The sequence below is a fragment of the Micromonospora sp. NPDC049559 genome, assembly GCF_040676675.1.
Classification (GTDB): domain Bacteria; phylum Actinomycetota; class Actinomycetes; order Mycobacteriales; family Micromonosporaceae; genus JBFAPK01.
This window is the reverse complement of record NZ_JBFAPK010000002.1, coordinates 457,624-515,294: the sequence shown is the minus strand read 5'-3', so window position 1 is coordinate 515,294 and position 57,671 is coordinate 457,624. Positions and strand designations below refer to the sequence as shown.

Annotated in this window: 43 protein-coding genes and 1 pseudogene (2 of these 44 only partly in view); 16 read left to right on the top strand and 28 right to left on the bottom strand. The window is 68.1% G+C overall.

Features of this window, described 5'->3' with window-relative positions:
* Together AB0J86_RS05200 and AB0J86_RS05195 are read right to left on the bottom strand one after the other, a co-directional pair.
* Nucleotides 1–139, bottom strand: partial view of a DUF3431 domain-containing protein gene (locus tag AB0J86_RS05200; RefSeq protein WP_363852811.1) — the start only. It extends 563 nt beyond the left edge of the window; only the first 139 of its 702 coding nucleotides appear in the window; the start codon lies at nucleotides 137–139; its stop codon lies beyond the left edge, outside the window.
* Between the two features lie 354 nt (nucleotides 140–493).
* A complete protein-coding gene (locus AB0J86_RS05195) occupies nucleotides 494–739 on the bottom strand; it encodes a hypothetical protein (RefSeq protein ID WP_363852808.1) in 246 nt (81 codons plus the stop codon).
* A 108-nt stretch (nucleotides 740–847) separates the two neighbouring features.
* On the opposite strand from AB0J86_RS05195, the gene AB0J86_RS05190 reads away from it, so the two are divergent.
* Together AB0J86_RS05190 and AB0J86_RS05185 are read left to right on the top strand one after the other, a co-directional pair.
* On the top strand, nucleotides 848–2,467 hold the full coding sequence (locus tag AB0J86_RS05190) for a glycosyltransferase (protein ID WP_363852806.1): 1,620 nt from the start codon (nucleotides 848–850) through the stop codon (nucleotides 2,465–2,467).
* A 138-nt stretch (nucleotides 2,468–2,605) separates the two neighbouring features.
* Complete coding sequence (locus AB0J86_RS05185; protein WP_363852804.1) at nucleotides 2,606–3,448, top strand: phosphotransferase; 843 nt, start codon at nucleotides 2,606–2,608, stop codon at nucleotides 3,446–3,448.
* A gap of 54 nt (nucleotides 3,449–3,502) precedes the next feature.
* Here AB0J86_RS05185 and AB0J86_RS05180 read toward each other — a convergent pair whose 3' ends face one another.
* The 8 genes from AB0J86_RS05180 to AB0J86_RS05145 form a co-directional block, all read right to left on the bottom strand.
* A complete protein-coding gene (locus AB0J86_RS05180) occupies nucleotides 3,503–5,677 on the bottom strand; it encodes a carbamoyltransferase C-terminal domain-containing protein (protein ID WP_363852801.1) in 2,175 nt (724 codons plus the stop codon).
* Nucleotides 5,678–5,871: 194 nt separating this feature from the next.
* Nucleotides 5,872–6,795, bottom strand: a complete 924-nt coding sequence (locus AB0J86_RS05175) for a phytanoyl-CoA dioxygenase family protein (protein WP_363852798.1) — start codon at nucleotides 6,793–6,795, stop codon at nucleotides 5,872–5,874.
* Between the two features lie 308 nt (nucleotides 6,796–7,103).
* On the bottom strand, nucleotides 7,104–8,270 hold the full coding sequence (locus tag AB0J86_RS05170; protein ID WP_363852795.1) for a Gfo/Idh/MocA family oxidoreductase: 1,167 nt from the start codon (nucleotides 8,268–8,270) through the stop codon (nucleotides 7,104–7,106).
* Nucleotides 8,271–8,294: 24 nt separating this feature from the next.
* On the bottom strand, nucleotides 8,295–12,029 hold the full coding sequence (locus AB0J86_RS05165) for an SDR family NAD(P)-dependent oxidoreductase (RefSeq protein ID WP_363852792.1): 3,735 nt from the start codon (nucleotides 12,027–12,029) through the stop codon (nucleotides 8,295–8,297).
* Nucleotides 12,030–12,087: 58 nt separating this feature from the next.
* The gene (locus tag AB0J86_RS05160; protein WP_363852789.1) at nucleotides 12,088–13,455 is read right to left on the bottom strand and encodes a TrpB-like pyridoxal phosphate-dependent enzyme; all 1,368 of its coding nucleotides are present in this window, start codon (nucleotides 13,453–13,455) and stop codon (nucleotides 12,088–12,090) included.
* Nucleotide 13,456: 1 nt separating this feature from the next.
* Entirely contained in the window at nucleotides 13,457–13,774 is a 318-nt protein-coding gene (locus tag AB0J86_RS05155) for a phosphopantetheine-binding protein (RefSeq protein WP_363852787.1), read from the bottom strand.
* A gap of 19 nt (nucleotides 13,775–13,793) precedes the next feature.
* Nucleotides 13,794–15,149 carry an FAD-linked oxidase C-terminal domain-containing protein gene (locus AB0J86_RS05150; RefSeq protein ID WP_363852784.1) on the bottom strand — a complete coding sequence of 452 codons (1,356 nt, stop codon included), beginning with the start codon at nucleotides 15,147–15,149 and terminating at the stop codon, nucleotides 13,794–13,796.
* Nucleotides 15,150–15,184: 35 nt separating this feature from the next.
* Nucleotides 15,185–15,640 (bottom strand): hypothetical protein, encoded by a 456-nt coding sequence (locus AB0J86_RS05145; protein ID WP_363852781.1) that lies wholly within the window; start codon nucleotides 15,638–15,640, stop codon nucleotides 15,185–15,187.
* 678 nt (nucleotides 15,641–16,318) lie between these two features.
* Here AB0J86_RS05145 and AB0J86_RS05140 point away from each other — a divergent pair.
* From AB0J86_RS05140 to AB0J86_RS05130, 3 genes are read left to right on the top strand one after another with little or no spacing between them, the layout of a single operon-like run.
* Nucleotides 16,319–17,584, top strand: coding sequence for an acyl-CoA dehydrogenase family protein (locus AB0J86_RS05140; RefSeq protein WP_363852778.1), 1,266 nt, complete (start codon nucleotides 16,319–16,321; stop codon nucleotides 17,582–17,584).
* Nucleotides 17,493–19,088 (top strand): amino acid adenylation domain-containing protein, encoded by a 1,596-nt coding sequence (locus AB0J86_RS05135; protein ID WP_363852775.1) that lies wholly within the window; start codon nucleotides 17,493–17,495, stop codon nucleotides 19,086–19,088. Before AB0J86_RS05140 ends, AB0J86_RS05135 begins: the two co-directional genes overlap by 92 nt.
* Entirely contained in the window at nucleotides 19,085–19,885 is an 801-nt protein-coding gene (locus AB0J86_RS05130) for an alpha/beta hydrolase family protein (protein ID WP_363852772.1), read from the top strand. The genes AB0J86_RS05135 and AB0J86_RS05130 overlap by 4 nt, the downstream gene beginning before the upstream one ends.
* A gap of 10 nt (nucleotides 19,886–19,895) precedes the next feature.
* On the opposite strand, the gene asnB is transcribed toward AB0J86_RS05130, so the two are convergent.
* Entirely contained in the window at nucleotides 19,896–21,722 is a 1,827-nt protein-coding gene (gene asnB / locus AB0J86_RS05125) for an asparagine synthase (glutamine-hydrolyzing) (RefSeq protein ID WP_363852770.1), read from the bottom strand.
* A 223-nt stretch (nucleotides 21,723–21,945) separates the two neighbouring features.
* Nucleotides 21,946–23,247 (bottom strand): DegT/DnrJ/EryC1/StrS family aminotransferase, encoded by a 1,302-nt coding sequence (locus AB0J86_RS05120; RefSeq protein ID WP_363852767.1) that lies wholly within the window; start codon nucleotides 23,245–23,247, stop codon nucleotides 21,946–21,948.
* A gap of 852 nt (nucleotides 23,248–24,099) precedes the next feature.
* Here AB0J86_RS05120 and AB0J86_RS05115 point away from each other — a divergent pair.
* The 3 genes from AB0J86_RS05115 to AB0J86_RS05105 all read left to right on the top strand — a co-directional run bounded on the left by AB0J86_RS05115 (nucleotide 24,100) and on the right by AB0J86_RS05105 (nucleotide 28,224).
* A complete protein-coding gene (locus tag AB0J86_RS05115) occupies nucleotides 24,100–25,104 on the top strand; it encodes a transcriptional regulator protein (protein ID WP_363852765.1) in 1,005 nt (334 codons plus the stop codon).
* Nucleotides 25,105–25,197: 93 nt separating this feature from the next.
* Nucleotides 25,198–26,955 carry a hypothetical protein gene (locus tag AB0J86_RS05110; RefSeq protein ID WP_363852763.1) on the top strand — a complete coding sequence of 586 codons (1,758 nt, stop codon included), beginning with the start codon at nucleotides 25,198–25,200 and terminating at the stop codon, nucleotides 26,953–26,955.
* 21 nt (nucleotides 26,956–26,976) lie between these two features.
* The gene (locus tag AB0J86_RS05105) at nucleotides 26,977–28,224 is read left to right on the top strand and encodes a glycosyltransferase family 4 protein (RefSeq protein ID WP_363852760.1); all 1,248 of its coding nucleotides are present in this window, start codon (nucleotides 26,977–26,979) and stop codon (nucleotides 28,222–28,224) included.
* Here AB0J86_RS05105 and AB0J86_RS05100 read toward each other — a convergent pair.
* From AB0J86_RS05100 to AB0J86_RS05060, 9 genes and pseudogenes are all read right to left on the bottom strand, one after another.
* Nucleotides 28,170–28,376 (bottom strand): annotated as a pseudogene (locus tag AB0J86_RS05100) (transposase); the annotation flags it as partial. The gene AB0J86_RS05105 and the pseudogene AB0J86_RS05100 overlap by 55 nt on opposite strands.
* Nucleotides 28,377–28,875: 499 nt before the next feature.
* Nucleotides 28,876–30,600, bottom strand: a complete 1,725-nt coding sequence (locus tag AB0J86_RS05095) for a right-handed parallel beta-helix repeat-containing protein (RefSeq protein WP_363852757.1) — start codon at nucleotides 30,598–30,600, stop codon at nucleotides 28,876–28,878.
* Nucleotides 30,597–33,452, bottom strand: coding sequence for a glycoside hydrolase family 2 TIM barrel-domain containing protein (locus tag AB0J86_RS05090; protein ID WP_363852754.1), 2,856 nt, complete (start codon nucleotides 33,450–33,452; stop codon nucleotides 30,597–30,599). Before AB0J86_RS05090 ends, AB0J86_RS05095 begins: the two co-directional genes overlap by 4 nt.
* A 37-nt stretch (nucleotides 33,453–33,489) precedes the next feature.
* Nucleotides 33,490–36,177: a hypothetical protein gene (locus AB0J86_RS05085; RefSeq protein ID WP_363852752.1), complete on the bottom strand. Its 2,688-nt coding sequence runs from the start codon at nucleotides 36,175–36,177 to the stop codon at nucleotides 33,490–33,492.
* Between the two features lie 8 nt (nucleotides 36,178–36,185).
* Nucleotides 36,186–37,976 carry an alpha-galactosidase gene (locus tag AB0J86_RS05080; RefSeq protein ID WP_363852749.1) on the bottom strand — a complete coding sequence of 597 codons (1,791 nt, stop codon included), beginning with the start codon at nucleotides 37,974–37,976 and terminating at the stop codon, nucleotides 36,186–36,188.
* Nucleotides 37,973–38,713 carry a carbohydrate ABC transporter permease gene (locus AB0J86_RS05075; protein ID WP_363852746.1) on the bottom strand — a complete coding sequence of 247 codons (741 nt, stop codon included), beginning with the start codon at nucleotides 38,711–38,713 and terminating at the stop codon, nucleotides 37,973–37,975. The genes AB0J86_RS05080 and AB0J86_RS05075 overlap by 4 nt, the downstream gene beginning before the upstream one ends.
* A 184-nt stretch (nucleotides 38,714–38,897) precedes the next feature.
* Nucleotides 38,898–39,959: a sugar ABC transporter permease gene (locus tag AB0J86_RS05070; RefSeq protein ID WP_363852744.1), complete on the bottom strand. Its 1,062-nt coding sequence runs from the start codon at nucleotides 39,957–39,959 to the stop codon at nucleotides 38,898–38,900.
* A gap of 9 nt (nucleotides 39,960–39,968) precedes the next feature.
* Nucleotides 39,969–41,216 (bottom strand): extracellular solute-binding protein, encoded by a 1,248-nt coding sequence (locus AB0J86_RS05065; protein ID WP_363852741.1) that lies wholly within the window; start codon nucleotides 41,214–41,216, stop codon nucleotides 39,969–39,971.
* A 20-nt stretch (nucleotides 41,217–41,236) separates the two neighbouring features.
* Nucleotides 41,237–42,541 carry a hypothetical protein gene (locus AB0J86_RS05060; RefSeq protein WP_363852738.1) on the bottom strand — a complete coding sequence of 435 codons (1,305 nt, stop codon included), beginning with the start codon at nucleotides 42,539–42,541 and terminating at the stop codon, nucleotides 41,237–41,239.
* A gap of 313 nt (nucleotides 42,542–42,854) precedes the next feature.
* Between AB0J86_RS05060 and AB0J86_RS05055 the strand changes: the two genes are divergently transcribed.
* Together AB0J86_RS05055 and AB0J86_RS05050 are read left to right on the top strand one after the other, a co-directional pair.
* Nucleotides 42,855–43,853, top strand: a complete 999-nt coding sequence (locus AB0J86_RS05055) for a LacI family DNA-binding transcriptional regulator (RefSeq protein WP_363852735.1) — start codon at nucleotides 42,855–42,857, stop codon at nucleotides 43,851–43,853.
* A gap of 755 nt (nucleotides 43,854–44,608) precedes the next feature.
* Nucleotides 44,609–44,980: a hypothetical protein gene (locus AB0J86_RS05050; RefSeq protein ID WP_363852732.1), complete on the top strand. Its 372-nt coding sequence runs from the start codon at nucleotides 44,609–44,611 to the stop codon at nucleotides 44,978–44,980.
* A 271-nt stretch (nucleotides 44,981–45,251) separates the two neighbouring features.
* Here the strand turns inward: AB0J86_RS05050 and AB0J86_RS05045 are convergent, their stop codons facing one another.
* A complete protein-coding gene (locus AB0J86_RS05045) occupies nucleotides 45,252–47,063 on the bottom strand; it encodes a CocE/NonD family hydrolase (RefSeq protein ID WP_363852729.1) in 1,812 nt (603 codons plus the stop codon).
* A 661-nt stretch (nucleotides 47,064–47,724) separates the two neighbouring features.
* Nucleotides 47,725–48,354, bottom strand: coding sequence for a TetR/AcrR family transcriptional regulator (locus AB0J86_RS05040; protein WP_363852727.1), 630 nt, complete (start codon nucleotides 48,352–48,354; stop codon nucleotides 47,725–47,727).
* Nucleotides 48,355–48,392: 38 nt separating this feature from the next.
* On the opposite strand from AB0J86_RS05040, the gene AB0J86_RS05035 reads away from it, so the two are divergent.
* Nucleotides 48,393–48,707, top strand: a complete 315-nt coding sequence (locus AB0J86_RS05035; RefSeq protein WP_363852725.1) for a hypothetical protein — start codon at nucleotides 48,393–48,395, stop codon at nucleotides 48,705–48,707.
* Nucleotides 48,704–49,123 carry a nuclear transport factor 2 family protein gene (locus AB0J86_RS05030; RefSeq protein WP_363852722.1) on the top strand — a complete coding sequence of 140 codons (420 nt, stop codon included), beginning with the start codon at nucleotides 48,704–48,706 and terminating at the stop codon, nucleotides 49,121–49,123. The genes AB0J86_RS05035 and AB0J86_RS05030 overlap by 4 nt, the downstream gene beginning before the upstream one ends.
* 557 nt (nucleotides 49,124–49,680) lie before the next feature.
* Here AB0J86_RS05030 and AB0J86_RS05025 read toward each other — a convergent pair.
* The 4 genes from AB0J86_RS05025 to AB0J86_RS05010 are packed head-to-tail and all read right to left on the bottom strand — an operon-like array spanning nucleotide 49,681 to nucleotide 51,402.
* Nucleotides 49,681–50,001: a hypothetical protein gene (locus tag AB0J86_RS05025; protein ID WP_363852720.1), complete on the bottom strand. Its 321-nt coding sequence runs from the start codon at nucleotides 49,999–50,001 to the stop codon at nucleotides 49,681–49,683.
* On the bottom strand, nucleotides 49,998–50,720 hold the full coding sequence (locus AB0J86_RS05020; RefSeq protein ID WP_363852717.1) for a WXG100 family type VII secretion target: 723 nt from the start codon (nucleotides 50,718–50,720) through the stop codon (nucleotides 49,998–50,000). Before AB0J86_RS05020 ends, AB0J86_RS05025 begins: the two co-directional genes overlap by 4 nt.
* Complete coding sequence (locus AB0J86_RS05015; RefSeq protein ID WP_363852714.1) at nucleotides 50,717–51,079, bottom strand: type VII secretion target; 363 nt, start codon at nucleotides 51,077–51,079, stop codon at nucleotides 50,717–50,719. Before AB0J86_RS05015 ends, AB0J86_RS05020 begins: the two co-directional genes overlap by 4 nt.
* Entirely contained in the window at nucleotides 51,076–51,402 is a 327-nt protein-coding gene (locus AB0J86_RS05010) for a hypothetical protein (RefSeq protein ID WP_363852712.1), read from the bottom strand. The genes AB0J86_RS05015 and AB0J86_RS05010 overlap by 4 nt, the downstream gene beginning before the upstream one ends.
* 564 nt (nucleotides 51,403–51,966) lie before the next feature.
* Between AB0J86_RS05010 and AB0J86_RS05005 the strand changes: the two genes are divergently transcribed.
* The 3 genes from AB0J86_RS05005 to AB0J86_RS04995 all read left to right on the top strand — a co-directional run bounded on the left by AB0J86_RS05005 (nucleotide 51,967) and on the right by AB0J86_RS04995 (nucleotide 56,076).
* Nucleotides 51,967–53,337: a barstar family protein gene (locus tag AB0J86_RS05005; RefSeq protein ID WP_363852709.1), complete on the top strand. Its 1,371-nt coding sequence runs from the start codon at nucleotides 51,967–51,969 to the stop codon at nucleotides 53,335–53,337.
* 434 nt (nucleotides 53,338–53,771) lie between these two features.
* The gene (locus AB0J86_RS05000) at nucleotides 53,772–54,227 is read left to right on the top strand and encodes a hypothetical protein (protein ID WP_363852708.1); all 456 of its coding nucleotides are present in this window, start codon (nucleotides 53,772–53,774) and stop codon (nucleotides 54,225–54,227) included.
* A 40-nt stretch (nucleotides 54,228–54,267) separates the two neighbouring features.
* Entirely contained in the window at nucleotides 54,268–56,076 is a 1,809-nt protein-coding gene (locus AB0J86_RS04995) for a hypothetical protein (RefSeq protein WP_363852705.1), read from the top strand.
* Nucleotides 56,077–56,255: 179 nt separating this feature from the next.
* On the opposite strand, the gene AB0J86_RS04990 is transcribed toward AB0J86_RS04995, so the two are convergent.
* Nucleotides 56,256–56,654, bottom strand: a complete 399-nt coding sequence (locus tag AB0J86_RS04990; RefSeq protein ID WP_363852702.1) for a VOC family protein — start codon at nucleotides 56,652–56,654, stop codon at nucleotides 56,256–56,258.
* A gap of 96 nt (nucleotides 56,655–56,750) precedes the next feature.
* On the opposite strand from AB0J86_RS04990, the gene AB0J86_RS04985 reads away from it, so the two are divergent.
* On the top strand, nucleotides 56,751–57,671 hold the 5' portion of the coding sequence (locus AB0J86_RS04985) for a YafY family protein (protein WP_363852699.1). 54 nt of this gene lie beyond the right edge of the window; the window shows 921 of its 975 coding nt (coding positions 1–921); its start codon is at nucleotides 56,751–56,753; its stop codon lies beyond the right edge, outside the window.

The following is a 57,671-nucleotide window of genomic DNA, read 5'->3' as shown; positions in this document are numbered from 1 at the left end:
ACCACGCTGAGCCCTTGGTGTAGATGATGACTGCATCCCAGCTCTGCTCCCGTAGCCACTGAAGATCCTCTTGGTAGTGGGCCAGGACGAGCTGAGCCAGGCCAGCCGTTCCACCTTCGTTCGGCCCATGGTTCGTCACGTCGTTCGCTCCAGACTGGATTCGTCGGCCACCTTGGGACGTACAAACAGCCGGCCAAGATTCGCCACCTCGGTCACGGCGCGGAGGTGGTGGTCAGATAACGGTAGAGCCTGGTAAACGTCTTCGGCAACCGTGGCTCGGTGCGACTTCATTCGGCGGCAGTCACGGACCCGGGTCCGGTCCGGCATCGTCCCATCCGCGTCCCGGCAACAGATACGGCGCCGTCACGGCCGGGCCGGCCCGCAGCCGCCGACCACGACAATGTTCGGGGAACCGTTCCGGGTTATTGAATCGATTGTTATGTATTCTGGGCCGTATGGCTGAACGTGGTTTCGGAAGGGGCCGTAGGTCCGGTCAGATATGGAGTCCCGACGTCGACGTGATGGTCGCGGCGTGGATGCCAACAGCCAGGATGAGGCGGTGGCGCCTTGGGCCCTGGCCGCGAACGGTGACCAGGTGGCGGGCCGGTTCGCGCGGCGTCGGCTGGAGGTTCTGGCTGACGGGACGAGTCACGACCGGAGCCGCCGCGAACATCACCGATGAGCAGATCAAGGCGGTGATCGTGAAGGCGTTGAGACAGGCACCGGCGAACGACGACACACTGATTGGCCTGATGACCGGCTCCGGCGCGGTACGGGAGGCTCCCGATGATGCCGGCCGCACCCCGCGGGCAGACCACGATCACACCCGGACTGGAGAGGACCGCCGGTGAGCGTCATCACCATCGGCGGTGCGGCCGGAACGGATAAGACGGCGCTAAGCGCCGCCCTCGCCGCTCGACTGGGCTGGCGGTGGTGCTCGACCGAGGAGCTGTACCGCGCTTGTGCTGTGGTTTGCCACCGAACGGGCGACCGGGGGAGCGTCGGCGAGATCCGGCTCGAAGCCGCCGGGGCGACGGGCGATCCGCAGCCGACGTTCAGGGGCCAGAGGGTCGCCGACTTACCCGGCCTGGATGCACCTGACGGCAGCTCGTTCGCGGCCGACCCTTCTGTCCGGGCGGCCGTCGATGCCGAGGTGCGCCGGTTCGTCGGCGACCACAATGCCTTGGTCGTGGGCGACGGCGCCAGCCAGGCGTTCCCGCGTGCCGCACTACACCTCTACCTCTGGGGGGCACCGGGGGAGCGCGACCAGCGCCGTCGAGACCCCCACCGGCTGCTGTCGCCTCTGCGGCTCGGCATGGTGGCCTGGAACCCGGCATCCTGGTCGTTCGATGACACGGTCGCGCAGCTGCACGATTGCGTGAATGTCGCCCTGGGCCGCCGACGGCGGTCGGTATCCGTGGTGATGCCGGTTCGCTCTCGCCGGGACCACCTGAGCATGGCCATGCCGCGTTTGGCGGCCGCGGTGGCCGGCTGCGAAGGCGATGTGCAAGTTGTGGTCGTCGACGATGGTTCGACCGACGACACCGCCGCCGTCGCCGCCGCCGGTGGTGCGCAGGTGGTCTCGCTCGACACGTCGCGTGGCCTCAGTGGGGCCCGCAATGCCGGTCTGGAGGTCGCGACCGGCGACGTCATCGTCTTCCTCGACTCCGACATGCTTGTGGCGCCCGACTTCCTCGCCGAGCACCTCCGCCTGCATGAGACCGCGAACGATACTGTGGTGCTCGGCGCCCGCTGCCATCTGCCACCGGAGGCGAGGGACCCGTTCGACGCCGAGGTGCTCCGCCGGGACACTCGCGAAACCCTGCTCGACCTCTACTCCTACAACATGGCGTGCCTGGCCCGCCCCTGGTCTCTCGCGTACGGATGCAATCTGTCCGTGGACCGGCGGTTGCTGGAGCGGGCCGCGCCAGACGGCTTTGACGAGTCGTTCGTGGGCTGGGGTCTCGAGGACCAGGAGTTCGCCTTCCGGCTCGCCCAGCACGGCGCCCGGTGGGCGTACTCTCGCGCCGTCTCGGCCGCCCACCTCTACCATGACCGGGCGATGACAGCCAAGCGGTTCGCTGGGTGGCACGCCAATCTGCGCCGCTTCGTTCGCAGGCACAGCGAGGCTTCGGTGTTGGAGCATCTCCTGCCGGGCCTGGACCCGTCCCGGGACGTCGACTATTCCGAGTGCTACCGCCGGTTCGACGGCGGGCCGACAACAGCGGAATCGACCGAGCTGCGGGTCGTACGCGTGCCGACGGCGGACGACCCGTTGCTGGCCGTCCAGGACGCGGTGACGGCCGGCGGAGGCGAAATCGCCCTGGTCCACGAGGGAGAGCATCCCGCGCTGGCGGTGCTGACCGAGGCAGCCGCCCCGGGCCTGGGCGTCCGGCTGTACGCCGCGGCGGACTGGGACCGGCTTTCGATGCGGGCGGGAGCCCCGGCCCGGGAAGGCGCTGGGTGACATTCTTGACACGGACCGGTGTCCGCGGTCCGGTGGCGCTGGCAGGTGTACGGCCGGCAGCGTGCCGAATAAGGTTTGTGCGGGCAGGGGGACTCGTTGCGCCCCCCATACGTGTACCCCGGAATTGAGGAGGACGGCATGGAGGCATCGGATCTCCGTCGCGCGGTCGAGGCCGGGCGGGTGACTGCTTCCGCGCTGGGCCTTCAGGTCGACGATGCGATCGTCATAAACAATTCGGACCGCATCGCGGTGCGCCTGGCCCCTTGCGATGTCCTCACCCGGGTCGCACCCGCATCGCATCTGGCTGGCTCCCAGTTCGAGGTAGAGGTCGCTCGCCGGCTCAGCGAAGTCGACGGCCCGGTGGCTGAGCTTGAGCCTCGGGTCGAACCTCAGGTCTATTCGCGTGACGGATTCGTCGTCTCGCTTTGGACTTACTACGAGCCGATGGGATCAGAGATCACCCCGGCCGACTACTCGGACGCGCTCGTGCGGCACCATGCCGCTCTGCGCCGGATCGAGCTGGCGGCACCACATTTCACGGATCGAGTCGCCGGGGCGCTGCGCGAGGTGGGCGACCGAGAGCAGACACCGGCGCTGTCCGATCTCGACCGGGAGTTCCTCGGCGACACCCTCAGCCGCTTGAGCAGCGAGATCGGCGGCAGTGGGGCAGGGGAGCAGTTGCTGCACGGCGAGCCGCATCCGGGCAACCTCCTCAACACGAGGAGAGGTCCGCTCTTCGTAGACCTCGCGACGTGCTGTAGCGGGCCGGTCGAGTTTGACCTCGCCCATGCCCCCGAAGAGGTCGGAAAGCTCTATCCGGGGGCCGACCAGGACCTGATTCACCGGTGTCGCGCCCTGATGTGGGCGCTGTTCACGACTTGGCGCTGGCGCCGAGACGACCAACTGCCCGATCGTGAGTACTGGAGGGTGGAAGGGCTGAACAAGGTACGCGCCGCACTCGATGGCCAGGGACTGGATTGAGCGAAGGCGTCAATGCCGACCCCACGAGATCCGACATCCGCTCGGGCTGCGCGGTCACCCTCCCGCGCTCTGCCAGTACCGGGCATATGCCGCAGGAGCCCCGGGTGGTTGCGAGCGGTGGTGAACGTACAGGACGTCGCGCGCGACGACCACCTGTCCGCGTGGGTCGACCCAGAACACATCATGAGTACCCGCCTCGATGAGCTGACGAGAGGTCTCCGCCATGTCGGAGTAGTAGACGGCGGGGTCGAAGATGAATTTGTCGGCGCTCCACGGTACTAACACCGCGACCTGCGGCCAACTCTTGGCGACCTCGACGAACTCCCCCCGGTCGTGGACCAGCAGCACCTCGCGAGGAAGTCGCGGTGCTTCTCGATGCTGCGACAGACAGACCGCCAGCACGCTTGGAACCTGCTCGCGGAGAAGGGTGTGTACGGAACGCTGCACATGGTCGGCATCCGGATGGGCCACCAGGAGCGTCGGTTTGTCGGCGAGCCTGCGGCAGTTGACGGCAAGCGGATCGAAGTCGGCCATGCGTGCGTTTTGCTTGTCTTCGAAAACCCAGTCTCCGATCACCAGGGCGTCCATGCCCGATGACCCGAACAGCCGAAGAGCCTGCTCACACGTCTGAACAATCGGCTCCCCTCTGTCATTGAATGACGTGTTCAGCACCATGCCGATCCCGGATCGCTTCTTGAATTCCTGGATCAAACGATAGAAGAGCGGGTTGAATGACTCACTGACGGAGCCAACCCGCGCGGTTCCATCGACGTGGCAGACGGAAGACAACCGCTCCCGCCACTGCGGCCGGACCGGCGCGACAATTGTCATATAAGGCAGCGACTCGCTAGCCTCGAAGAAGATGTCCTGGTCGTCCTCAAGAACTGACGGCGCGAATGGCCTCCAGTTCTCTCTGTGCTTGACCTCCGCGTTGATGCGGGTCTTGATTCCGGGCGTGAGCGGATTACCCAAGATTGATCTATTGCCCAACGCCCGTGGCCCGATCTCGGATCGCCCTTGGACCCATCCGACGATCTGTCCTGCCTCCAGCCGCTCGGCGGCGAACGCGGCCGGATCGCTGCACCGGGCTCCCTCAATGCCGAACGCGGCCGCCGCCTCATGCACGCCCGCTAGGTCGATCTGCCGTCCGAGGAATGGGTTCCTCATCTCCCAGTGGGTATGCGGGCCGGCCTGCTTCCGGCTGTGGTAAGTGTAGAGTGCGGCACCCAGGGCCGTGCCTGAATCGGTCACCTGCGGATATACGACCACCTGCGGAAAAATCTTTGCACTGCGGATGGCGCCGTTGCCAACCGAGTTCGAGGCGACGCCTCCGGCGAGCAGCAGGCTCTTTGATCCGGTTCGTTTCTTCAGTGTGGCGGCGAGCCGGACCATCACTTGCTCACACAGGTACTGCGCAGCGGCCGCCACATCCTTGTGATGCTGCTCAAGCTCATCATCACGCTTGCGCCGCGGCCCGAAAAGTCCTTCGAAGACGTGACCAACCAACTCCTCGGCAGAATACGAGAAGGTGCCGTCCGCCAGGCTCATGTCGAACTCGAAAAAGCCCTCTTCATCAATACGGAATACCTTGGAGAGGTCGGCCAGATATCGCTTTGGCTCACCGTAGGCCGCGAGTGCCATGGTCTTGCCGTCCTCGCCGAACCCCCAGCCGAGCCAGCGCGTCACGGACTCGTAAAAGCGTCCAAGTGAATGTGGGAGACCTACCGTCTCCAAGATTTGGATGCCGTCGGATCGTGAGCCGTGGGCCAGCATGGCCGTGTCTGCTTCGCCGCTACAGTCGATGCTTAGAATGGCGGCGTCCTCGAACGGGCTGGTATAGAAGACGCTGGCAGCGTGACACAGGTGATGTCGCACGTCCAGGACACGGTCTTCACCGAAGCCGGCGGCGGACAGAACTCGATGAAAGGTCGGGTGTCGCCACTTGATGTTCTCGGCAGCTCTCTCGAATGCCGGGCCGGTCAGGTAACCGTGTGCCTGCCGCAGTCGCTCAGGTATGAGGCCAGGGTCCCCGCAATTCGCCACGAGGTCGACATTACCTGGCGCGATGCCGTATTCCGCCAGACCCTCGAAGAGGATCGGAAGATCGCTGGAAAAGCCGTGCTTCACACGATTAAACCGTTCCTGCTCGTACACGAACACGGGTTCGCCGTCCTTGATCAGTGCGAAGCACGCGTCGTGCTCACCTCCCTTGGCGCCGAGCACGATCATTGCGACCGCCTCCAGCCCAAACGCCGGTGACCTCCAGTCACGAAAAGGTCAGATTGCTGACGTGCGGCGTATCCCGGAATCACGGAGCCCTCCAAGGCTTTGACGTCTGGTTCCGCATTGATTGCACGCTCGACAGTTACGTCGGTATTGGGTGTGTTGGCGATGGTTGGCCCGATACCGGAGCTGTGCACCTTTCAAGGTCTGTAGTCGTCCTCCGGTTTGAAGGCGGAGAGATCCGCGTTCGGGTAACGCTGGCAGACCGCGGCCCAGGTCGCCTTTGTCCAGTAGCGATGGCCACGGGGCGGAAAGCCGACCAGTTCCAGTTGACGGTGGCTCGCACTATTGACGAAGCTGTACCAGTCGTCCGCGAGCCCGAGATGTATGTTCGCCCCGAGCCGTTCAATCCAGACGTCCTCAGCGTCGCCGACGGCCCGGTAGCTCAGTTTCAGGGCGAAGCGAGCACCTCGTGGGACGGTCATCGACGTGCCGCGGTGGAAGGTGTCGTTCCGGTACGCCAACACGGTTCCTGCGGGTCCGGCCGCGCTTACCTCTTTGGCGTAGATCTCTGGGTGTTCATCCTTCGTGATCCGCAACTGCGCCGGCGGCACGGCGCCAGTGTGGGTCTGGGACACCACGTGCGTCGGCCCGTAGGTTTCCGGAACATCGTGCAGGTAAATGAACATGCCGACCGCGCCCAGGGTCCAGTCCTCGCTGGGTACGACCATGGTGTGGTTGCCGTAGTCGCGATGCAGATCCTGTTCGTAGCTGGCCGCTCCCGTGTACTTCCCCCAGTTGTGCAGTTCGTAGAGGCGGATGGCTGAGGTCCCCAGTAGCGCCTCCGCGAGCCCGACGATGGGTGGGCTGACCCCAAGCAGCGACCACGCCGTGCTGGCGAACGGGAAGAAGTTGATGCCGGCGCTCCCGCGACCGGCGAACCTGGCCCGCAGTTCCGGGTCCTGGCTGTCGTGGTACTCCTCGGCGGTGGGGAACACGAGGTGCAGATCGTCCCGAATTGGACGGAGATAATCATCGTCCAGGAAGCCACTCATAATGACGTAGCCGTGCTCGCGGAAGTGCTCCGTTGCTGCTTCGAACGTTGTTGAATCTACACCTGTCATCCGTATTCAGGGACGCCGAGCTGTTGGGCAGCACGCGTCCCGCCCTCCTCTCAAGGGGTAGGCGCGGTTTTCCTGCACGCGACTCTCCGGTGATTGTCTCGATCTGGTCGCAGACTTTTCAAACAGCGGGCGGTGTCGAACAGGTGGTGGAGCCCCTGGTCGCGGAATGATGCGGGCGCGGTGTGCGCCCCAGACAAACTGTGAGACAGCGATCCCGGCGGACCGATTGATAGCGTAATGGATTGCTGCGCGTCATAAAAGCGCCTCACAACCCTCAAAGGAGCATCTTCGCCGAAAGGGCGGGGCCTCTATCCTGAAAAGGAACCATCCGAATTGCCGGTGAGGGCATCCGTACTCCGTGATCTTGGCCCGAGGTCTAACTCGACCCGGGGGGTGGGGCCAAACATCGGCTCCGAGCGAGCCGGGCGGCCAGCGGGTCGGGTGCGGTAGTCGCCGTCGCTGGCGGTTCGGTCGTACAGGTCGGGCTTGGCGACGAGTTTCACCTCTTGGCGGGCGTTGGTTTCCAGCGCGATCACGCAGGCGTGCGCGATGGCCGTGGCCGAGTAGCCGTCCCAGCCATCGGCGCCATCGGAAGCCAGGTCGCCGCGTAAGCCGTCGACCCAGTCTTGCAGCTCGCGGCGATATGCCTCGGCGAAGCGGGGCCGCCAGTCGCCCGGCAGACCACGGCTGGCCGCCGCGGCCCAGCGAAGCTCGATCGCGGGCGGTGAGTCGAGTGACGCGCAGCCCTCCTCGCCGACGAGTTCACACCGAACGTCGTAGCCGTATCGCGCGTTGACGAACACCTCGATGTCGACGAGCACACCCTTGGCGGATTCTAGGATGAGGATCTGCGTGTCCTGGGTGCCGCCTCCGGCGCGGCTGGGCCTGGGCTTGTGCACGCTGGCTGCGACGATCTCGTCGTCCAGCAGCCAGCGAGCCAGGTCGATCTCGTGGACGGCTGAGTTCGTGATGACGTCACCGCTGTACAGGCCCGGGATCGTGGACACGTTGCGGTGGATGCAGTGCAGCACCAGCGCCGAGCCGATGCCGCCGGAGTCCAAGATCGTCTTCAGCTCGACGTAGCCTGGATCGTAGCGGCGCATGAATCCGACCGTCACCAGCCGCCTGCCGTACGCCACCTCGGCGTCGAGGATCCGCAGGCATGCCTCGATCGTGGGAGCCAGTGGCTTCTCGCACAGCACTGGCTTGCCCGCGTCGATGCTCGCCAGCACGAACCGCTCGTGTGTCGGATCGGTCGACGCGACCACGACCGCGTCGACGGTGTCGTCGTTGATCAACTCGATCGGGTCGGCCAGTACCCGCGCCGACCCGGCGCTCTCGGCGACTGCTGCCGCGCGCCGCTGATCCAGGTCGTTCACGGCGGTCAGCGCGGCACCGGAGACGACGCCGGCGAGCAGCCGAGCGTGATCCGTCCCCATCACACCGGCGCCGATGATCCCTATTCGTACCGTCATCGCGACACTCCCACTCGCGCGGATCTATCTCGGCCCTGAACGAGACGATGGCTCACCCCATTGGCTCCGGATCACGGCTGCCATTTCCTGAGCTGTCGGACAGTCGTAAAGGTCTTGTACGACGAGCCGGGTGCCGAAGCGGTCGTTGACCCGGCCGACAAGCCGGATCGCCGTCATCGAGTTGCCGCCGAGTTCGAAGAAGCTCTGCCTCGGTTCCACCGACGTGTTTCGGAGCTCGCCGCGCCACAACTCGACGAGGGCGTCCACGACTGCGTCTGCCAGCGACGTGCCGGCCTCTGCGTCACCCTCAGGTCGGACTTCCCGGTCGGTCGCGACTCTTTCCGCCCGGACCGCAACGCCATCGCCCAGCGCACCCCGCACCGCCACCGCGACGTCCGCGTCGCTCGATCCGCGGTGGCGTACCAGCACCTCCAGATCGTCGAGCACGCGCGGATCCGTTTCGCGGGCGATGTGCGCGTTGTTTCCGTCCAGACCGATCAGGATGTGCGGAACCGTAGCTGCCATGGCGGATACGAGCAGGTCCAACGCCTGCTCCGCGGCGAGGGGCCGGAAGCCGAGCCGCGTCAGCGCCGCATTTCTCACGCCGCTGCCCGTGGTGTCGGACCAGAGGCTCCACGAGAGGCACTGCCCCTTGCGCCCCTGTCTCCGCCAGTATTCGGCAAAGGCGGGTAGGAAGGCGCTTGCCGAGGCATAGGCTCCGAATCCCGTGCCGCCAAAGTGCCCGTTGAGCGAGGAGAACAGCAGAAGCGACGCGTCCGGTCGATCGTGCAAGACCCGGGCCAAAGATCGAGTTCCCGCCACCTTCGCCCGGAACAGCCGGCGGAACTCGATCGGGTCCTCGTTGGAGAGCAGGTGGTCCTCAGGGTGCCGCCAGTTACGCGAGATATCGGCGCCCGCGAGGTGCAGGACCCCGTCCAATGCCCTTCCCCAGCGGGCCTCCGCTGCTGTCACGGCTGCCTGCACGGCCGGTGCCTCCGCCACGTCGGCCTGGTGATACAGCACGTCGCCGGTCGCGGCTAGTTCGACCAGGCGCCGGGCTCGCTCGCCCGTCGGTTCGGACCGGCCGACGAGTACCACTTTCGCTCGGTGCCGCGTGAGCAGGTGCCGCGCGACCCGATGGCCGATGTCGCCGAGTCCGCCTGTCACCAGATAGACCCCGCCGCGTCGGAATCCGTCGCCGGTGGCTGCCGTCGCCGTGTCAAGTGGTCGGATCCGACGCACGAGGCGGACACCCCTGCGGTAGGCCACCACCTCGTCATCGACGCGCAAGCCGAGTTCAGCCACGACGGCGGGCACTGGGTCCTGGTCCGTCGGATCGAGGTCGAGGTGCCGAACCCGCTTGCTCCCGTACTCGGCGTTCGCCGTGCGAACAAGGCCGGTAACGACCGCCTGCGTCGGGTCCACTGTGTCCCCGTCGCTCGTCGCGGCGGCATTCCACGTCAGCACCAGCACGGGAACCTCCCCATCCCCACACGCGCGGAGCAGGCGGCACACCGACAGCGCGAGGTCCTCGGGTCCGGTCGCCACGGCACCGTGCACCACCGCACCGACCGCCCCGTGCTGATGCCGCACCGCGGCCAGGGCCGCCGCGTAACTGTTGGCGTCGGCCGGGTCGACCACGTAGTCGGTCCGTGAACGCCGCTCGAACCCGACGCCCGCCCGGACCGTGATCACCGGAACGTCGACGACGGCGCTCAGACGCTCGGCGAGGTCCGCGTGGTCGATCACCACCCAGGGGCCATCAGCCGGTGGACCAAGCTCAACCGGGAGCGGCAGCCACGTCGGCACAAACAAGCCGAGATCCTTGGCGTCGTCGTCGGACAGGGCCGGAAGGGTGACGAGCACCTCGTCGTACGCTCCCGAGCGATACTCATCTCGAAGTCGGCTCCGCTCGATCTTTCCTGCGGAGGTCTTCGGAAACGCCACCCGCGGCACGGGCACGATGCGGCGAGGTCGCAGCCCGATCTCCCGGGAGAGCCGGGCGATGATGTCCCGCACTACGGCGGCCCGCCGGTCAACGTCGTCCGTGGCGAAAACGACGAACAGGATCAGCTCATCGGTCCCGGTCTCTGGGGCGTGTTCGCTGCACGCCGCGACGAACGTGGGCTCAACGCCCTTTACGCCCTCCACCACGGACTCGATCTCGTGACAGGGGTAGTTCTGGCTGCGGATAACAACCGTATCCTTCTCACGCCCGGTTACCACCAGCCGCCCGCGGTATACGAACCCGAGGTCACCGGTGTCGAGCCAACCGTCGTCCGTGAATGCCGCACGGTTCGCCGCAGGGTTGCCGTGATAGGCGACCATGCCGGTGATCCCACGCACCTGTAGCCGCCCGACGTGCAGCTCAGGCAGGGTGCTGCCGGCATCGTCAACGATGCGCACTCGAGTTCCCGGGTCGGGAGTTCCGACCTCGACGAAGGTCGGATGACCTTGGGTCGGGCCGGGCAGCGGCCGCAGCCGACCTGCCATGGTGCGGGCGTCGACCGTGATGACGCCAACGGATTCATCGTCTCGGTGCATGGTCGAGTGCACGGCACCGCCGCACACCTCCGACATGCCCCAGGTGGGCCGCATCACGTCCGGTGCCAGCCCACTCGGCGCCAGCAGCCGCAGGAACCTGTGCATCGTGCGGCTCACGATCGCCTCGCCGCCGTTCGTGATGTCCCGCAGGGTCGACAGCTCCCAACGGCGGCGCTTGACCTCTTCGGCGAGCTGGGTGATCAGCGTGATGACGAAGTTCGGCGCCGAGGTGTTGGTTACCCTGTGGCGCTCGATCCAGTCGAACCAGCGCAGCGGGTCGGCGAGAAAACTGTCGGTGCGCGCGTTGACGTGCTCGTACTCGAGGACGACGTCGCGAACGTTGTGCATCACCATGCCGGCCACGTGGTCCAGCGGCATAAAGTTGAGGGTGACCTCGTCGTGGCCAAATCCGTTGACGGCCTGGTTGACGTATGCCCGGGCGAGCACGGTCCGGTGCGAGTGACGCACACACTTCGGCACGCCTGTACTGCCCGACGTGAGCAGGTGGACAGCCGGGTGGTCGGGATCGGCGGGGAACAGGTCGGTCGCCGGAGCATCGGCCCGCAGGTCCTCCAGCGCCCAGATCTCGACCCTCGGGACGCCCCACAACCCGCCCAGATCGCCGATCTGCGGTGCCAGGGCCGCATCGGTGAGGATCGGTGCGCGATCCAGCAACTGCCACGCGTTGTGCAGCCGCCGAGTCGTGGCGTTCGCCCACCGGTACGTCGGCGCGACGCCGATTGGAGTTGGCACGAAGCCACCGAGCAGGCACGCCCAGAATCCGGTCACGAAGTTGCGGTTGTCGTCGCAGTGCAACAGGACCGAGTCGCCGGGAACAACGCCGCGCGCCCGCAGCCCGGCCAGTACCCGGGCCGCGTCGTCCAGCAGGTCGCGGTAGGTCTGCCGATCCTCATTGCCGTCCGCCCAGATGTAGGTGGTGCCGCGGCGGGTCGCGCTGTTCGCTGCCCGCACCAACGCCGCTGTCAGGGTGGCGGGCGCTGTCGTGGGTACCGTGAACGGGCCACCGTCGACATCCGCAAGGGGCAGGTCGTCCGAGGCCACCGGCACCGGCTCGGCAATCGAGGACGGCTGCGGGATGACGTCACGGCGCGGGCGCAGGCAAACCTCGACTGCCGCGGTCCCGGGAACGCCGCCGGCCGCGGCGGTCGCCCGCTCGATGACGTCCGACAGGGACCGGGGAGGTGACTGGGGCACGATACTGAGCTCCTCCGTTCGTTCCTGAGACCCTGTGCGTGCTTGCTCGCGCGATGAGTCAGGCCCCGCTGGCCCTTAACGAAGCGAGGATCTCCTCGTCGGTCGGCGCAACGTCCACGGTGTTGCCCGCCAAGTGGTTCTCGTACGCCGACAGGTCAAGCAGACCGTGTCCGCTCAGGCTGAACAGCACAACGTGCTCTCGGCCCCGCTGACGTGCCGCCAGCGCCTCGTCGATGGCTGCCCGTACGGCATGCGCGGACTCCGGCGCGGGCACGATCCCCTCGGCTCTGGCGAATCCCACGCCGGCGTCGAACACGACGGACTGCGCGTAGGAGGCGGCCTCGACCAAGCCCTCGTGGTACATCGCGCTGATGATCGGCGCCGCGCCGTGGTAGCGCAGGCCGCCCGCGTGTATGGGATATGCCGAGAACCTGCGGCCCAGCGTGTACATCTTCACCATCGGCGTCACGCCTGAAAAGTCAGTATGGTCCGTGATATACCGTCCCCGCGTCATTTTGGGGCAGGCATCCGGCTCTACCGCCACCAAACGGGTCGACCTGTTCTCTGCCTGTGCCACCCGATAGAAGGGAAACGACAGTCCAGCGAAGTTGCTGCCGGCGCCCATAGCGCCGATCACGACGTCGGGAAAATCACCAGCCAGCTCCATCTGCGCCAGCGCTTCCTCGCCGATGACGGTCTGGTGCATCAGCACATGGTTCTCACCACTGCCGATAGAGAATCGCGCGTCGGAGCGCTTGCTCGCGTACTCGATGGCTTCGGCGTTCGCAATACCAAGGCTGCCCGGAGAGCTGGGATTCTCCCGTAACGCCTTCCGGCCGACCTCGGTCTGATCGCTGGGACTCACGATAACGTTTGCACCGTAGAGCCGCATCAGAGTGCCCCGGTAGGGCTTCTGCTCGTAACTGCTGCGCACCATGAACACGGTCACATCGAGGCCATAGGGGCGGCAGGCCATGGCGAGAGCGCTACCCCACTGCCCCGCCCCGGTCCCGGTCACCACTTCACGAATCCCGGAGCGCTGGTAGTAGTACGCCTGCGCTAGAGCGGTGTTCAGCTTGTGGCTACCCGCCGGGCTGGTGCCCTCGTGCTTGAAGTAGATGCGCGCGGGAGTGTCGAGCGCCTTCTCCAGCCTCGTCGCCCGGACCAGCGGAGTGGGCCGCCACCGCTGGTACTCTGCCCGGACGGGTTCGGGTATCTCAATGAATCTGGTACTGCTCGTGCTCTGCCGGTACAGCGACAGGGGAAGGTGGGGGCGGACGGCACTGTCGCCACCAACCGTCCCGTTGTCGGCCTGCGGGGCGCGCTGAGGACCGGGCACATCTATCGGGAGGTCCGCCAGAATGTTGTACCAGTGGGTGGGTACCTGGTCCTTGTCCAAGGGAAACACATCGCTTGGGGCCTTCATGCTACAACCTCTTGCCGTTCACGTGATCGGTGGTCTCGACCAGTCCCCGGACTAGTTCGACCAGGCTTCCCACGTCCCGGAGTTCAGCGTTCATGACATCTTCATCGTCGATCTCAATCCCGAATTCCTGCTCGAACCTCACCAGCAGGTGGAGTAGGGCCAACGAATCCAGTCGCAGCGCCGACGAATAAAGCGGGACGTCATCAGTCAACTGCGCACGGTCGACGTGCAGCTCAAGCACGTGGATGACGATGTCCTTGACCCTATCCGCCACCTCTTTGGCACGTGGGTCGTCACTGTTCGTCTCGGCGTCGTGCATGTGCCCGCTCTCCCAATAGTTAAAGGACCTTGCCGGGATTCATGATCCCCAGCGGGTCCAGAGCCTTTTTGATGGCATCGTGAACACCGATTCCGGTATCGCCGATCTCGGCCCGCAGCCAATGGCGCTTCAGTACCCCGACACCGTGCTCGCCGGACAGCGTCCCGCCGAGTCCGAGTGCTATCCCGAACATCTGGTCGGCCGCGGCCCATACCCGTTCAGGAACCGCGTCCGCATCCCGGTCGTACAAGAATGTCGGATGCAGGTTCCCGTCGCCCGCGTGCGCTACGGTCCCTACGAACACACCGTATTCGTCCGCAATTCTCCTGATCTCTGTCGTCATCTGAGGCAGCCGGGACTGGGGTACGACGAAGTCCTCGACAAGCGTTCGGCCCAGCCGTTCGAGGCCGCCGAGGGCGAGTCGGCGGACATCCAGCAGCGCCTGCGCCTCCGTCTCGTCCGCGGTCACCACGACGGCCAGCGCACCCGTGTCCCGGCACACCCCGGCCAGCCGGGCTGCGGCATCAGCGGTGTCCGCCTGCCCGAGCAGCAGTGCGACATCCGGCTGCGGCCGCGGCACCGGCCGCCACTGTTGGAGAGCGCGCAGCGTGACCTCGTCTACCAGCTCCATCATGCTGGGCCGGAGTCCCGCCCGGACCACCGCCACCGATGCTCGCGCGGCTGCGGTGGCATCACTGAAGTAGGCGGCGACCGTGACCGGGGGAGTGCTGGGCTTCGCTTGCAGTCGAAGGGTGGCACCCACGATGACACCGAGCGTCCCCTCCGAGCCCACGAACAGGCTCGACAGGTCGTAGCCGGTTACCCCTTTGGTGGCCCGGCTGCCTGTGGCAATGCGCCGGCCATCGGCCAGCACGACGTCCAGGGCCAGTACCGAATCGCGCGTGACTCCGTACTTGATGCACCGGAAGCCACCCGCGTTCGTGGCCAGATTGCCTCCCAGCGTGGACCGCTCGGCGCTGCCCGGATCAGGGCCGTAGAGCAGGCCGTGCTCAGCCGCCGCTCGCGCCAGGTCAGCGGTCACCACGCCCGGTTCGACCTTCGCAAGCCGGTCTTCGACAGACAGTTCGGTGATCGCGTTCATCTGATCCAGCGAAAGCAGGACGCATCCGTCAACGGCGTTCGCACCGCCGGCCAGGCCGGTTCCTGCGCCTCGTGGCACCACGGGCACCCGATGACGGGTAGCCCAGGTCAGTGTGCTGACGACGTCCTCGGCGCATCGCGCGACCACGAGGCAAAGCGGGCCACCGACCACAGCGTCATTCGCCTGGTCACGACTGAACTCCGCCATCCGATCCGGGTCTGCCACAAGGTCTCCGGCGACGAGCCCGCCGGCCAACTCGTCGAGCGGCGCCATCGCCTGTTCACTCCGTTCGGCCCCGTGCCCGTGGCTCAAGGTTGAAGTGACGACTCGATCGCCATCCGAATCATCGGCATGGCCTTCTCGAGTTCGTGAATATCGATCGACTCGGCGAGCTCCGGGTAGCCCTTCTCCGTGAGCAACTTCGGAAGATTGCGGAGTTGGCGCTCACTCCACCCGACCGGGTCGGCGGCGAGTCCTTCGTCGTAGGCACGTGGGCCCACGTCACCATCCTGGAAGTGGGGATGGTGGTGATACCGCTGCTCGCGGCTGCCGTCGTCCAGACGGATTGAGAGGTCGATGCGGTAAATGCCGCCGTCGCCGACCGGCAGGACACGGTAGCCATGGGCACCTTCACGATGCTTGTGGCCCTCATATGGTTCGGCCCGGCGGACGTCGATTCGGGCACCGCCGTCGACCTGTTCGTAGCGTTCCACGCAATACCGGACCATGATCGCCACTTGACCGTTCAAAAACATGTACTGCACGAGGTCACCCCTCTTCAGGATTTCCCGGCTCTTGGCCCGACCAAGGATTTCGATCGGCCAAGGCCGGCTAGACCATGACCGGCTCTGGCGTACGACCGCCGACCTGCCTTGCCGCTCCGTCGTCCGCGCAAATCACCATAGCTGCACCTCGCTGCGAGAAGTAGAGCGTTCAAATGGGGCATTGAACAAGCGCACCCGAACAGTCTTCGCGCGGCTGCGAGCGCCTGTCGAAGCAAAACTCCGCTCAGGTCGTACAGCGGCAACTCGCTGCTCGCAGCGCTGTTCAACTGTCGGGCGCCGACAGTTGAACCCTCGTCGGTGCGCTGGAGAGGACCGGTTCGGGCGGCAAGCGGCACACATCGCGTCTTCCTCCCGCGTGCTTCGCTGGGGGGGCGTCGAGCGAATCGGTCCAGCGCAGCGTGACACCGAGGTGAGGAGGTCGAGGCGGGCCCGCGCGGGGCGTGCCAACACGACAGCTTCTGGCCATCGCCCACTAGTCGATCATGGGCTCCTTCGTACCTCCAGACCGCGACGCGCCATCCGGGACGGTCGATGTCGTACTGGCTCGAGCAGCTAGGGACCCAGGCGGCCCCGACAGTTGAACAGCACCCGTTCGACTCCTCAAGTGGGGCATGTCCGCCTAGGCTGATCGTTAGGAATGGATATGGACGGAGTCTAATGCGGTTCGAACTGGACGATACGCACAATGACTTGTATGACCATTTCAGAAGGCTCTGCGAGGGCGTCCTGGACAAAGATGTTGCCGTCCGTGACAGAGCTGGCGAGTTCAGTCACCGGGAATGGCTGCGCTGCGCGGAAGGCGGGCTTCACGGGCTCCTGCTGCCAACAGAGTACGGCGGTGGCGGCCACGGTCCGGTCGCCTACGTCCGGGCCATGGAGGCAATGGGGTACGGCGGCGTCGACAACGGGTTGATGATGTCGGTCGGCGCGCACGTACTCGCGGTTGCCGTACCTATCTGGCTATTCGGTGACGACGAGCAGCGACGGACCTACCTGCCGGGCCTGGCCGCCGGCGGCTTGATCGGCGCCAACGCGATGAGCGAGCCCGGCAGCGGTTCTGACGCGCTGTCCCTCACCGCGACTGCTATGCGCGACGGAGCGGGATATCGGCTCAACGGGCAGAAGGTCTACGTGACCAATGGCCCGATCGCGGACGTCTTCGTCGTTTACGCGACGGTCGATCCGCGGCTCGGCTTCACCGGCGTCACCGCCTTTTTGATAGAACGGGGCGACGCGGGTCTATCCGTGCGCGTCGGCAGCGAGAAGCTGGGCCTGCGCACGGCCCCGTGGGGCATCGTCGACCTCGTCGACTGTCACATCCCGGCATCCCGCCGGCTAGGCGCGGAGAAGCAGGGCGGCAGCATCTTCGCCAAGACCATGTCGTGGGAACGGGCGCTGCTTGTCGCGCCGTGGCTGGGCGTGCTCGAACGGGAGATCGAGGAGTGCGTCCTCCACGCCCGCAGGCGGCGCCAGTTCGGCAAGCACATCGGCTCCTTCCAGGCTGTGGCCAACCGGCTTGTCGACATGCGCATCCGCTGGGAGGTGTCCCGGATGCTCACCTACCGGGCGGCAAGCGAACTCGACGGGCGGGATCCGGGCATCTATCCCGAAATGGCGAAGCTCTACGTCAGCGAGGCCGCCGTAGGGATCCTCTCCGATGCGATGCAGATCTACGGTGCGCTCGGCTACACCGTGGACGGGCGGGTGGAGCGCCACCTGCGCGACGCGTACGGCGCGACGCTTTCCTCGGGCACCTCCGACCTCCAACGCCTGGTCATCGCTAGTCGTCTTGGTACGACCTGGCCGAAGAATGACGGAAGCGAAGTGAACGATGAGCAATCTGACCGATCACCTGGAGTTCTGGGCCGAACGGCGACCGACGGCGCCGGCGGTCGAGTTTCACGCAGAATCGATCACATATGACGATCTGCATCGGCGGAGTTCGTTGCTGGCCGGCGCCCTGGCGGAGCTGGGCGTGGCCCCGGGGGACCGGGTAGCGATCTGGCTGCGAAAGTCGATCGAGTCCATCGTGGCGCTGTACGGCGTTCTAAAGGCCGGCGCGGTCTATGTCCCGATTGATCCGGGTGCTCCGCCTGGACGTGCACGCAAGATCATTTCCGACTGTGCGGTTTCCAGTGTGATCAGCCACGACGACCAGGTGCTCTGGCTGCTGGAAGACCCAGCCTTGGCGAAGCTCCAGTTCTCGGTAGTGTGCGTCGGCGCCGATCCTCCGACGCGGCCCGGCGTCATCTCGTGGGGTGACACGCTCGATGGCGAATCCTTGCCGGCCCGGGTAGTCCCGCGCGGCTCGGACGACCTCGCGTACATCCTCTACACCTCCGGCTCCCAGGGGATGCCAAAGGGTGTCGCGCTGACCCACGGCAACGGCCTGGCGTTCGTGGACTGGTCGGTGGCGGAGTTCGGCCTGCGGGATACGGACAGGGTCGCGGGGTCGGCACCGTTGCACTTCGACCTGTCCACCCTGGATGTTTTCGCCACTGGACGGGCCGGGGCCTGCCTCGTGCTGGTGCCGGAGAGCCACGTCGGCATGGGCGGCGTGCTGAACAGGTTCGTCGTCGAGCGACGGATCGACGTATGGTATTCGGTTCCCAACGCCTTGGCACGCATGGTGAGCGCGAAGAACAGTGCGTTGCTAAGCGAGTCGTCGCTGCGGGTAGTGCTGTTCGCCGGCGAAACCTTCCCTATCGCGCAAGTACGGGCCTTACGCGCCCTTCTCCCGTCCGCCAGCCTCTACAACCTGTACGGCCCCACCGAGACCAACGTATGCACCTACCACCAGGTGCGCGCGGTCGACGTGGCGCCGGGCCGCACCGAGCCCCTACCCATCGGTCGCCCCTGCCCCTACGCCACCGTCTTCGTCGTCGACCACGACGGCGCCCCACTCGCGCTCAAGCCCGGCACCACCGGTGAACTGTGCGTGGCGGGTGACTCCAACATGCGGGGCTACTGGGGCGACCCGGCGCTGACCACGTCCAAGACGATAGCTGTCTCCCAGGATGACGGTGAGCCGCTGGCGGCATACCGGACAGGCGATCTGGTGCGCCTCGACGACGACCTGAATCTCATCTTCCGCGGCCGTAGCGACGACATGGTCAAGGTGCGTGGCCACCGGGTCGAGCTGGGCGAGATCGAGGCGGTACTTTCCGCCGCTGCGGACACCGTGCGTGAGGTCGCCGCCGTTGCGGTCGGGGACGACGACGAAAAGCACATCGAGGCGTACGTCGTTCCGTACCAGATGCCATGCGACGTGGCAGAACTCCGCCAGCGCTGTGCGGCGAGTCTGCCGCGCTACATGGTGCCGGAGCGGCTGTATGTCGTGGCCGAGCTGCCCCGCACCTCGACCGCCAAGATCGACCGACGGGCGTTGGTCGACGATCTGAGGACGAAGAGCGACATGCAGCCATGAAGATTCTCACCGAGACCTGGTTCAGCGAATCCATCGAACGCCAGAAGTCGATCACCGTCGCGCTGCCGCCGACCTACTCCTTGTTGGGGAGGCCCTGCCCAGTCCTCTACCTGCTGCACAGCTTCGGGGGAAACCGCACAAGCTGGTTCCGGTGTCCCAGCCTTGCCGCCCGTGCCAGCGACCTGGGGCTGATCCTGGTGCTGCCCGAGTCCGGGCGCTCGTGGCTCATCAACGACGCCCGCGGACGCAGGTACGAGGACTACCTCCTGCAGGAGGTGGTGCCCTACGTCGACCGCCACTTCAACACGGTGGCTGATCGAGCGGGTCGGGCGATCGCGGGGTTCTCGATGGGGGGAGCCACCGCGTTCTTCCAGGCGTTGAGGCACGGTGATGTGTTCTGCGCCGCGGGCAGCAACGGTGGAGCCTTCGAGGCGCCGCTGCGCGAGGGCGACCCCTACCATCGGCATCGCCACGACCAGCGGCTGATGATGCCCACCGTCGCCGACCACGAGCGGGTCTGGGGACCCGTCGGTAGCGACGTGCGACGTACGTACGACCCGTATCGCCTGCTTCGGGAGTTGGGTCCGGATGACCCGGTGCCGGTGTTCTACCTCGACGTCGGTCTGCAGGACTTTTCCCGTACGATCGCCATGAACCGGAACATGCGCGACGCCCTGTCGGCCCGCAAGATGCCCTTCGTGTATCGGGAACGGCCCGGCCGGCATGACTGGGAATTCGTCGAGGCCGGAATCGATGAACTCCTCGGTTTCGTGTCCGAGAACCTCGCCACACGCTGAGCCACCCGCATCACGCGACGATCCGGACCCGATAGAGCTCCAACCACCTGTTCATCTCAAGGAGATACGTGAGCCCGATCGCTGGCGTCGCCGCGGTGATCGGTCCCGGCAGCGAATTGAGATCGCCCGCGACCATCGTGCGGACCCGCTCCCGGTCCAGCAGGTCGAACACTGGGGCGTTCGCCTCACTGAGGAGGTCGCGCACCTGGCCCCGGATGCGGCGGAGGTGATCGCTGCCGCGGCTCGCCGGGTATGCGCTCTTCGGACGGTTCACCACCTCGTTCGGAAGTAGATCGGCGCTTGCCCGGCGCAGCAGCGCCTTGGCCACGCCACTGCGGGTCTTCAGCTCGGTTGGGACGTTGAACAGGTACTCGGCCAGCCGGTGATCCGCGAACGGCACCCGCACCTCCAGGCCGACGGCCATGCTCATCCGGTCTTTGCGGTCGAGCAACCCATTGAGCCACCGGGTCAGCCCCAGGTGGAAGACCTCGCGCTGCCGCCGCCGCTCGGGACTCTCGCCCGGCAGCACCGGTACCTCGGTCAATGCCTCGTGGTAACGATCGGCCTCGTAGGTATCGGCGTCGATCTCGCGCCGCACGTCGTCGCGCAGCAGGATGTCGGGTTGGCGCCGGCCGTACATCCAGGGAAACGACGGATGCGAGATATAGTCACTGTCGAGCTGCCACGTATAACCGCCGAATACCTCGTCGGCGGTCTCGCCGGACAGCGCGACGGTGCATCGCTCCCGCACCGCCTTGAAGAGCAGGTACATCGACGTGTCGAGATCGCCCCAGCCGGGTGCGTCCCGGGCCCGGAGGCCACGGTCGATGCCGGTGACCAGATCGTCCGCAGAAATCTCGGTCACCACATGCTCGATGCCGAGCTTCTCAGCGACCAGCTTTGCGAACGGGTCGTCCTGGCTCGGGCGCCAGGAATCCGATCCCGGAGCCGCCACGGGGACGCTGACCGAAAAACTCGTCAGCTGCCCGTTCAGTTCCCGTGCGGCCATGGCTGTGATAGCGCTGGAGTCGATGCCTCCAGAGAGCAGTGTGCCAACGGGCACGTCCGCCACGATTTGTCGAGCGACGATATCAGTCAGCAACTCGTGGACCCGGTCGGTTGTGGACGTGAACCCGTCGGTATGCGGCCTGGCCGTCAGCTCCCAGAACCGTTGCTCACGGACGCCGCCGTCGTCGGCGACGACCAGACACCCTGGCCGGACCTCGTGGATGCCGCGATACACGCTGACACCGGGGGTTCTGGCCCGGGGTAGCACCGTCAGCTCGGCAATGCCCACACGATCAACCTCGGCGCGCATGTCGGGGTGCGCGAGCAACGCCTTCGGCTCGGACCCGAACACCAGACCCCGGCCCACGCGCGCATAGAACAGCGGCTTGATGCCGAGCCGGTCTCGCACCAGCAGCAATTCCCGCGTTTCGGCGTCCCAGATCGCGAAGGCGTACATTCCGTTCAGCCGTTGGGCGAACTCGCGTCCCCACTGTAGATACGCGGTCAGCAGCACCTCGGTGTCCGAACGGGTCGTGAACCGCCACCCGTGCGCTCGCAGCTCCAGCCGTAGCTCCTGGAAGTTGTAGATCTCACCGCTGAACGTGATGACCGAAGGGTCGCCACCCCGTGCGATCCGCTGCATCGGCTGGCGGCCGCCTTCGATGTCTACGACGGCCAGCCTGCTGTGTCCGAACGCGGCGTGCTCGGACAGCCAGATCTCCAAGGCGTCGGGACCGCGCGATGACAGCGTGGTCGTCATGGCCGTGACAACCCTGGATTGCTCCGCCAAGTTCCGACTCCAGTCAACCCATCCAGCAATTCCGCACATTGTCTGTCCTTCTCACGTCAGGGCGTCATCCGCGCTATGGATGCGATGTCCGTGCGATCTCGATATCTGTCGCTGCATATGGCATTGCAATGAGGCGACGGTCCGGCAACATCACCCGCGCTCGCGTGCAGCATTACCAGCGCGAGTCTGCGACCAGCTTCGTCATGGCGAGGGCACGGTGACAACCGGTCGATATCCGCCACCTTGCCGAGAAGGAGGGACCTCAGGACGTGCTGTGCACCACCTTCGTCACCGCGTCAGCAATATCCATCACATCTTGCTTGCCGCCCAGTAACGTGCTGTGATGCGTGAGCACAGCGTGTCGGACCAGATATTCCGCATGTGGATAGACTCGGTCGCGGTGCTCGGCGGCGAATCGCTCGGCCAGCGGCGCCAGGGTTGGCTTTGACCAGGGCCGGAGGAGCTTGCTCCGGTTCAAGGGCTCGCGTGGCGGATAGAACGAGGTGTTCAGCTCCGCGGTCAACGCGTCCGCAATGTTGATGTTGGTCATCCCGTCGGGAAGTGGGTCGAATATCAGCGGGATCTCGTAGATCGACAGTCGCGTCTGGTCCGGGTGGTGGCGCAGCAGCCGGACACCCGGTACGTCCTCCAGGAGATTGCTCAGGAGGGCGTAATTGTTGTTGCGCACCTCGTGCTGGGCGTCGAGGTCGCCGAGTTGCGCGCACAGCAGCGCCGCACTGAATTCGTCGAGGCAGTAGTTCGCGCCCATCACGGTGGCGCTCTCCTCCAGCTCCAACCCCTGAGGTGCGTCGCTCGACGTGGTGTAGCGGCGCGAGTCGGCACGCAATTCTTGAAGCAACGACGCCAGACCCTCATCATCGGTCACCACGGCTCCACCCTCACCGGCGGTAAGAACCTTGGACTGCTGCATGCTGAAGCAGCCTAGGCGGCCCAAAGAGCCCGCTGAGCGACCGAGCCACTGCGCGCCGTGCGCCTGGGCCGCATCCTCCACGACCGAAATATCCAAGGGCGCCACCACCTGCTGTATCGCCGGTACGTCAGCCATCGCGCAGGACCAGTGGACCGCGACGACCGCGCGCGGCTCCACCTCGAGGTCCAGGGTGTCGGGAGCGAGGCAGCCGGTGCCCGGATCGACGTCGACGAGGATCGGGAGGAGGCCGGCTCGCAGCACCGCGCTTGCGCTGGCCACCCAGGTGAGCGCGGGCACCAGTACGACATCGCCGTACGCCAGGCCGAGCGCCTCGAGCGCCACCACCAACGCGCTGGACCCGTGGTCGACCGGCACGCAGTGGCGGGTACCGACGTACTCGGCGAACATGCGGGAGAACCTCCGCTCGAACAACTCCGCCCCGGCGGGGCTGGTGATCGTCCAACGCCGACCGTGTAGGACCTGGGCCAGCAGGGCGTCGGCACCGACCGCCGGGACCGGCCAGGCCGGCCAGGGGCGCTCCGCCGGCCTGACCGGGATGCCACCATCCAGCGCGAGCCGGTTGGCGGCCAAGGACGCCCGACCGGTGCGGGGGTTCTTCTCGAAAGATGTCACGTCTGTTTATCCTCCCTGGTGAAGGGGCACCGCTGTGGTATCCAGCGGCGGGCCGGCGTTGGCCCGCGCATTCCGGAATCGATGGCTCTGCGACTGCGAGCCGGCAGAGCAAATCCGTCGCATCCTTGCTTACATTGAATATGCCCGAACAGCCAATATATGCAACTGTGGATGAGCTCAAGTTGCACGACCGCACCCGTATGAGTGCATGCGGTGCGATCTCGGTAACTCCGGTCCGTCCCTGCTAGCGGGCCGACGGCGACCGCCTGGATGTCTTGACCGCCTAGTGAGATTTTGCCTGGTGGGCGAGCAGCCATGAACCCGCATAGTGGGGCCTCCGCGCAATCGGCTTCGGTGCCCACACTCATCTCTGGTCGCCTCGATACCGTAAGGGCGTACGTTGCCTGGCCGGTTGCTCTCGTGGCCGACGTGATCGCCGTCGGGCCCTCGCCTTCCACCGTATAGATTAGCGCTGGAACGGTCTCATTTGGTGAGACTGGGTGGCTGGAGGCCGCCATCAGGACGACATGCCGCCGCTCTGGAGGCGATTACGGTGATCAATATCTTTACCAGGAGTTTCTCCCCGTTGCTAGGCGAACGGCAACGCCAGGATCGGCCTACGACCGGCGAGCCTTCGGAGGAGCGAACGTGTTCGATGCCTTGCCGAGGCGATGAGGGCGGCATACGATGCGATCATGTAGTGATCAGTCAGGGGGTGATCACGCACTCCTGCCGTGCACGGGGGTGTTGTCCCGTTGGTGCTGAAACCAGCGGACCCCTCAACTGGTCTGCCAATGCGACCCGTGCAATTACTTGGGTCGATTTGTCGGTGCGTCGCCAAGGAGTCAACGAATGCCGAAGCGTCTCTCGAGTGAGCCTACAGACCAGATGCATAACTCCATCATGGCATTGCCGCAGAGACAACCCGAGCTACCCACATCCGTGCCGATACACCTTATCAAGGTTGCCGCGTCGCCACGCATTAATGGCGAGAATTCCAAGCACACGGAACTGCTGCTGGAGTCCGGGGTCGAACTACCCCCCATCCTGGTGCACCGTCAGACGATGTGCATCGTAGACGGTGTCCATCGATTGCGCGCCGCGCAGAAACGAGGGGATACGGAAATCGCCGTCGACTTCTTCGACGGTGACGAGGAGGACGCTTTCCTGGAGGCGGTTCGAGCGAACCTCGCGCACGGTCTGCCGTTGTCGCTGGCGGACCGGCGGGCCGCCGCCGTGCGAGTGCTGGATCAGCACCCCGAGTGGTCGGACCGGGCCGTCGCGGAGGCCGTGGGGCTGTCACCTGACTTCATCGGCGCGGTTCGAAGGCTGTCTACAACGGCTCACCCCTCGATGTCGCGGATCGGGCGGGACGGACGCGTTCGGCCCGTCGATTCGAGCCAGGGGCGGATCAAAGCCAGCCAGGTGATTGCGAGCAAACCAAACGCCTCGCTACGCGAGGTTGCCCGAAATGCCGGCATTGCTGTCGGAACCGCGCGGGACGTTCGCGACCGTATACAACGCGGGCTGGATCCCGTGCCAGCCAGGCAGCGTGCCGCACAGGTCAACCGCAAAGCGGCGACCCGCAGGCTTCCGGAGCCAGCGTCCTCGAAAGACCCGCTGTCGACGCTCCAAGGACTGAAGAAGGATCCATCGCTGCGGTTCAGCGAAGCGGGACGCCGCCTGCTGCGTTGGGTCGACCTGCATGCTGTCAGCGCGGACGACAGGACCTGGGTCGCCACGGCTGTTCCGCCGCACTGCGCGAACCTCATCATTGAACTCGCCATCGGTTATGCCGCCGCCTGGCAGGGCATCGCCGACGCTATCGAGCGTCAGGTCCAGCCGAAGGCCATCTGACCGACGGGCGACGGCCCATCAGTTCCGCTGGGCCGGGCCTGATACCAGGCACGGCAGCGCGACCGAGCACTGCTTCCGAGGAGCGTTCAAAGTATGAGACCAGCCCGCGAGCTGCTCCTGCAGTTGAGCGTAGGCCAGACGGCGACGGCTTTGGCGACCAATGGGCAGCAGGCGATGTGGAACGCCATCGAATGGATGGGAGGCGACCACTCCTATTTCAATATGGTTTGGACCGTCGCGGTGCCGAAGGGGCGCACCTTGGATGACGTCTGCGTCGCCCTAGGGCGCACCGTCGAGCGATACGCCACGCTTCGGACCACCTACACCCGGACGGCCGAGGAGCTGTTGCAGGTGGTGGAGAGCGAAGGTGTTCTCAAGGTCAGCTTTTATGACGGCACGCAGAGCGACCTCGACCACCGCCAGAAGCAGGTCGCCACGTACCTCGGCCGGCTGAACTTCGACTCCGCGACGGAGTGGCCGCTGCGGGTGGCGGTGCTCGCGCAGGATGGCGCCCCGATCTCGCTCGTACTGGTCATCAACCACATGGCGCTCGACCTGTACGGCTGGCGCGTCGTTGAGGAAACGCTCACGGGATTCCTTGCGGACCCGGCTGCGGCTCCGCCACCACGTGAGGGTTGGGAGCCGCTGGACCAAGCGGCGTTTGAGTCGTCGCCCGACGGGCGAGCCATGAACAACGCAGCACTGTGCCGATTGCGTGACCTGCTCTACGCGGCACCGCCGAGCTTGTTCGACTTTGTCCCGGCCCGAGAGGAGGCCAACCGGTTTTGGACGCTGCAGCTGGAGTCCCGGGCATTGGCGACCGCGTTACCGCGGGTGGCGCAACGGGTCCGGGCCAGTAGCAGCGCAGTTCTGCTGACGGTGATGTCCGAGGTGTTCGGGGTCTACTCCGGGCACCGCGAGGCTCTGGTCCAGATCCTCGTGTCCAATCGGCTGATCGAAGACAGCGCCCGGATGGCCGGGTACCTCTGTTGGGACTCGCCAATCCATGTCGACCTGCGCGGCTTGAGCTTCGACGCCGCCGTCCAGCGAGTCTTCTCTGCCGCCCTCGAGGCATATCAACACGGGCTTTACCGACCATCCGAAGCGCGCGCGGTGCGCGCGGAGGTAGAACATGCCCGTGGTGCGGCCATGGACCTCGGCTGCCACTTCAACGATCGCCGCGAGCGGACCGGGTCGATCTCGGTACCGACTCGGGAACCTCGCATGGACCCAGGGATGCTGCGCGAGCAGAGCCGGATCCTGTTTCTTGACAGCCACCCGCGGGTTGACACACGGTTCCACCTCCATGCAATGGACGAACTGCCGGGTTCGGTCGAGCTGGAGCTGACGTGTGACACCCGCTACGTGCCGGTCCGAGCGATGTGCGAGATCCTGTGGGCAATCGAGGCGCTGGCCGTGGCCGCTGCGGACCGTGACCTCACCCCTGACGAGATCATTTCCACGGTGGACGTCATACCGGCGTCCCGGGGCACGGCATGGGTCCGGCGAGGCCGCGGCTGGACGGACCTGGCGGCGGTCCGCCAGCTGTGGGTGGACCTGGTGGGCGAAGAGGGCATGGTCTTCACAGAACGCGGTCCAAACGGCCACCATCGGCTCATCGCCTACCACGCCACCGGGTCGGACTCACCGAACCTGCACCGTGCGTTCCTCAACTTGATCGGCGAACGAACCGATGTGCAGACACCTGACATCTACCACAGCTGTCAAGCCGCACCGGAGGACCCGCACGACGAGGCGGCGTGGCGACTTATTCCAATCCTGTCCAGCGGCACCGGGCGGATCGGCAACGAGGAGTTCATGTTACGCACACCATCCGATCCGAGCGACTAACAACCAACGGAGAATCCGCATATGAACACACGTCGAGAGGACGGCCGCTCGCGCGCGCTCTTCGTATCCCACGACATGTTGTGGCCGACGATCGGAGGCGGGCGTACGCGCTGTGTGAAGGTGCTGATGCGCGCTCTACGGGAGCGGGCCGTCGACCTCGTGGTGGTCGCTCCTGCCGAGGACGTGGCTCGTGACAGCCAGGTCATCCCGAGTCTACCCGGCCTGAGATGCCACGTCTTCGTCGACGAGTCGCCTCCAGGACCGGCGCCGGTGCGAGCCAGCCGGCCCGCGACTGACCTCATACGCAGGCACGTGGCCCAGAATGGCGACTATGATGTTGTGCACGTCGAGGGCCACTACCTTCTCGAGGTGGTTCCGCCCGAACTGCACCACCGCACCGTCCTGGCCGAGCAGAACATCGAATCCCAGTTGTTGGAGCAGCGCGCGGCACTTGGCGAGCCCGTCGCGGCGGCCGATGTCGTCGGTCTGCGTGAGCGGGAGTTGCGGGCGTGGCGACGCGCGGGCGCGCTGGTGACGCTCAGCGCGGAGGACGAGGCCGCGGTGCTCGAGCGCGACCGGTCGCTGGCGCCGCGCCTGATCACCAACGGCTGGGATCACCGGCCAGGCCCCACCCGTCCGGCGCAAGACGCTCGCGGGACCCTCACCGCACCCCGGCTGCTGTTCGTCGCCGACTACGACTACGCCCCAAACCGCGACGCCTTTCGCTGGCTGGTTTCCGAAGTCTTTCCCCACATCCGTAACGAGATCCCCGGTGCCACCCTTGTGCTCGGTGGCGTCAATCTTGCGGCGGACCTGGCGCGCCTCGGCGAGTCGTGCCCAGGTGTGCTGGTTACCGGCTACGTCGCTGACCTCGACGCTGAGCTGGACGCCGCGGACATCGTGCTGATCCCGCTGCGCATCGGCGGTGGCGTCAAGCTGAAGACCATCGAGGCGATATGGCGCGCCCGGTTGATCGTGTCGACGACCAACGGCGGCACTGGCGTCCCGGATCCGCTGCGAGCGGCCATGTGCATCGCCGACGACGCCAAGTCGTTCGCCGAGCATGCCGTCCGTCTGTGCCGAAACCCGGCGGAGCGTCGTCGGCGGCTCGCCGTACTGACGAACAACCGAAGGGCCGCACCAACTTGGGAACAAACGCTCAACCAGCTGATGGGGCTGTGGTCGGAGGTCGCCGGCCAGGCCGAACGCGCGACCGGCAGCGCACCGGTCGACGCGGGTTGGTCCACGACCACGAGCAGCGTGCCGTGACGGGCGAGTTTGTCGAACAGAGCCCGCAGTCGGGCCTCGGTGTTCGGCAGCGGCGCGTCGTGCAACCTGCCGCCGTCCGGGGCCAACCCGACCGCCTGGTGATCACCCTTGCCGACATCCAACCCCAGAAACACCTGGTACGCGCCGTGCACCCGCCGCCTCCGTACCTCGTGCGTGGTCTCGGCCGCGGTCTCGGCGTCGGGCTCGCGGCAGCCACGTTACGAGGAGACCTACCCAGCATGCCGGCGGCCCGGTCCCTATCAGCGGTCTGCCGACGCCACCCGGCCCGGCGACAACACCCCCCGATCATGCGTACGACAGGGGCAGTCAGTCATACCAGGCCGGGCGACCGGGCAGTCCCCGGCGGGGACGATCAAAAGACCTTTGATCTCCCCAGCGGTCAATGGCAAGGACCATCGCGTCGACGTGGTCGGACTTCTTCCGCGACACCGAGTGCCGCTCGCGGTAACGAGCCACCGCCATCGGGTTGATCGAGTACACCATCCTGCCGGTGGACATGCTGCCCGTGACGGTGGTGGTCCGGCCACCGCGCGGGTCCGCCGGTCTTGCACGAGGCCTCGCAGGCCCGAAGGTGTGTAGGCGTGCACGCAGCGGGCTGGACCACCACGATCAACGTTCAAAGACGAGGCACTAGCTGCGCCGGACCACTACGCCGGCATCGACCGACACGTCCGAACAGCGGCTCAGGACGACGTCGCCAGCGTCGAAATCGGCACCGGGGCGCTCGATGGTGTTGTTCCGGAACCGGATCCCACGGGTTCTCGTGGCGTCGAGCGCGGCGACACCGTCGAGCATGAAGCAATTTGCCTCGACGAAAATGCCGTGGTGGACCGGGTGCTCGCGGCCGCCACCGTCCACCCGCGGATCGACGAGCACGGCCGCGGCGCCCGGCTCGACAAACGCGTTCCGCCGGATGGTCAGGCTTCGCACCGGCCCCGACTCCCACCAGTCACCAGCGTCGCAGGAGACGTAAACCGCGGCCATCGCCGGCCGCTCGAAGCGGTTTTCCTCGATCAGGATTGGCCGACGGGTGGTCACGAGCACGCCTCGGGTGGGCATGTTGCGGAACACGTTGCCGGCGATGTGGACGCTCGGCGTGCGGGTGACGTTCTCCACCGCGGCCCGCGCGGCCAGCCCATCTGGAACCGCGGTTCGGACCGTCAGGACGATCGTCCGCAGGGGATGGTCGCCGTCGCGACCGCTCGGTTGCCGGGCCCGGTCCACGACGGTCGACGCGATGACCCGCAGCGAGGTCCGGTCGACGATCTCGACGCGGTCGCCCGCCGCGAACTGGGGAAATCCCGCCGTCTCCGGATGCGCGTAGACGAGCACGAGCGTGTGCGGGTCCGGCTGGCTGACCACCCTCAGGTAGGTGCCGTGCACGTTGACGGGATCGTCGTGCGGCCCGTCGAAGAGACACCCGCGCACCACCACCCGGCCGGAGCAGCCCGAGAACTGGACGAAGTCGGCGAAGCCGGCCGTGTGCCGTCCGGTGCCGGGCGGGGCTTGGAACGCACAGTCCTCGATCGCGACGTCGCGACTCGTCTGCACGACCACGCCGGGGCCGTGCAGGAACCGGAATCGCACGCCGGACACCGTCACGCCGGAGCTGTCGAACACCAGCGCGCCGGGGTGGTCCCGGGTCGTCAGCCGCATCTGATACACCAGACCGGTATCGACCGGTTCCGCGTCGTGGTCGTACGTGATCTGGATGTCGCGGTCGCCGACCGCGCGGATCGACCGCACGCGGTCGAAGAGGGGGTTCGGCCCGCGGCGAGTGGTTTCGCGGGACGGGTCGTGGATCTGCGTGTATTCGAGCGCGTCGCGGCCCTCCCACGCGGGGCCCGAGTCGAGGATCTCCCCGTGCCAGCGGACCGACCGCCCCTCGATGGAAAACGGCGTGGCCGCGGGCACGCGGATGACGCGGAACGCGTGCCCGGCGGCGACGCCCGCGTCGACCACGGTCGCGTCGACGACCGTCGGCACCGCGAAGTCGAACTCCAGTCCCTCGATGCGTATCCGCCGCGAGTCGATGACGGCGAACGTGGTCTGGACGCCGTGCACGATGAGGCGGGCACCGGGCCCGGACAGGACGAGGTCGTCGGTCGCCTCCACGAGCAGGGCGATGGTCTTGACGCGGAACCGCGGATCGTCGCCCACCGTGTTGGAGACGTACAGCTCGCGGCGTTGGGCACCGCTCGGCCAGAGGTGGTAGTCGCCCGGCGGGAAGCGCAGCGTCACCGGGCCGCCGGAGGCTTGGGCGGCGCGCAGGGCCGCCCAGACCGTGGGGGCCGCGTCGGCGTGCCGGCCCGGTACCGCCCCGAAGTCCGTGACGTCGAGCGTCAGACCGGTCACGGGCGTGGGCCGGGGATCGCGGTGAAGTCGAGGATCAGGCGCGCGCCCTGGGCACGGTACTGCGCGTCCGCCCGGACTGCCGGGCCACACGACGCGGAGCCGAGTCCGGTCACGCCGGCGGCGAGATGGATCCAGAGGAGTCCCTCCTCGGTGAGCTCCGCCGCGTGCCTCGCGCGCTCCAGTTGCCCGGTGGACCACGGGCGGACCGCGGCGTGGAAGGCTTCCTGGCCCTCGATCAGCACGCCGCCGTCCGGGCCGGTCAACCGCAACCAGCGGACGTCCGACCGGTTCCCGTTCTCCTGGGGGACGACGTACGGCACCTGCGCGTCGCGGACGGTCATGCGATGCCGCCCGAACCAGGTCGCCGACCGGGAGTCGGGATAGCTTTCTCCCGGTCCTCGGCCGAACCATTCCAGCTGCGCGGAGCCGGGATCGGTCGCGCGCAGCGCGAGGACGACACCGAGCCGGGGCAGCGCGAGATCGGGGTCGCCGCGACGGTCGATCCGCACGTCGAGGCGGAGCCGGTCGCCGTGCGCCGTCCAGAGGTACGTGACGTCGAAGCCGCCGTCCGGTCCGGCGCCAGCTCGGGTCACGCGCTTGACGAACGCCTCGCCCACCTGGACCTCGGTCGTCGACTCCTCGACGTGGTCGAGGCCGGCGGCCCGCCAGCGGTTCTCCATCGACGGGCCGCCGCCTATACCGTCGGACCGGTCGTTCTCGGTGGGCGCCCGCCACACGTCGATGCCGAGATGGGCGATCGGAAACGGGCCCAACGCCGCCGGCTCCGCCACGATCCGCCGTGCCGGGGCCGGAGCGGAGGCCCGTGGGGCGGCGGCGCGGCGGCGCTGCTGCGTCCGCGAGAGCAGGTGCCCGGCTTCGACGCCGGGACCGTCGCGGCCGGTCCTCGCTGTGACAGTCAGCCACAGCTCCCCGCCGGGCGCGGTCGATTCGGCGGCGTGGACGGCGGACGGCAACGCCGTCCGCGACGACGAGAGCGGTGCGACGACGATCGGGTCCAGCCGTCCCTCGCCGACCGGCGCGCCGTCGGCCGTCAACGACCAGGAGAAGTCGACGGCCTCGGTGGTCGAGAAGCTCCAGCGGTTCTCCACCACGAGGTCGTCGCCGTCCAGGCGCATCCGCACCGGCGCGATGACGGCGGCGAGTTCGGCGAGGCCGGGCGAGGGCGTCCGATCCGGGAAGAGCAGTCCGTCGATCACGAACGAACCGTCGTGCACGGTCTCGCCGAAGTCTCCCCCGTAGCGGTACGTCCGCCGGCCGTCGGAGTCCTCGCCGGCGATGCCGTGATCGATCCACTCCCACACGAAGCCGCCGGCCAGCCGCGGGTACGCGTCGACGATGGCCTCGTACGTGGCGAGCCCGCCGGGGCCGTTCCCCATCGCGTGCGCGTACTCGCACATCACCATGGGCAGCGACCGCCGGCGCTCGTCCCGGGCGCGATCCGCGATCCGCGGTTCGTCGCGCCGCCCGATCGCCTCGAGCTCCTCGAAGCCGGGATACATGCGGCTGTAGACGTCGACGCTCTCGCATTCGGCGTCCGCCTCGTAATGGATCGGCCGGGTCGGGTCACGGTCGGCGGTCCACCGGGCGTTCGCCGCGAGGTTCCGTCCCCACCCGGCCTCGTTCCCGAGCGACCACATCACGACGCTGGTCGCGTTCTTGTCGCGTTCCACCATGCGGCGCATCCGGTCCAGGTACACGTCCCGCCAGGCGGGGTCGTCGGACGGATTGCCGCGCCAGTCGACCAGCGAGAACCCGTGCGTCTCGAGGTCGCACTCCTCGACCACGTAGAGGCCGTAGCGGTCGCAGAGCTCCAGGAGGTACGGGTCGGGCGGGTAGTGGCTGGTGCGCACCGCGTTGACGTGGTGCCGCTTCATCAGGACGACGTCGCGCTCCAGCACGTCCCTCGTCACCGCCCGCCCGCGGCGGGGGTCGAAGTCGTGCCGGTTCACGCCCCGGAAGACCAGCGGGGCGCCGTTGATGAGAAGCTGGCCGTTCTCGACGGCGACGGTGCGGAAGCCGACGTCGGCGGAGACGGCCTCTGCTCCGTTGGCGATGACGACCCGGTAGAGGCGTGGCGACTCGGCGGACCACGGTTCGACACCGGGGATCAGGATCGGGTCTCCGGCGGCCGTGCGGATGCCGAGTTCGGCGAGCTCCACCGTCGCGGGCCCGGCAGCGCGCACCTCGACGAGCAGCCGCCCGTCGCCGGTACGGTGGTCGTAGCCCGCGACGATGCGAACGTCGTCGATGCCGCCCTCCGGTCGATGCACGAGCGCGACGGGGCGGAAGATGCCCGACAGCCACCACTGGTCCTGGTCCTCGACGTAGCTGCCGAAGCTCCATTGGTGCACCCGTACCGCCAGGAGGTCGTCACCGCCGGTGAGCACGTCGCTCACGTCGAACTCGACGGTGAGCCGGCTGCCCGACGACCGGCCGACCGGGGTGCCGTTCACCCACACCTCGAACCAGGAGTCGACGCCGTCGAAGCGCAGGAGCACCCGCCCGGTGTCCCAGCCGGGCGGGCGGCGGACGATCCGGCGGTATTCGCCGGTGGGATTCGCCTCCGGCACGCGGGGCGGGTCGAGCGGGAACGGGTAGCGCACGTTGGTGTACGCGGGAGTGCCGTAGCCGCACAGCTGCCAGTGCGCGGGGACCGGGATCTCGTCCCAGGTGTCACCGGGGTCCGAGGGATCCCGGCCGGTGTCGGCGGTGGGTGCCCAGGCGAACCGCCACCGCCCGTCGAGTCGCAGGACGCCCGCGTCCGAGCGCATCCGGGCGCGGGGAGGCTCTGCCCCGACGGGCGGTGCGATGACCTCATAAGGGGCGGTCACGGTTGTCGGTCTCCTTTCGCGGCGTACGTCGCAGGCCTCAGGCCAGGTGCAGGGTACGGATTTCCCATGGTCGCAGCGGGATCTCCCACGCCGGGCCCGCGGGGTGCCGTTCGAGTGGCCGGCCGAGCAGGTCCACCGTGGTCGCGACCGTCGGTGCACCGGTGACCGTCGCGACGGTCGGCTCGGGTGTCATCGCGACCAGCCGCAGCTCGATCCCGGCGGGTGCCCGGCGCAGCGCCGCGACCGCGACACCACGGCCGGTGACCGCGAGTCCGGACCGCGCCGGGGGCAGCTCGCCGCCCGCGGGGGCGGCGCCGCGCCGCCACAGGCCGGGTGAGCGGAAGTGTTCCGCCCAGCGGACGGCGTCGCAGGCGTGCCATCCACCGGCGGCCGGCAGCACGCCCAGCTCGATTTCGATGTCGCGGCCCAGCTCCTGGCCGCCGGGGATCGGGATCTCGGCGGCGGCCGGCTCGTCGCGAAGCGGGTGGACGTTGACGCTGATCGCCCCGACCGACCGGAGCAGCGTCAGGGCGAGCTCGGTGCCGTCCGCGACCAGCTCGTACTCGGTGGCGCCGCCGCCCAGCAGCACGGTCGCGTCTCCGGCCGACACGAAGCCGTCGGCCGGGTAGGTGGGCAGCGGGAACTCGCCCCAGCCTCCTTCGTTGGTCAGCCCGCGCTCGGTGACCGCGAACTGTCCCTCGGCCGCTGAACGCGCCGCCGGGCGGGGGAGCGGGACGTGCAACCGCAGGCGGTGGTCGGACACCACGTTGACGAGGGCGAGTGACAGGCGGACGAACGGCTCCCCGGCCCGCAGCTCGACCCGCATCCGTACGGGCATCCGGCGCACCTCGGTGGAGCGGCGGTCCGGATCATCGCCGAGCGACGCGGGCAGCTCGTACCACCGGTCGACCGCGATGGCGGCGCGGACCGGACCCGACTCGAGGAGCCGGGTTTCGACGGCCGCCGGCGCGTCGACCACCCGGTCGAACGCCGGCGGCGCGTAGTTGTAGCTGTCGCCCCGGTCGCCGCCGTCGACCAGCCGGCCGACGCCGCGCAGGACGGTGCCGTCCCGCCCCTCGATGTCGAGCGTCCCGTCCGCGCGTACCGCGACCGAGACGAGCCCGTTCGTGGCGGCGGACGCGGTGGCGCGCAGGTCCGAGCCGGCGCGAGGCCCGGCCGCGGAAACGATGCGTACGGCCACGCTGCCCGACGCGCCGACCGGCACCCCGGTGAGGACGGTGGCCCTCGGCTCGGCGAGCGTCACGACGCGCCAGGGACCCTGGTGCGCGGCCACGGCCCGGCGCATCTCGTCGCGCAACCCGAGCAGGTCGAACCTCTCGGTCGCGGGCACCTCGGCGACCCGGAACGTGAGACGGCCGGGCACGATCTCGTACCGGTCGATCTGCCGGCCGAAGAGTTCGCGGCGATGGATGCGCCGCAGCACCCGCTCGACGTCGGCCGCGTCCCATTCCTCGTCCGCGAGGAGCACCGGGGCGCGTTCGCCCTCCTGGACCGGCAGCCGCCGACCATCCGGAAGCACGGCCTCGAGGGCGGCGCCGGCCGCTGCCGCCACCTCGGTCTCGACAACGATCGTGCGCGGCGCGGTGAGCGGGTTGACCACGAGGATCGCGTCACTCGGCACGGCGGCCCCGGCGTCGCGGACGGCGGCGTCGCGGACGGCACGCCCGAGCTGGGCCGCCTCGGCGAGTCGGGCGGCCACCTGCTCCACGGTCTCGTCCGTGCCGGAGCCGACGACCGAGTCGTGCGCGCTGGACTCGACGATCTTCCGCCAGGCGAGGTCGAGGAACGGCGCGGTGCGCTCGAGCGGCGCGTCGACGGTGAGCCGTTCCGCCTCGCCGACGACGCGTTCGGCCGCCGCCATCGCGGTCTTGAGCCGCCGCCGGACGGAGACGACCCCGGGCAGGATGTTCGCCCGCGCGTGGCTGCGCAGCTCGCCATCGACCCGGGCGAGCGCGGGATCGTCCGTACGGCCGTGAACGTACTCGGCGAGCGTGGCGACGGCGAGTGGCATGCCGGCCGAGTCGTACCGGCGGACGAGGTCCATCAGGTCGGGTCGCGGCGCCGTGTGGTCGCTGCCGACCATCGCGAGCATCGGGTCGCCGCCCCACCGACCGACCGTGGTGTCCCGGTACTGACGCAGGGCGCGGGGAATCTCGTCCGGTACGAGCAGGAGGTCGAGGCCGTTGCCGTAGCCGTCGAACAGGTACTCGACGCGCACCTGCGAGCCGTCCGGCGCCGCCCAGCGGAACGCGTGGCCGGCCACCCGGCCCGGCACCCCGCGCCACAGCGCCGCGTGCCGGATGCCCGCCCGCGCGAGGATCTGTGGCATCTGGGCGACGTGGCCGAACATGTCGGGCAGGTATCCAACGTCCATCGCCCCGCCGAGCCGTTCGGCGCCGGCCCAGCCGAGCTGGAGGTTGCGGACGATCGTCTCCCCGCCGCAGAGGAACTCGTCGAGCAGGATGAGCCACGGGCCGATCGCGAGTTGCCCGCGCCGTACCGCCGCCCGGACCCGTTCGGTGTGCCGCGGCCGGATCGCCAGATAGTCCTCGATGGCCGCGGTCTGCCCGTCCAGGGTGAACCGGAACGCGGGGTCCGCCTCGGCCATGTCCAGCACGGCGTCGAGCACCTCGACGAGCCGATGACGGAAGACCTGGAACGGCTCGTACCATTCGCGGTCCCAATGGGTGTGCGGAACGAGCACGGCACCGGTCATGCCCGGGCCGCCGGGATCACGATCCGGCGCAGCCGGGCGAGTCCGCCGGTGGGCACGTCCACGGCCGTCGGCCCGGGCGGCAGGACGATGGGGTCCCGCGCGACGAGCCGGCCCCGGGCGTCCCACACCCGTAGGTCAGCGCGTGTCTCGTCGGCCTCGTTGCGCAGGATCGGTGCGCTGTCGTCGGCGTTGGCGAGCAGGATTTCGGTCCAGTCCTCGTCGGGAATCGCCACCGGCATCGGAGCGTACCGGACGACAAAGCGTCGTGCGCCGCTGCGGGCGTGGACCACCGGGTACGACAGGTCGGGACGTTCCGGGCGCAGTTCCCCGTGCAGCAACAGGTCGCGGTGCTCGCGCCACACGCCCAGCCAGAAGGCGAGCGCCTCGGCCTGCTCCTCGCGCAGCCCGAGCAGGTCGACGGAGACCTGTGGCACCCCGAGCAGTCCGTTGATCAGGTGATGGGCCACGCGCTCCGGGCTCTCGGCCGCGGTCCACATGATGGGGTCGCTGTGTATCGGCGTGCCCGGGCGGGCGAGCCGCAGGTCGACGATGCCGACACGGTTCTGCACCGGGCTGAGCGGACAGTCGGCGACTCTGATCATGGAGGCGACCCGGGCCACGGCCGGATGGACGTACGGTTCGCGGAACTCGACCAGCGGCTCGATGCCGACGCCGCGCAGCTCGGCGACGACCTCCTCCATGGCTCGGACGGCCGCCGCCGCCACCGAGGGGCCGCCGTCCGGCCGGTCCACGAACCGTTCGAGAAAATCCAGCTTGACTCCGTCGGCCTCGGTGCTTTCGACCAGATCGCGGATCCGCCCGACGAGGTACGCGCGGGTGGCCGGGTCCCGCGGGTCCAGGACCTCCGCGTCCAGGTCCGGTTCGTCGTACAGCGTGGCGAGACCCAGGTCGCGGGCGCGGGCGCGGTGACCGAGGAACGGCGTACCGATCCACCACACCGTGCGTATCCCGCGGGCCCGCAGCCGGCGGACCAGGCCGGCCGGATCGGGGAACTTCTCGGTCGCCACCTCCCAGTCGCCGCACGATCCGTATCCCCGGCCGTGCGAGGTCGTCTGCCAGCCGTCGTCGACGATCAACGTGCCGAAGCCCAACTCGGCCGCGCGGTCCGCCGCGCTCTCGATCGTGGCGGCGGAGACATGCTGGTGGGCGAAGTACCACGTGCACAGCACGGGGTCGGTCGCACCGGGCGCCGGCCGGTGACCGGTGGGCCCCTGCAGCCAGCCGCCCGCCCCGGGCGCGGCCGTGGCGAACGGGCCGCCGGAGCTGTCGAGGTACAGACGCACGTCGCCCGCCGGCGGCCCGGTGACGGTCAGCATCACCACGAACTCGGCGGTCTCCTCGACCAGGCCGGCGCGGACGAGGGTCGGCGATGTGGCGGCGTCCAGCGCGTACACCAGGCGGGTGGCGTCGCTCCGGGTGAGCAGCGCCCCGAGCGGGATGTCCTGCAGGGCGGTGACGTCGACCGCCTGCGCCCAGGACGGCGGGATCGTGGCGTGCGGCACCCCGCTGCCCGGCCGCCACCACGCGACGGCGTCGGTGGCGGAAATCGTCGCGGTGACCGTGAGCGGCTCGTCGAGGCGGCCGAACACCACCTCGACGACGCCGGGGCCGAGCTCGGTGACCCGTACCTCCGCGGCGCCGCCGGCCCGCAGGCGCAGCCCGGCCGTGGCCTGACCTTCCGGCAGCCGCACGGGGTTCTCGGGGCGGGTCTGGGCGCCGCCGCCCGGCAACCAGATGTCGGCGGGCGCGGTTTCGACGTCTGTCATTTGCTCCCCGTGAAGGAAATTCCGTCGATGATGTGACGCTGGGCAAGGAAGAAGATGAGGACGCACGGCAGCGTGATCACCAGCGCGGTCGCCATGAGCAGCGGGATGTCCGTGCCGTGCACGGACTGGAAGCCGGCGAGGGCGAGCGGCAGCGTCTTCCACCGGTCCGTGGACAGGTAGATCACCGGCTGGAAGAAGTTGTTCCAGTACCCCATGAACTGCAGCAGCCCGGTGGCGATGATGACCGGCCGGGACAGCGGCAGGTAGATGGAGAACCAGATGCGGAACCAGCCGGCGCCGTCCATCAACGCGGCGTCGGTCAGCGATTCCGGCATGCCCAGGTAGAACTGCCGGAACAGGAAGATGAAGAACGCGCCGCCGAAGAACGTCGGGAGGATGATGGGGTACAGCGTGTTGATCATGTGCAGGTTCTTGAACAGGATGAACTGCGGCACGATCGTGACCTCCTGCGGCAGCAGGAGGGTGGAGAGCACGATCGCGAACAGTAGGCCGGAGCCGCGCGCCCGGATGCGGGCGAACGCGAAGCCGACCAGTGACGACGACACCACCACGGCGACGACCGGAATGAGCGTGCTGAGCAGGGAGTTGCCGAGGTAACGCCAGAACGGGAACGAGCTCAGGCCGTCGCCGAAGTTGGACCAGCGCCACTGCACCGGCCAGAGCCACACGCCGCCGCGCGCCACGCCGGCCCGCGTCCGCAGCGCCGAGGCCACCATCCAGAGGAACGGGTATATGAATACGAATGATCCGGCCGTCAGTACGGCGACCGAGACGGCCCGGGAGGCGGTCGACTGCCGGCGCGGGCCGCCGGATCGGCGGCGCGCGGGCCTCGGGGTCGCCTCCGCCGGGCGCGGCGTCGGGTCGGCCGGGCGGTGGCCGGGGTACGGACGTTCTGGTGCGCTAGCTGACACGGGCACGCCGCCTCCGCCGACTCGGTCGTTGGGATTCGTAGTAGACCCAGAAGGCACTGCCGCGGAACATCAGCGCGGTGAGCATCATGATCATGACGAACAAGATCCATGCCAGTGCGGACGCGTACCCGATCTTGAACAGCGAGAACGCGTTCTGGTAGAGGTAGAAGACGTAGAACAGCAGCGAGTCGCCCAGGCCGCCCTCGTTGTGGGTGAGCACGTACCCCTGGGTGAAGGTCTGCATCGCGCCGATCATGCCGGTCACCACGTTGAAGAAGATGACCGGACTGATCTGCGGGAGCGTGATGTTCCACAGGGTGCGCCACCGGCCCGCCCCGTCGATCTCCGCGGCCTCGTACAGCTCGGCCGGGATGTCCCGGAGGCCGGCGAGGTAGATCACCATGTTCCCGCCCACCGTCCAGAGGCTCATGATGACGACCGCGGGCAGCGCCCAGTCCGGGTCGAACAGCCACTGCGGCCCCTCGATGCCGATCAGCCGCAGCGCGCCGTTGACGAGCCCGAAGTCCGGGTTGAACACGTAGATGAACAGGACCGTCTGCGCGACGCCGGTGACCAGCGACGGCAGATACCAGATCGTGCGGAACACGTTGATGCCGCGCACGTTGACGTTCATCAGCAGCGCGACGGCCAGTGACAGGACCGTCTGCAGCGGAATACTCACGACGCTGTAGACCAGCGTCACCTTGATGGCCTGCGCCAGCCGGTCGTCGTGCAGCGCGTGCTGGTAGTTCGCGAGGCCGACGAACCTCGCCGGGTCGAACAGGTCCCAGTCCATGAAGGACAGGATCAGCGAGTACACCATCGGCCCGGCGGTGAAGAGCAGGAAGCCGACGATCCACGGTGAGACGAACGCCCAGAACGCCGCGGTGTTCCGGCTCATCCGCCCCGCCCGCACGCCCAGCCACAGCACGCCGAAGAAGACGGCGAACACGACGGCCAGCATGATGAGGAACGACAGGATGGGCCGGAACCCCTCGGCGACGTGCAGCAGGGCGAGCAAATCCTCCAGCCGCGTCACAACGTCAGACATCGTCGGCCGCTACTCGTTCGCCTCGTCGAGCATCTTCTGGCAGTCGGCCTGGACCTGCGGCATGACGACCGCCGGATCCTCGTGGCCGGAGCCGATCGCGGTCCGGGTGTCCCACGCGTTGGAGTTCCGGCTGGCGATGGCCAGGTAGTTCTTGACGTGCGGGGTCGGGACGGCGTTCTGGACCGCGTCGACGAACGCCTGCAGGTTCACCTTCGGGGCCACCGCCTTGAACGCGTCCACCGAGCCCTGGATCACCGGCACGCCCAGCGCGGACCTGGTCGAGGCCATCAGGTTCTGCGCCGCGGGATCGGAGCTCATGAAGGTCGCGAACGTCTTGGCTGCCTCGGCCTCCGCGGCGGTGGCGTCCTTCGCGATGCCCAGCGCGTCGACCTCCATTGGCTCGCCCTTGCCGGGCATCGGCACGATCGCGAACGTGGTCGGGTCCAGCGCGGCGAACTTCGGGATGTCCCACGGGCCGTAGTCGGGCATCATCGCGATCCTGCCGTCGGCGAGCCACTGGCCCATGTCCTGGCCCTGCGCCTCGGCGCGCGTCGGCGTGAACCCGTCGGGTTTCGCGGCGTCGGCCACGATCTGCGCGGCGCGGATGCCGGCCGCGTCGCCCATGGCGCACTTCGTCCCGTCGGGCGTGAAGTAGGAGCCGCCCACGGCGATGAGCCACCCGTCGTACCACAGGGGCGCGCTGCCGTAGACCTTCGTGCCCGACCGCTTCGTGAGCTTCTTGGCGTAGGTGACGAAGTCGTCCGGACTCATCGGCGTGGTGCTGGACGGCACCGGCAGGTTGGCCGCGGTGAACAGGCTCGTGTTGATGGCCATCACCTTGCCCTTGGCCGTGAACGGCACCGCGTAGTTCGTGCCGCCGACGTTGCCGGCCTTCGCCACCGCGGGCGAGTAGTAGTGGCTGGTGTCCACGTCGACCGGCCGGAACGCCCGGCTGAAGCTCGGCAGCGAGGTGTCGGAGATCTCGGCGACCGTGGGAGCCTCGCCGCCGGCTATCGCGGTCTGCAGCTTCTGCTCGTAGTCACCCTGGATCCAGTTCGACTGGACGGTGATGTTCGGGTGCGCCTGCTGGAAGGCCGCGACCATCGCCCTCAACGTGGCGGCCTCGTCGTTGTTCCCCCAGAACGCGAACGAGATGGTGGTCTTCCCGCCGCCGCCGTCCGACCCGCTGCCGCTGCACGCGGTGAGCGCGACGAGCGAGCTTGCGACGGCCGCCGCCATCAGGACTTTCCGTGACATAGAGGCTCCTGTTCCGGGATTCATCGATGTACGGGCAGGACGACGACGCCGCCGTCGGCATCCGCGCGGGCGCGGCTTCCGGTCGGCACGACAACCGTGGTGACGTGCCCGCCGTCCCACGTGCTGGTCCAGGTGACGCCGGGGCCCGCCGTCACCCACAGTTCGGTGGCCTCCCGCCCGTCGTGCCGCAGGCCGACGGTCGAGGCGCCGATCGGGACCCCGTCGACCGAGAGCCACTCGCCGGCCGGCAGGTGGGAACGGGTCAGCACGGCGTCCGGCGCCGGTCCGGGTTCCAGACCGGTCAGGCCCACCACGATGTGGGCCACGTGCGTGAAGGGGACCTCGGGATAGTCCGCCCGCGAGGCGGCCAGGTACCGGATCCAGCGCAACGCCTCGGCGTCCCAGCCGTAGCGCAGGAACGCCTCCGGCAGGTAGGTGACCGCCTCGATGTTGGTCGGCGGCCGGGCGTCGACCGCGGCCTTCAGGTACGCCAGATGGGCCGCCGCCCGATCGTCCGCCCGCATGACGCCCTTGACCGCCGGGAACCACGTGCTCTCCAGGCCGAAGCCCGCGCGTGGGCCGTCGGCGGTGAACCCGGAGGTGTAGTGCCGCTCGCCCGGCAGCCACCAGTCGGCGGCGAACATGTCTTCGAGCTGCTCGGCCCGCCGCCGGTTCCAGCGCGCGAAGTCGGTGTCGATCGGGCCGCCGGCCAGCGCGCCGACCGCCCGGTGGGCGGCCCACTGGCTGGCCAGCCCGTCGGCGGCGACCCGCAGGTACGGTGGATCCGCCGCCTCGTTGTAGGTAGCCGTGCCGGCGAAGATGTCACCGGTGCCCGCCGCTCCGGCGACCCCGATACCCAGCGGATCGTGCGCCTCGACGAACAGCGTCATCGTGGTGCGCAGGAAGTCCGCGCACAGGAAGCCCTCGTCGCCGGTCCAGCGGTACTGCTCGACCGCCTTCTCCACCAGCTCGAACGCGGCCGGCACCTCACGTACGAAATCGTCGTCGGAGTGGTAGTCGATCGCCGCCGGCGTGCCGTCGAACATGAAGGCCCACAACGGATACCACCCGCGGGCGCGGGTCGCCGACGCGGCGAAGTGCCGCAGCATCGCGAGGTTCTCGGCGTCCAGGCCCAGCAGGTGCGCGCCGAGCATCTGGTGCGCGAGGTCCCGGGAGTAGAACATCGGCCGGTCGGTCAGCCCGGCCCAGTAGCTGGGCAGGTTGCCGGCGGCCCGCCCGGTCTGGACCCATTCGAGGGCCCGCGCCGACGCCCAGTCGTAGGACTCGGTGAGGTCGCCCAAGCTCGACCCGACCCGTACCCGCATGAGAGGCCATGCCCTTCCTCGATGTCGAATGGTGGAAGGGACTGTTACATACGCGTCACGAACACGTCAACACTCGTCAAGGTCCGAATTTCGATGGTCGGCGGCGGGAACGGTTCGGTCACCGAGGCACGAGCCGGGCGGCTTCGCGCTATGACGACGCGCAGAGACACCGTACATTGCCCGATTGGTGGAAATCTCTGCAATAATCGGGCAAGGAAGTTACGGTGACGAGCGGATCGCGTGCATCGGCGGCGGGCCGCACGGCCGGCTCTACACTGGGACGGCGCAATGGGGGATCGATCGATAGGGAGCCATGGTCAAGGTCGGAATCAGCGATGTCGCCGCCCGCGCCGGAGTCAGCGAAGCGACCGTCAGCCGGGTCCTCAACCGCCGGGGCGCCGTTGCGGCGAGCACGCGCCGCGTGGTGGAGGAGGCGATCCGCGAGCTCGGCTACGACCGGGGGACAGCCAGTCAGCTCGTTGTCGTGCTGACGCCGGAACTCGCGCAGCCGTTCTTCGGGCGGCTCTGCGAACTCATCGAGTCGGCGCTGGCGCCCCAGGGACTCAAAGCGATCGTGTGTTCCACCACGATCGGCGGGTTCCAGGAGATCGACTTCATCCGATCCACCGCCGACCTCGGCATCGCCGGGGTCATCTTCGCCTCGGCCAGCAACACCCTGGTCGGCGCGGATCCCGCGGTGTACCGCCTGCTGCAGAAACGACAGATCCCGTTCGTGCTGATGAACGGCGCGATCGAGGGCAGCCAGGCGCCCAGCTTCTCGACGAACGACCGAGTAGCCGCCGAACTCGCCGTCGACCACCTGTGGCGGCTGGGCCACCGGGAGATCGGCATGATCGTCGGTCCGGTCGGGAACCGGCCGAGCGACCGGCGGCTGGAGGGCTTCATCGCGGCGATGCGGCACCGCGGGGTGGAGGATCCCGACAAGCTCGTCGCACACCAGGTGTACAGCATTGAAGGTGGCATGTCGGCCGCGGAGACACTGCTCGACCAAGACGTGACCGCGCTGGTCGCGGCGAGCGACTACATGGCCCTGGGTGCCATTCGAGCGGCCCGGCGGCGAGGCCTGTCGGTGCCGGACGACGTGTCGGTGATCGGGTACGACGACTCCGAGATCATGGCGTTCGTCGAGCCGCCGTTGACGACCGTCCGCCAGCCGGTCGAGCGCATTGCGCAGTCCATCGCCACCGCCATGGTCCACCTGGTGAGCCGGCGGAACGTGCCCCGCGGGGAGCTGCTGTTCGACCCCGAGCTGATCGTCCGCAGCTCGACCGGCCCCCTACGCGACCGGTGACCTAGCACCCGGTGACCCGAGTTCGCGACCCTGACACGGAGGTTCTCTCCGCCACCGCCGAGTCCACCGCCACGCTGCTCATGGAGGCTGCCGGGTGATCAGGCCTGCGGCGGCGAGCCGCGAGAGGTGGGCCGAGACTCCGCTCGGGGCCAGCCCGGACGGCGGGCCAGTGCCGTCGTCGTCGACGGGGACGCCAGCTCGGCCAGCAGGGTCGCCCGAGCCTGGCCGAGGACCGGGGCGAGATCGGGCGCGGGTGGGTCGTCGGTCCACATCGAGCCCACGCCCCGACTGGGATACCGCAGTACCGGAGCCCAGGGCTCGGACGCCTTGACGAAGATGTTCGGCCAGGCGAATAGCGACGGCACGAGCACCAGGCCGCGCCCGCCGAGTTCGTAGTGCAGGTCCAGGTGGGGCCGGTTGCTCGACCGGCTCCTGCCGGACGGCGCCGACCGCTGCCCGACCGCGCCGGAAGACGAACTCGCCGACGACCTGGGCCGGCCGCCTGCCTTCGTCGACCCGCGCTACGTCGGAGGGCATTTCGTCGCCCCGGCCGAGCCAGGCAACCCGTCGAATCCCATGGCCTGGATGGACTACCTCAGCCCCACGTCATGGGCGCTCAAGGGGTTCGACGCCGTGCTCGGCTTCGACCCCGTCGGCTGGATGCAGGAGCGGTTGGCCGGTGACTGGGAGGGCCTGGCCACCATGGCGCCGGTGCTGACCAACGCCGGTGGGCGCTGCACGACCTGGCCCTCAACATGCAGTCCGGGGCGGGAACCCTGGAGCTGTTCTGGCGGGGCCACGCCGGTGACGCCGCCGTGCGGTACTTCACCGATCTCGCCGCGAGCGTGGTCGGGCTGCAGGCACCGCTGGAGACCGTCGCCCGCGCGTACCTGGAGATGGCCGACGCGGTCGGGTCGGCCGGCGAGGCGATCGGCGGACTGGTCAAGGGCATGATCGATGCCGCGATCATTGCCGGTCTCGCGGCCGCCGCCGGTACCGTGACCGAGGAGACGGGCGTCGGCGCCGTCGTCGGCTACGGGGTGACCGGGATTCCCCGCTCCAGGCGTGAGGAACGGCGGTACCGCAATGGGCATCACGTGTCGTTTCCTTCGGTGCCGCCTGGGTGAGGCTAGCTAGCAGCGATAGCAGGGCCTCTGCCGCGCATCGACCGCGTGGCGGCGCCCGGTTGGAAGGGCGGAACCTGCGCGCCGTGCTGTCGGAGGTCGAGCGGCGGCTGCGTCGATGGGCGCTGGACCGGGCCGGAGGCCACGGGACGGGAGCCGAGGTTCGAGGAACTCACCCCGAGCGGGCGCGACGGCGGTGGATCGTGGAGGGGCGGCCGGTGGACTGCTCGGCCCCACGACGGGGCCGGGCAGTCCACTCCTGTCGATGGGTCGCTCAGTGCCGGTTGCGGAGGGCGAGCGGGAAGGTGCCCTCGTCGACGCCGCTGAGCGTCCGGGTGGATTGGCTCAGGTAGGTGTCGAGGAACGGCGATCGGTCGCCCTGGGTTGACACGTCGAGCCCGGGGTTCTGCAGCGCCAGACCCAATCGCGCTCCGGTGACCCGGATCGTGTTGCCACTTGGGATGTCGCGCCAGTTCCCGCTGCCGATCGTGCCGACCTGAACCCCGAGCTGGTGACCCACCTCGAAGGTCCAGTCGGTGGACTTCAGATCGAACGCGACCTCGCCCGCCCGTTCGATCAGCGCGACGTTTTCGTCGAACATCACCGCGGTTCCGTCCGGGGCGACGTCCCACAGCCGCACCATGACGTTGCCGGGCGCGCTGGCGTGCAACGTGATCCGCGGCGTGGCGGTGATCCGCAGCCGGGACGTGGTCGGCGTGGACCAGCTGAAGTAGCTGTGCGTGTCTGCGGCCGCCGTCATCGGCGCGAGGGCTTTCGCGGCGGGCGGGGCGGGATCCGTGGCGTGTTCCATGTCCCACTTCTGGTCGGTGGGTGCGGCCGCTGCGGCAAGCGTCGAGGCGAGGCCGTCGTCGACGTACTGGCCGTCCGGCAGGTTTGCCACCGTGTACGACGACGGTGTCGGCCAGGTCGGCTGTGCGCGCCACGCGCCGGTGTTGTCTTCGATGGCGAAGGCGGGGTCGTGGACCGTCGTCTTGTTGCCCTTCAGGTAGCGGTCGTAGAAGCGCATGACCTCGTCGAAGAAGCCGGCGCGACCCATCAGGAGCTGACCCTGGTCGTTCGTCTCGTTGCCGCGGACGTGCTCCCACTGGCCCAGCCAGCCCCGCTCGACACCGTGGTGGTTGTCGAGGTACTCCTCGACGTCCTCCGGCTTGGTGTTGTTCTCGATGAAGCCCTGGGTGACGAACAGCGGGGTGCTCGTGCCCCGTGCCTTCGCCGCGAGGTTGCGGGCGCGCCAGTAGGGCGAGTCGAGGTCAGGGTTGTTGTTGTTCGCGAGGTTGTCGGCGAGGCACTCGGGGTGGCTCTCCTCGTAGGTCGCGTTGGCCTGGTAGCGGTCGGTGTCGTCGGACAGCGGCGGGATCGTGGCGATGTCGTTGTAGGCATTCGGTGTGCCGGTCACGTTGGGTCGGGGAACGCCGTTGCTGAACAGGTAGTTGTACATGTTCCACACCGGCTCTTGAGCGACGACGGCCTTCAGCGCGCCGAGGCGCAGGTTGTTTCCGACGAGGCCGGTCACGGCGTCGTACGACTTGCCGTACATGCCCACCTTGCCCGTCGACCACGGCTGGGTTGCCGCCCACTGGATCGCGGCCTTTACATCCGCCTGCTCGCCGGGGCCCACCCAGTCGAGGCAGCCGGTGCTCCCGCCGAAGCCGCGTAGGTCGACCATGACGTAGGTGTAGCCGCGGGCGAAGAGGTTGGCGCCGCTGGTGAAGTCCTCAAACCGATTGGACGGCCCGGTTTGGGTCCACCCCTCCGGCCCCGTTTGGCCCGCGTGGCCGAAGTAGGGACCGACGGCGAGGATCACCGGCGTCCTGGTGCGGGGCGACAAGTGCTTCGGCCGGAGGACGTCGGCGTGAAGTTCGACGCCGCTGTGGTCGGCGGACGGAAAGTATGCCTCCGTCCACACCGCGCCTTCCGGGACGCGAGGGTTCTCCTCGTGGGTGATGCCAGCCTGGGCCGATGCCGGCGAAGAAGTGGCGGCGGTTGCCGTGCCACTTACCGCGAGAGCCGCAATCGTCATCAGCGCGCCGGCTGCGGCGGCTGTTGTCCGCCTGCGTATGTTCATCTGACCTCCCTGAGCGACAAGCATCACTGCGTGGGTTGACGTTACTCCCTCGCCGTACGTGAGGATCATGACCGATCGCCGCGCCTGCCCGTCTGACCTGTCGCTGAGAGGTGCTCCCGGAGGGGTGGCGGGCGTACTTGGCGGGAAACCTCTCCTGTCCACGCAACCCCGGTGACCTGACACCTCCACGGGTCGGCCGGCATACCGGCGACGCGACCTACACCGGCAATCCCAAGGCCGAACCGCCGAGACTCCGCAACCCTACGAAGTGCCACTGACGAGCACCATCGTTGCGCTCCCGGACCCCGCAGGGATCAGGACAGCCCCGGAAACCCCCGCTACGTGGCGACTGCCAACGACGAGTGATGATCGGCGGCTGGCTGCTTTCGCGCAGGCCGGCGACCGGGCGGCCGCCGAGCGGAGCTGGGTCGGCGGCGCTGGTCGTCTTCGCCGACCTGGGCTCCCCGGACGCCGGCGTGGCTGCGGCGCGCCTGCGTCACCTCGGCGTGGCGGCCGCTAACCCAGATGTCGACCCGGTGTCACTGGCCCGGGTTCCACCAGCCGTATCCGGTGTTGCCGGCCGCGGCGATGAAGCCGGCGTCGCCCGCCTGCATGGCGCGGCATCCACCGCTTCGCGGCCGGCGTCCCGGAACGCGGCGCCTCACCGACTGGTCCGTCCGTCCATGTCGGGCACCCGGATGCCCTCGACAACGATGTCGACCATCCGGACCAGGTCCTGCTCCGGCGATGGCGCCCGGTCGTCGGCGGCCCACCGGTAGATCACGCCGAGGTAGCCGTCCATCAACAGCCGGCCGACCAAGGTCGCATCGACCTCCGGCCGGATCTCGCCGCGCTGCTGTCCGGCCACGATGGCCGCGCCGAACAGATCGCTGGTCGCGTAGTAGTCCGGCTGCAACAGCACACCGGATTGCAGTGTCGCGCGGCTCAGCGCCCTGGTCAGCTTCGGATTGGCATCGAACCACGCGGCGAACTCGCGCATGGCCGCGCGCAGCGTGTCCATGATGCTCCTCTGCTCGTCGAGGATCCGCGTCATCGTGGCTCTGATCTGCGCGCGTCGGTCCGCCAGGATCGCGACGAGGAAGTCCTTCTTGTGGGGGAAGTAGTTGAACGCCGTTGTCCGCGCGACATCGGCGGCGTCCGCGATCTCGTTGTGCGTTGCGGCGAGGTAGCCCCGTTCGACGAACGCGGTGCGCGCCGCGTCGACCAACTTCTCGCGGATCACCGCCTTGTGGCGTTCCCGCCGGCCCATCTTCTGCGTATCCGGCTCCATGTTTGGACCCTACACCAAGTATGTACTATGGTTCACCTATGGCGCGAACGTGGCAGGTCACCGCTGCGGTCGGTGGCCTCGGGCGGGCGGTCGATCAGGCTGCCGCGGCAGCCGGCGACACGGTGGTCGCGGCGGTCCGCAACCCGGAATCCGTTGGCGATCCCGTCGCGGCCGACCGGGGACGAGTAGACCCGATGCGGTGGGACGTCGCCGACACCCCTGCCATCGAACGGCGCTGGGCGCGGACGGCCTCGACGCCATCCGCGCCCACGCGGACCGTCTCGCGCCGCGCTGGACACCTGGGAACGCATCGCCCGGGACACCCGTACTCGACGATGATGGAGACACGATGACCATGGCAACGATCGACAAAGCCACCATCGCACGCGAGTTCTTCCGTCTACTCTCGGAAAAGAACGTTGCGGCGTGGGGCGAATTGTGGCACCCCGAGGCCGTCCTCACCGTGCCCTACCCGGCCGAGGGGTTCCCCACCGAGATCCGCGGCAAGGACGAGATCGTCGGCGGCTTCCACGGCCTGATGTCCAACTTCGAGAGCTTCCAGGCCAATCTCACCGGCGTCTACCCGGCAAGCGATTCGGACGCGGTCTGCGTCGAATACCGCAACGTCGCCAAGCTGCTCAACGGCGCCGAGTACACCAACGACAACATCGCCGTCTTCCGCTTCCGCGACGGCCTGATTAGCGAGTACCACGACTACTTCGACCCGCGTCGCTTCCAGATCGTCGTCGACGCCCTTCCGAAGAACTAGGACCGGTGTCGAAGTCGAAGTGGGGTACGGGCCGAGTAGGTCTCGCCGCGTCGTCGATCGATAGGCGGTGAGGTCTCCGGTCGATGATTTTGCGACCAAGACAGACCACCAGTACGGAGATCTCGTGGCCACTGTGGCGGTGACGAGGCGGCATGACCTGACCGACGCCCAGTGGGCAGCGCGTGAACCGCTGCTGCCCGTGGGCCGCCGGCCGGGCCGTGATATCGCACGGATGGTCCGACGATCCTGGTTCGGACCGACTCGGCCGGATTCCGACCTGGTCGCTGACCTGCGTCTTCGACATAAGCTGGCGCTATCCGGCAGGTGCCGGTAGGTCGGCTCGTTCTCCGGGCGGTCAAGGGGTCGTCAGTTGATCTGGCCGTCCCGACACAGGTCGGCGATGTGCTCAATACTCACGCCGCTGTCGGAGAGCACCGGCACGAGGCTGTGTCGTAGTCCCGGGGCGTCCAGCGGCCGCGCCGAGACCGGCCCTGGTGGCTACCCGGCGGAACGCTCGCCGGAGGTCGGCGGCGGCCAGGGCGGCTCCGACGGCGTGGTCAAGTGTCCTGGTTCAGTGACGTCGCGGCTTCGGCGGCTTCGGCGGCGAGGCGTTCGCGCTCTTGCGGATCAAGCGTCCGTTGCCACTCGCTGAACTGACGGAAGTGGTCGACGAACATCGAGCCGTAGGCATCGGTGGCCGCGATCTCCCGCAAGCTGCTTCGTCCAGCAAGAACTTCGCGAGCCATCTCCTGGAGGTCGTCGCCGGCGGCACCCTCATGGAGCCGCCGGAGGCTCGCGTGTAGAAGCCTTGCGAGCCCGGCGTCACCATCGGTCAGGTCGAGAATCTGGCGTTCGGCGTCGTCCGGGCTGCCGGTCATGCGGGCACCGGACTTGAGTAGGGCCGGTCGGGAAGCGGGATCTTGGAAAGATCGCCGCCCTGGTCGGCCAGTGCCTTGAGGAAACTGAAGAAGCCGAGGATGAGCGTGCCACCGGCCTGAATTTTGGTGGCGGCGTCGTTGACCTTCTTGAGCAGGTCGATGGCTTGCCAGGCGGCGACCCCGTAACCGACGACGGCGCCAGCGCCGGTTTCAAGAAGGGCGGTACCGGCGGCGGCGCTGATGCCGATGATGATGGCCTTGTCGATGATCATTTTGATGAGGCCGCCGACCATGTCGGCTAGGAGCCAGATTGCGCGGGCGGCCTCGTGATACTTCTCCTCGATCTGGGTGAGCACGTTGTTTTGTTGCGAGATGGCGGCGGCCAGTTTCCGAAAGTAGACGAAGGCGGCGTCTGCGGCACGGCCGTCCCACTGCTGGTCGATCTGGTTGGAGATTTCGATGAGGTTGCCGCCGAGAGCTTGCAGACTCTGGCCGAGGTTGCCGTATGCGTCGCCGGCCTTGTAGAAGCTCTCCCAGTCGCCTACGAAGACCGCGGTGATGGTACCGATCACGTCGTAGCCCGCCACCTCTTTGATGATCTCGTTGACCCAGTGCGAGATGGAGATGGCGTCGAGAATGCCGATGGGGTTGGCGAAGCCCTTCGAGATGGAGGGGTCGGGTTCGCCCGGCTCGACCAGGAAGTCTGTAGGTTCGATCACGGGTAGTCCGTGGGGGAGGGCCGGTCGTCCGCGAGTTCTTCGTCACCGCGGGCGACGTAGGGATAGGTGGCATCGAGGCGACGGGCGTTGCCGGCGTCGGTGTTCCGGTAGTGGGTCGCGGTGCGTTGGAGCGCCTCTTCGGACTGCTCCAGCAGATCTTTCAGGTGAGTGAGTCGCCGGGTCATCTCGTCCACAAGTTCCCGGTGCGCGGGGTATGCCTTGTTGAGTAGGCCCTGGTCGTACCAGTTCATCTCGGTGTGCTTGCTGATATAGGCCATGGCTGCTTGTACGTCGGTGCCGGCAAGCTTCAGTTGAGCGGCGGCACGTTCGAGGGCGCCAGGTTCCACGGAGAAGCTCATGACAGCCTGTCTCCGATGACGCCGGTCACCACCAGGAGCAGGGCGGCGAGCATGAAGGCGAGGCCCATGATCCTGCCGCGTCGCTTGGCCTGGCCTGGGCTCTGCGCGCGGTAGACGCCGATGCCGGCTCCGGCTGCGACGCCGAGCGGCACCGCGACGGATGCGAACCCCAGGAGTTCCGACCAGTTGGGGGCTACGTCGGTGCCGACGGTCACCAGCCTGAAGGCGAGGAAGGCGACCGCCACGACACAGAAGAAGAACAGCACCAGCGACAGCAGCGCGACGCCGCGCCGGAAGTCGGCCCACTGGTCTGGCTTCTGCATCGACGTAGGCGGATCAGTCCGGCCAGGTCCGCTCACCGACGTATGTTGCCACAGCAAGACCACGGCGCGCGACCCTGCGACTACATGGGTGACACGTCGACGGGCGCGTGGGGCGGTGCGGCGCGCACGGTCTGCGTGACGAACTGCGCGACGACCGAGGCGGACATCCACGCACGTGAGCGGATCTCGGCGCACTGTGCGACTGCGACCATCGCGCACCGCTGGCGCGCCGAGGTCGCGGGCTTCATGGTCGTTAGCTGGGGTCAAGGGGTCGTCTTTTCGAGTCCGACCGTCCTGACAAGACAAATTGCCGGCCGGAAACAACGCCGGTCAGGGCTCGGATTTTTTTCTACGAGGTTTTGAGCCTTTCCCGAAACCCCCATTACCTCCGAGCTGCGCCGACGCGCTCTTGGTGTCCGCCTCCTCCTTGATGGGTGTGCCCACGGTCTTGCGGAGAGTGCGGAGGGTGACCGGCCGACCTCCAGAGACCCGCCGACTCCGACGGCGCTGGAACCCGGCGACGAGTCCGATCGGTCACCGCGGTTGACAGACACCGCGAGCACCGTGAGTCGCTCGGGCTTCCTCGTCTGCCGAAGGCGGTGCGTCTGCGTTGCGGGGCGCCTGCGAGTCGGTGGTGCGCGAGGCGAGTTCGTGGTTCGTCGGTACGGTCGGAAGGTGGCGATCGACAGGCCGGGGCAGCAGCGGTGGACCTGGACTCGGCGCGTCCCACCGCGTTGGCTGCTTGACGGTTACACCGGCAACCCGCAGTTCCCCGGCGACGGCGATGTCCTGGCGTTGTGCGCCGACATCGACGGCTTGTTCGTCGACCTGCCACCTCGGCCGCGGGAACGTTTCACCCTCCTGGGCTGCGTACCGGACGGGGTTCTCGCCGCGAGCCTCGACAGTGATCCCGCCGCGACGCCCCTCGATGGCGGGCGCGGCTGGTTGGGCAACCTGTGGGTGTCGGCGATGCCCGACGATCGGGCGACACGGGACGGCTGGTTCGGCGTCTATCTGCTCGACGTGACCGTCCTGGGCCAACGGCCGTCGACGACCTCGCCAGGGCGTGTCGACGTCGACCTGGACGGCCTCGTCCACGTGTACGACCCTACGGACGCCGTCGACCGTCCCGGAGGCATCACCGGGTTCGTGCTGCGTGGGCCGGACGACACACCGTACGGTGCGTGCGCCGACATCACGGGCGTCTTCCGGGACCAGGGCGAGCCACCGGTACCGTACGTCGTCCTGGTCGGTTGCCAACCCGAGCCGCTACTGCAGGCCGCGATCGCCGCCGTACCGCAGTCGACAAAGGCCGGTCTACGCCGCCGCCGGGTGACCGCCGACGTGAAAGCCATCGCCGCCGACGGCTCGGCGCTACCCCTGATCGGCGGGGGCGTGTACGGCACGATCGTGTCGAGCGTGCCGTCTCCGCTCGATGACGGCCTCCTTGACGTCACCATCGCCAGCGAAACACACCGGCCGTACCCGACGGGAAAACGTCGCATTTTGGAGCTGTGGCTTGCCGGCCGACCCGCCGAGCGCAACCTGTGGGCCGGCTACGACCGGACGCTACGGCACGAATGGTCCGGTATGGCACTGGCCTGTCGCCGCTTTGATCTCCCAGACCAGCCAGCCGGGACCGTTTTCGACCTCGATGGTCGCTTCGTCACCGACATCGAGGGCTTCTACTGCGCCATCGGCGAGGCCATCAACGGCCCGGGCGGCTACTTCGGATGGAACCTCGACGCCCTCAGCGACTGCCTGCGTTCGAGGTGGGGTGCCCGCACACCGTTCCGGCTGGTCTGGCACGACTCGGCGGTAGCCCGCGAACACCTCGTTCCCGGCTACGACCGGCATCGGTACGAGCCAGCGGTCACCCTGGACCACCTCCGGCAGATGCTCACCGCACACGGCGTCGAGGTCCACCTGCGCTGAGCACCTCGTCCCGGCCCCTCCTCCAGGTCCGTACGTGCGCCGAAGCCGCATCCTGCCATGCCGCGATCCGGTCGCTGCCCAAAGTGACAGCCCTGGCGGCAGCTCGGCGTGCGGACATGTGGAGGAGCGTGCATGAGCTAGGGCAGCCGAGGCGGTGCCGGGATGGGGCTGGTCGGCTGATCTCGCTTCCCCTTCGCCGTTCCGGTCGGCGACAGACCAGTGGTAGCTGCCCGCGCCCACCGGTCGGTATTCCGCGGACTCGACCCGCATACCCCAGCCCTCGAAGAGCGTCGCTACCAGATGGTCCTCGTCCAGCCCCCTTGGCCTACCCCGCATGGACGGGATTCTGCCCCGTCTTCCCGGTGAGCCGCTCGCAACTATCCACCTGCCCGTCCGGGCCCTCCTGATCTGCCGCCGAAGGGGCCCGACGGTACGTGACGAAGCAGCCCCGGCGCGTGGCGCCCGCTGTGAAGCGTTTGACGTGGCAATATCGCCTCGTGCGGCGATGTTCGAGCGGACGACCGGCCTTCCTACTGGCGGGCGCGAACGTGGTGCTTGTGGGCCTGTTCTCGGCGAAGGACAAGCGGTTCGGCCGGAAGCTCGATCTGCTGGCGACTTCGGTAGAGGTGCATGGCGGACGGGTGGTGGGCCAGCACATCCAACGGCGGGGTGTTTCGCACGGCGGTGCGGCAAAGATGATTGAACCGTTCTCGCGGCGGACCCTGCTCAGCCCTGGCAAGGCGCGTGAGGTCGCGGAGGCGTGCCGGGCTGCGAAGGCCGATGTCGCGGTCTTCGTGAACCCGCTGACGGACCACCAGCGGGCCGTTCTCGGTGACCTGCTCGAGTGCATGGTGATCAGCGGCGAGGACCTACCCGCACCAGGCCGGTGAGTGTCCGGACATGCGCAGACAGCCGGCGCGACGGACTGCGATGTCATACGACGAGGGCATCATCGCCGGTGTGTCTGTGAACAGGATCGTCGGCGAAGGCGAGTTTGTCGCGCGGCTGGAGCGTGCGGCTCGGCACGTCGCCCGGGAAGCGGTGGAAGAGGGCTGGTTGACCGCGTCAGCCGATCGACTGGTGATGTCCCCGCTACAGCGGGCGGTCGCCGAGCTCGCCGATCTGGTCGGCGAGCCCGCGGCCGATGACGGGGCGCCGGTGACGGCCGAAATGCTGTTCACCGCCTTGCTGGAACTGAGCGGCAGCCGCCGCGGCAGCTTCATGCGGCACCTCGCACCGTGCCTGACGCCGGAGCAGATCGCGCGGGCGTGGGCACTGGTGCGGAACACGACGGACGAGAACTGTCGCTCGAACATGCTGTTCAGCCTGGCGCCTCATCTGCCGCCGGAGCTGTTGGCGCAGGCACCCGCGGTGGTGCCGGGCTCGGTGGCCGCCCGCCGCGGCTCGGAGCTGGCCGCCCTGGTGCCGTTGCTGCCCGCGGAGCAGCGCGCCGAGGTCGCCGCCGCCGCGCTCACCGCGCTCACCGGATCGGCCACCCTCCTCGGCTATGAAATGCTCACGCTGGCGCGCTGGCTGGACCCCGAACAGATCGACCTGGGCGTGCGGATCCTGTCATCCGATCCGGACGACGACCGCGCGGTGACGCTGGCGAAGCTGGCGGAGTACCTGACCCCCGCCCAGCGCGACGGGGCGATCCGCGTCTGCACCCGCATCCGGGACGAGAGCTACCGATTCGTCGCGCTCGTCGCGCTCGCACCGTACCTCGACGGCACGCAGCGCGACGACCTGGTAGCCGCCGCACTGACGATTACCGCGCCCGAATTCCGCGCTCGGACGCTCGCCGGGATCGCCGCGCATCTACCGCCACGGCTACGGGTGGAGGTTGTCGCCGCGGCGGTCACGGCCGTGATCGAGGCCGACGACGACCGCGACCGGCTCCACGCGATGACGGACCTGGCAGGGCTGCTCGACGAAGCCCAACTCGACGCCGTGCTCGCCGCGATCGCGCGGACAGCCGGCGCGGAGCCGCCGTGGACGCTGACCGAAATCGCCCCGTACCTCACGCACGAGCAACTCGGCCGCGCGCTGATGATATTGCGGCCCTACCTCGACTCCGCCGAGTCCAGCCCATGGGTAGCCGTCAGCGTGCTGGCCGCGCTCCTACCGTTTCTGCGCGAGGATCAGCGGAGGCCCCTCGTCGACGACGTGTTCAGACTCGCCGTCGCGTACGGGTCCGGCCCCGGCGTCTGGGCGCCCTACCTGACCCGAGAACAGATCGCCCAGGCTCTGCCCATCGTGCTCGCGCAGAACGACCACAACATCGAGGGGCTGATGCCCTACCTGGACGCCGGCCAACTCGACCAGGTGTGCGCCGACATGTTGTCCCGAGCCGACGAAGCGGAACGCGGACACGACCTGGCCGGGCTGGCGCGGTACCTCGGACCAGAGCGGCTCGAACAGGCGCTGGAACACGTCACCGAACCGGCAAACCGCGCCGGTCTGCTACTCGCCATCGCCACCACCAGCGGCGCCGAGACACGGCCAGCTACCCTGGCCAGGGCCCTCCACGCGGCCAGCGCCATCCTCGATCCCACGGTCCGCGCGCGAACCCTGGCAGAGGTGGCCGAGCACCTGCCCCCCGTCCAACGCGACGTCGCCCTCTCCCGGGCCTTCGCCGCCACCTCCCACATCTCCGACGAGGGCGACCGCATCCTCGCGCTGGGCGCCATAGCGGACCTGCTGGGCGACGCCAAGGCGGACGAGGACGCACCGGCGTAGCCGCAGCGTCCCAGGTCCGTGACCCGGGGCCACCGCGATGGCGTCGGAGTGTGCGAGGCCAGCGGCGCCCGTGGAGCGCCCGGAACAGTGTCGCGAAGGCCCGCCCGGCCCCGCCGTAGCCACGTTCGCGTACCGGCTGCGCTGCCTGCTCTGCCGGCGCCGGGGCCGCGCCGGCGTGGTCAGCGGTTGAACTTCTCGATCGCCTCGGGGGTTACCGGGGTGAAGAAGTTGACCAGGTTGCCGTCGGGGTCGCGCAACAGCAGGGCCCGGTTACCCCACGGCATCGTCGTGGGTACGTTCACGAAGTCCTCCACGACACCCCGTAGGCTCTCGTAGAGCGCGTCCACGTCGTCGACGAGAAACTCGATGATCGCGGTGTGGTTGTCGGCCGGGCGGGCCGAACCGGGTGCGAACAGCGAGACCGTGCGGGTGCTGCCGATCGCTAGGGTGCCGTGGGCGGTGCGCAGTTCGGCGAAGTCCTCGTTGCCCCAGACCGCCCGCACGCCCGTGACCTTCTCGTAGAAGCCGACGAGGCGGGTGATGTCGCCGCTGATGAGGCGAGTCGAGACGAAATCCATGGTTCTCCCTGGTCAGTAGGTCCGTTTGCCTTCGAGGCCGACTCTATCCAGGATTCTGGACAGATTCGGTCCAGTATTCTGGATAGAGTTCGGATCATGGCGCGACCGACGGCTCAGGTACTCACGTTGCTGGAGCTCCTGCAGTCTGGCGGCATCCTGACGATGGCCGAGCTTGCCGACCGCCTCGGTGTCGATCCGCGCACCGTGCGGCGCTACGTGAACCATCTGATCGACCTCGACGTTCCGGTCGAGTCGGTGCGTGGCCGCTACGGCGGATATCGGCTCGCCGCCGGCTATCGTCTGCCGCCGCTCATGCTCAGTGACGACGAAGCCCTCGCGGTGCTGCTCGGTCTGGTTGCGGGCCGGCGTGCCGGGTTGGCAACAACCGCGGGCATGGGTACGGCGAGCGAGACGGCCGCCGCGAAGATCCGTCGCGTTCTGCCAAAGCGGATCGCGGACCGGCTGCACGCCGTACTCGAATCCCTCGCCTTCACCGCCGAGCCCGACGAGGTCCCCACGCCGCAGGCGGGTGTCCTGCTCACCGTCGCCGACGCGGTGCACCACCACCGGCCGATCTCCGTCCAGTACATCTCGGGTGGCGGTCGGCGCAGCGTCCGCACGCTGCACCCGTTCGGGCTGGTCAACCACTCCGGTCGGTGGTACGTCACCGGCGCCGACCCGCAGATCGGCGAGGATCGGACCCTCCGGCTCGACCGCATCACGGACGCCAGGACGTTGCCCGGCTCGTTCGAGCCGCCCGCCGAGCTCGACCCCGGGGAACGCGTGCTCACCTCGATGGCACAGGCCCAGTACCGGCATCAGGTGACGCTACGGATCCAGGGGACCCGCACGCAGATCCGCGAACGGCTACCGGCCAGCGTCGCCGAGGTACGGGAGCGCGAGGAACCCGGCTGGCAGTCCGTGGAGATCCGGGCGGAGCGTCTCGACTGGCTGCCCGGAGTGCTTGCCGCGCTCGACCTGCCGTTCGTCATCGAACGCCCGGACGAACTGCGCGAC

Excerpts from the sequence above, each read along its gene's own strand:
- AB0J86_RS05025 (WP_363852720.1), bottom strand. The coding sequence starts at position 50,001 with ATGACCGGCAGCCCGGACGACGCCGAACGCCAGATTCTCGACCTGACC.
- AB0J86_RS05055 (WP_363852735.1), top strand. The coding sequence starts at position 42,855 with ATGGTCAAGGTCGGAATCAGCGATGTCGCCGCCCGCGCCGGAGTCAGC.
- AB0J86_RS05175 (WP_363852798.1), bottom strand. The coding sequence starts at position 6,795 with ATGACAGGTGTAGATTCAACAACGTTCGAAGCAGCAACGGAGCACTTC.
- AB0J86_RS05115 (WP_363852765.1), top strand. The coding sequence starts at position 24,100 with ATGCCGAAGCGTCTCTCGAGTGAGCCTACAGACCAGATGCATAACTCC.
- AB0J86_RS04995 (WP_363852705.1), top strand. The coding sequence starts at position 54,268 with ATGTCATACGACGAGGGCATCATCGCCGGTGTGTCTGTGAACAGGATC.
- AB0J86_RS05075 (WP_363852746.1), bottom strand. The coding sequence starts at position 38,713 with ATGGTGGCCTCGGCGCTGCGGACGCGGGCCGGCGTGGCGCGCGGCGGC.
- AB0J86_RS05105 (WP_363852760.1), top strand. The coding sequence starts at position 26,977 with ATGAACACACGTCGAGAGGACGGCCGCTCGCGCGCGCTCTTCGTATCC.
- AB0J86_RS05185 (WP_363852804.1), top strand. The coding sequence starts at position 2,606 with ATGGAGGCATCGGATCTCCGTCGCGCGGTCGAGGCCGGGCGGGTGACT.
- AB0J86_RS05045 (WP_363852729.1), bottom strand. The coding sequence starts at position 47,063 with ATGAACATACGCAGGCGGACAACAGCCGCCGCAGCCGGCGCGCTGATG.
- AB0J86_RS05040 (WP_363852727.1), bottom strand. The coding sequence starts at position 48,354 with ATGGAGCCGGATACGCAGAAGATGGGCCGGCGGGAACGCCACAAGGCG.
- AB0J86_RS05065 (WP_363852741.1), bottom strand. The coding sequence starts at position 41,216 with ATGTCACGGAAAGTCCTGATGGCGGCGGCCGTCGCAAGCTCGCTCGTC.
- AB0J86_RS05130 (WP_363852772.1), top strand. The coding sequence starts at position 19,085 with ATGAAGATTCTCACCGAGACCTGGTTCAGCGAATCCATCGAACGCCAG.
- AB0J86_RS05080 (WP_363852749.1), bottom strand. The coding sequence starts at position 37,976 with ATGACAGACGTCGAAACCGCGCCCGCCGACATCTGGTTGCCGGGCGGC.
- AB0J86_RS05180 (WP_363852801.1), bottom strand. The coding sequence starts at position 5,677 with ATGATCGTGCTCGGCGCCAAGGGAGGTGAGCACGACGCGTGCTTCGCA.
- AB0J86_RS05035 (WP_363852725.1), top strand. The coding sequence starts at position 48,393 with ATGGCGCGAACGTGGCAGGTCACCGCTGCGGTCGGTGGCCTCGGGCGG.
- AB0J86_RS05010 (WP_363852712.1), bottom strand. The coding sequence starts at position 51,402 with ATGCAGAAGCCAGACCAGTGGGCCGACTTCCGGCGCGGCGTCGCGCTG.
- AB0J86_RS05160 (WP_363852789.1), bottom strand. The coding sequence starts at position 13,455 with ATGAAGGCCCCAAGCGATGTGTTTCCCTTGGACAAGGACCAGGTACCC.
- AB0J86_RS05110 (WP_363852763.1), top strand. The coding sequence starts at position 25,198 with ATGAGACCAGCCCGCGAGCTGCTCCTGCAGTTGAGCGTAGGCCAGACG.
- asnB (WP_363852770.1), bottom strand. The coding sequence starts at position 21,722 with ATGTGCGGAATTGCTGGATGGGTTGACTGGAGTCGGAACTTGGCGGAG.
- AB0J86_RS05140 (WP_363852778.1), top strand. The coding sequence starts at position 16,319 with ATGCGGTTCGAACTGGACGATACGCACAATGACTTGTATGACCATTTC.
- AB0J86_RS05050 (WP_363852732.1), top strand. The coding sequence starts at position 44,609 with ATGCAGTCCGGGGCGGGAACCCTGGAGCTGTTCTGGCGGGGCCACGCC.
- AB0J86_RS05135 (WP_363852775.1), top strand. The coding sequence starts at position 17,493 with ATGAGCAATCTGACCGATCACCTGGAGTTCTGGGCCGAACGGCGACCG.
- AB0J86_RS05155 (WP_363852787.1), bottom strand. The coding sequence starts at position 13,774 with ATGCACGACGCCGAGACGAACAGTGACGACCCACGTGCCAAAGAGGTG.
- AB0J86_RS05060 (WP_363852738.1), bottom strand. The coding sequence starts at position 42,541 with ATGCGGGTACGGGTCGGGTCGAGCTTGGGCGACCTCACCGAGTCCTAC.
- AB0J86_RS05070 (WP_363852744.1), bottom strand. The coding sequence starts at position 39,959 with ATGTCTGACGTTGTGACGCGGCTGGAGGATTTGCTCGCCCTGCTGCAC.
- AB0J86_RS05030 (WP_363852722.1), top strand. The coding sequence starts at position 48,704 with ATGACCATGGCAACGATCGACAAAGCCACCATCGCACGCGAGTTCTTC.
- AB0J86_RS05170 (WP_363852795.1), bottom strand. The coding sequence starts at position 8,270 with ATGACGGTACGAATAGGGATCATCGGCGCCGGTGTGATGGGGACGGAT.
- AB0J86_RS04990 (WP_363852702.1), bottom strand. The coding sequence starts at position 56,654 with ATGGATTTCGTCTCGACTCGCCTCATCAGCGGCGACATCACCCGCCTC.
- AB0J86_RS05015 (WP_363852714.1), bottom strand. The coding sequence starts at position 51,079 with ATGAGCTTCTCCGTGGAACCTGGCGCCCTCGAACGTGCCGCCGCTCAA.
- AB0J86_RS05150 (WP_363852784.1), bottom strand. The coding sequence starts at position 15,149 with ATGGCGCCGCTCGACGAGTTGGCCGGCGGGCTCGTCGCCGGAGACCTT.